At 33.5% G+C, this 57,671-nt stretch carries 52 protein-coding genes (1 of these 52 only partly in view); 21 read left to right on the top strand and 31 right to left on the bottom strand.

The window, feature by feature from the left end:
• The 6 genes from SB689_RS01785 to SB689_RS01760 form a co-directional block, all read left to right on the top strand.
• A protein-coding gene (locus SB689_RS01785; protein WP_410690391.1) for a 3-hydroxyacyl-CoA dehydrogenase/enoyl-CoA hydratase family protein crosses the window boundary here: on the top strand, nucleotides 1–558 show its final stretch. 1,836 nt of this gene lie to the left of the window's left edge; the window shows 558 of its 2,394 coding nt (coding positions 1,837–2,394); its start codon lies beyond the left edge, outside the window; it ends in the stop codon at nucleotides 556–558.
• Between the two features lie 5 nt (nucleotides 559–563).
• Nucleotides 564–983: a hypothetical protein gene (locus SB689_RS01780; RefSeq protein ID WP_410690390.1), complete on the top strand. Its 420-nt coding sequence runs from the start codon at nucleotides 564–566 to the stop codon at nucleotides 981–983.
• A gap of 4 nt (nucleotides 984–987) precedes the next feature.
• Nucleotides 988–2,169: an acetyl-CoA C-acyltransferase gene (locus tag SB689_RS01775; protein WP_410690389.1), complete on the top strand. Its 1,182-nt coding sequence runs from the start codon at nucleotides 988–990 to the stop codon at nucleotides 2,167–2,169.
• 70 nt (nucleotides 2,170–2,239) lie between these two features.
• Nucleotides 2,240–4,030 carry an acyl-CoA dehydrogenase family protein gene (locus SB689_RS01770; protein WP_410690388.1) on the top strand — a complete coding sequence of 597 codons (1,791 nt, stop codon included), beginning with the start codon at nucleotides 2,240–2,242 and terminating at the stop codon, nucleotides 4,028–4,030.
• A gap of 123 nt (nucleotides 4,031–4,153) precedes the next feature.
• Nucleotides 4,154–4,486 carry a YegP family protein gene (locus SB689_RS01765; protein ID WP_410690387.1) on the top strand — a complete coding sequence of 111 codons (333 nt, stop codon included), beginning with the start codon at nucleotides 4,154–4,156 and terminating at the stop codon, nucleotides 4,484–4,486.
• A 79-nt stretch (nucleotides 4,487–4,565) separates the two neighbouring features.
• On the top strand, nucleotides 4,566–5,012 hold the full coding sequence (locus SB689_RS01760; RefSeq protein WP_410690385.1) for a phosphohydrolase: 447 nt from the start codon (nucleotides 4,566–4,568) through the stop codon (nucleotides 5,010–5,012).
• A 75-nt stretch (nucleotides 5,013–5,087) separates the two neighbouring features.
• On the opposite strand, the gene SB689_RS01755 is transcribed toward SB689_RS01760, so the two are convergent.
• Nucleotides 5,088–5,804 carry a DUF2490 domain-containing protein gene (locus tag SB689_RS01755; RefSeq protein ID WP_410690383.1) on the bottom strand — a complete coding sequence of 239 codons (717 nt, stop codon included), beginning with the start codon at nucleotides 5,802–5,804 and terminating at the stop codon, nucleotides 5,088–5,090.
• A gap of 75 nt (nucleotides 5,805–5,879) precedes the next feature.
• Nucleotides 5,880–7,691: a TonB-dependent receptor plug domain-containing protein gene (locus SB689_RS01750; protein WP_410690382.1), complete on the bottom strand. Its 1,812-nt coding sequence runs from the start codon at nucleotides 7,689–7,691 to the stop codon at nucleotides 5,880–5,882.
• 484 nt (nucleotides 7,692–8,175) lie between these two features.
• Here SB689_RS01750 and uvrA point away from each other — a divergent pair, with 484 nt between their 5' ends.
• Complete coding sequence (uvrA, locus tag SB689_RS01745; RefSeq protein ID WP_410690380.1) at nucleotides 8,176–10,968, top strand: excinuclease ABC subunit UvrA; 2,793 nt, start codon at nucleotides 8,176–8,178, stop codon at nucleotides 10,966–10,968.
• A 179-nt stretch (nucleotides 10,969–11,147) separates the two neighbouring features.
• On the opposite strand, the gene SB689_RS01740 is transcribed toward uvrA, so the two are convergent.
• On the bottom strand, nucleotides 11,148–11,783 hold the full coding sequence (locus SB689_RS01740; RefSeq protein WP_410690379.1) for an NAD(P)-dependent oxidoreductase: 636 nt from the start codon (nucleotides 11,781–11,783) through the stop codon (nucleotides 11,148–11,150).
• A 242-nt stretch (nucleotides 11,784–12,025) separates the two neighbouring features.
• On the opposite strand from SB689_RS01740, the gene SB689_RS01735 reads away from it, so the two are divergent.
• On the top strand, nucleotides 12,026–12,790 hold the full coding sequence (locus SB689_RS01735) for an alpha/beta fold hydrolase (protein ID WP_410690378.1): 765 nt from the start codon (nucleotides 12,026–12,028) through the stop codon (nucleotides 12,788–12,790).
• A gap of 406 nt (nucleotides 12,791–13,196) precedes the next feature.
• Here the strand turns inward: SB689_RS01735 and SB689_RS01730 are convergent, their stop codons facing one another.
• The 10 genes from SB689_RS01730 to SB689_RS01685 form a co-directional block, all read right to left on the bottom strand.
• Nucleotides 13,197–16,130 (bottom strand): chitin-binding domain-containing protein, encoded by a 2,934-nt coding sequence (locus SB689_RS01730; RefSeq protein WP_410690377.1) that lies wholly within the window; start codon nucleotides 16,128–16,130, stop codon nucleotides 13,197–13,199.
• 247 nt (nucleotides 16,131–16,377) lie between these two features.
• Nucleotides 16,378–17,871: a helix-turn-helix transcriptional regulator gene (locus SB689_RS01725; RefSeq protein WP_410690376.1), complete on the bottom strand. Its 1,494-nt coding sequence runs from the start codon at nucleotides 17,869–17,871 to the stop codon at nucleotides 16,378–16,380.
• A 526-nt stretch (nucleotides 17,872–18,397) separates the two neighbouring features.
• Nucleotides 18,398–19,891 (bottom strand): helix-turn-helix transcriptional regulator, encoded by a 1,494-nt coding sequence (locus tag SB689_RS01720; RefSeq protein ID WP_410690375.1) that lies wholly within the window; start codon nucleotides 19,889–19,891, stop codon nucleotides 18,398–18,400.
• Nucleotides 19,892–20,170: 279 nt separating this feature from the next.
• Nucleotides 20,171–20,629: a hypothetical protein gene (locus SB689_RS01715; protein ID WP_410690374.1), complete on the bottom strand. Its 459-nt coding sequence runs from the start codon at nucleotides 20,627–20,629 to the stop codon at nucleotides 20,171–20,173.
• A 100-nt stretch (nucleotides 20,630–20,729) separates the two neighbouring features.
• A complete protein-coding gene (locus SB689_RS01710; protein ID WP_410690373.1) occupies nucleotides 20,730–21,644 on the bottom strand; it encodes a helix-turn-helix domain-containing protein in 915 nt (304 codons plus the stop codon).
• A gap of 126 nt (nucleotides 21,645–21,770) precedes the next feature.
• On the bottom strand, nucleotides 21,771–22,568 hold the full coding sequence (locus tag SB689_RS01705; RefSeq protein WP_410690372.1) for an SDR family oxidoreductase: 798 nt from the start codon (nucleotides 22,566–22,568) through the stop codon (nucleotides 21,771–21,773).
• A gap of 116 nt (nucleotides 22,569–22,684) precedes the next feature.
• Nucleotides 22,685–23,113: a GNAT family N-acetyltransferase gene (locus SB689_RS01700; RefSeq protein ID WP_410690371.1), complete on the bottom strand. Its 429-nt coding sequence runs from the start codon at nucleotides 23,111–23,113 to the stop codon at nucleotides 22,685–22,687.
• An 81-nt stretch (nucleotides 23,114–23,194) separates the two neighbouring features.
• Nucleotides 23,195–24,658 carry a PLP-dependent aminotransferase family protein gene (locus SB689_RS01695; RefSeq protein WP_410690370.1) on the bottom strand — a complete coding sequence of 488 codons (1,464 nt, stop codon included), beginning with the start codon at nucleotides 24,656–24,658 and terminating at the stop codon, nucleotides 23,195–23,197.
• A gap of 61 nt (nucleotides 24,659–24,719) precedes the next feature.
• Nucleotides 24,720–25,928: an MFS transporter gene (locus SB689_RS01690; RefSeq protein WP_410690369.1), complete on the bottom strand. Its 1,209-nt coding sequence runs from the start codon at nucleotides 25,926–25,928 to the stop codon at nucleotides 24,720–24,722.
• Between the two features lie 62 nt (nucleotides 25,929–25,990).
• Nucleotides 25,991–26,569 (bottom strand): TetR/AcrR family transcriptional regulator, encoded by a 579-nt coding sequence (locus tag SB689_RS01685; protein ID WP_410690368.1) that lies wholly within the window; start codon nucleotides 26,567–26,569, stop codon nucleotides 25,991–25,993.
• 264 nt (nucleotides 26,570–26,833) lie between these two features.
• On the opposite strand from SB689_RS01685, the gene SB689_RS01680 reads away from it, so the two are divergent.
• Nucleotides 26,834–27,280, top strand: coding sequence for a DoxX family protein (locus SB689_RS01680; RefSeq protein WP_410690367.1), 447 nt, complete (start codon nucleotides 26,834–26,836; stop codon nucleotides 27,278–27,280).
• 78 nt (nucleotides 27,281–27,358) lie between these two features.
• On the opposite strand, the gene SB689_RS01675 is transcribed toward SB689_RS01680, so the two are convergent.
• The 6 genes from SB689_RS01675 to SB689_RS01650 form a co-directional block, all read right to left on the bottom strand.
• Nucleotides 27,359–27,793 carry a carboxymuconolactone decarboxylase family protein gene (locus SB689_RS01675; protein ID WP_410690366.1) on the bottom strand — a complete coding sequence of 145 codons (435 nt, stop codon included), beginning with the start codon at nucleotides 27,791–27,793 and terminating at the stop codon, nucleotides 27,359–27,361.
• A gap of 266 nt (nucleotides 27,794–28,059) precedes the next feature.
• Nucleotides 28,060–28,239, bottom strand: coding sequence for a hypothetical protein (locus SB689_RS01670; protein ID WP_410690365.1), 180 nt, complete (start codon nucleotides 28,237–28,239; stop codon nucleotides 28,060–28,062).
• A gap of 104 nt (nucleotides 28,240–28,343) precedes the next feature.
• Nucleotides 28,344–28,844 (bottom strand): endonuclease V, encoded by a 501-nt coding sequence (locus tag SB689_RS01665; RefSeq protein WP_410690364.1) that lies wholly within the window; start codon nucleotides 28,842–28,844, stop codon nucleotides 28,344–28,346.
• 69 nt (nucleotides 28,845–28,913) lie between these two features.
• Nucleotides 28,914–29,282 carry a glyoxalase gene (locus tag SB689_RS01660; protein WP_410690363.1) on the bottom strand — a complete coding sequence of 123 codons (369 nt, stop codon included), beginning with the start codon at nucleotides 29,280–29,282 and terminating at the stop codon, nucleotides 28,914–28,916.
• Nucleotides 29,279–29,722, bottom strand: a complete 444-nt coding sequence (locus SB689_RS01655) for a GNAT family N-acetyltransferase (RefSeq protein WP_410690362.1) — start codon at nucleotides 29,720–29,722, stop codon at nucleotides 29,279–29,281. The genes SB689_RS01660 and SB689_RS01655 overlap by 4 nt, the downstream gene beginning before the upstream one ends.
• Nucleotides 29,723–29,798: 76 nt before the next feature.
• A complete protein-coding gene (locus SB689_RS01650) occupies nucleotides 29,799–30,854 on the bottom strand; it encodes a M28 family metallopeptidase (protein ID WP_410690360.1) in 1,056 nt (351 codons plus the stop codon).
• Between the two features lie 88 nt (nucleotides 30,855–30,942).
• Here SB689_RS01650 and SB689_RS01645 point away from each other — a divergent pair, with 88 nt between their 5' ends.
• Nucleotides 30,943–32,082, top strand: a complete 1,140-nt coding sequence (locus SB689_RS01645) for an aminotransferase class I/II-fold pyridoxal phosphate-dependent enzyme (RefSeq protein ID WP_410690359.1) — start codon at nucleotides 30,943–30,945, stop codon at nucleotides 32,080–32,082.
• 149 nt (nucleotides 32,083–32,231) lie between these two features.
• On the opposite strand, the gene SB689_RS01640 is transcribed toward SB689_RS01645, so the two are convergent.
• From SB689_RS01640 to SB689_RS01625, 4 genes are all read right to left on the bottom strand, one after another.
• Nucleotides 32,232–34,967 carry a sodium-translocating pyrophosphatase gene (locus SB689_RS01640; protein ID WP_410690357.1) on the bottom strand — a complete coding sequence of 912 codons (2,736 nt, stop codon included), beginning with the start codon at nucleotides 34,965–34,967 and terminating at the stop codon, nucleotides 32,232–32,234.
• A 485-nt stretch (nucleotides 34,968–35,452) separates the two neighbouring features.
• Nucleotides 35,453–36,064, bottom strand: a complete 612-nt coding sequence (locus SB689_RS01635) for an inorganic pyrophosphatase (protein ID WP_072406609.1) — start codon at nucleotides 36,062–36,064, stop codon at nucleotides 35,453–35,455.
• A gap of 19 nt (nucleotides 36,065–36,083) precedes the next feature.
• On the bottom strand, nucleotides 36,084–36,596 hold the full coding sequence (locus tag SB689_RS01630; RefSeq protein WP_410690356.1) for a hypothetical protein: 513 nt from the start codon (nucleotides 36,594–36,596) through the stop codon (nucleotides 36,084–36,086).
• Nucleotides 36,597–36,633: 37 nt separating this feature from the next.
• Entirely contained in the window at nucleotides 36,634–37,785 is a 1,152-nt protein-coding gene (locus SB689_RS01625) for a hypothetical protein (protein WP_410690355.1), read from the bottom strand.
• Between the two features lie 168 nt (nucleotides 37,786–37,953).
• Between SB689_RS01625 and SB689_RS01620 the strand changes: the two genes are divergently transcribed.
• Complete coding sequence (locus SB689_RS01620; RefSeq protein WP_410690354.1) at nucleotides 37,954–38,751, top strand: hypothetical protein; 798 nt, start codon at nucleotides 37,954–37,956, stop codon at nucleotides 38,749–38,751.
• Nucleotides 38,748–40,649 carry a S8 family serine peptidase gene (locus SB689_RS01615; RefSeq protein WP_410690353.1) on the top strand — a complete coding sequence of 634 codons (1,902 nt, stop codon included), beginning with the start codon at nucleotides 38,748–38,750 and terminating at the stop codon, nucleotides 40,647–40,649. The genes SB689_RS01620 and SB689_RS01615 overlap by 4 nt, the downstream gene beginning before the upstream one ends.
• 104 nt (nucleotides 40,650–40,753) lie before the next feature.
• On the opposite strand, the gene SB689_RS01610 is transcribed toward SB689_RS01615, so the two are convergent.
• From SB689_RS01610 to pdhA, 6 genes are all read right to left on the bottom strand, one after another.
• Nucleotides 40,754–41,647, bottom strand: a complete 894-nt coding sequence (locus tag SB689_RS01610) for a hypothetical protein (RefSeq protein ID WP_410690352.1) — start codon at nucleotides 41,645–41,647, stop codon at nucleotides 40,754–40,756.
• Entirely contained in the window at nucleotides 41,644–42,321 is a 678-nt protein-coding gene (gene radC, locus SB689_RS01605; protein WP_410690351.1) for a RadC family protein, read from the bottom strand. Before radC ends, SB689_RS01610 begins: the two co-directional genes overlap by 4 nt.
• 38 nt (nucleotides 42,322–42,359) lie before the next feature.
• The gene (locus SB689_RS01600) at nucleotides 42,360–42,941 is read right to left on the bottom strand and encodes a murein L,D-transpeptidase catalytic domain-containing protein (protein WP_410690350.1); all 582 of its coding nucleotides are present in this window, start codon (nucleotides 42,939–42,941) and stop codon (nucleotides 42,360–42,362) included.
• Nucleotides 42,942–42,952: 11 nt separating this feature from the next.
• Entirely contained in the window at nucleotides 42,953–43,621 is a 669-nt protein-coding gene (locus tag SB689_RS01595; protein WP_410690349.1) for an ABC transporter ATP-binding protein, read from the bottom strand.
• 187 nt (nucleotides 43,622–43,808) lie between these two features.
• Complete coding sequence (locus SB689_RS01590; RefSeq protein ID WP_410690348.1) at nucleotides 43,809–45,428, bottom strand: 2-oxo acid dehydrogenase subunit E2; 1,620 nt, start codon at nucleotides 45,426–45,428, stop codon at nucleotides 43,809–43,811.
• A 93-nt stretch (nucleotides 45,429–45,521) separates the two neighbouring features.
• Nucleotides 45,522–46,526 carry a pyruvate dehydrogenase (acetyl-transferring) E1 component subunit alpha gene (gene pdhA / locus SB689_RS01585; protein WP_066758706.1) on the bottom strand — a complete coding sequence of 335 codons (1,005 nt, stop codon included), beginning with the start codon at nucleotides 46,524–46,526 and terminating at the stop codon, nucleotides 45,522–45,524.
• Between the two features lie 126 nt (nucleotides 46,527–46,652).
• On the opposite strand from pdhA, the gene SB689_RS01580 reads away from it, so the two are divergent.
• The 3 genes from SB689_RS01580 to SB689_RS01570 are packed head-to-tail and all read left to right on the top strand — an operon-like array spanning nucleotide 46,653 to nucleotide 49,544.
• On the top strand, nucleotides 46,653–47,255 hold the full coding sequence (locus SB689_RS01580; RefSeq protein ID WP_410690347.1) for a phosphatase PAP2 family protein: 603 nt from the start codon (nucleotides 46,653–46,655) through the stop codon (nucleotides 47,253–47,255).
• A 9-nt stretch (nucleotides 47,256–47,264) separates the two neighbouring features.
• Nucleotides 47,265–47,741 carry a BlaI/MecI/CopY family transcriptional regulator gene (locus SB689_RS01575; protein WP_410690345.1) on the top strand — a complete coding sequence of 159 codons (477 nt, stop codon included), beginning with the start codon at nucleotides 47,265–47,267 and terminating at the stop codon, nucleotides 47,739–47,741.
• Nucleotides 47,742–47,762: 21 nt separating this feature from the next.
• A complete protein-coding gene (locus SB689_RS01570) occupies nucleotides 47,763–49,544 on the top strand; it encodes a DUF4153 domain-containing protein (RefSeq protein ID WP_410690344.1) in 1,782 nt (593 codons plus the stop codon).
• Nucleotides 49,545–49,585: 41 nt separating this feature from the next.
• On the opposite strand, the gene SB689_RS01565 is transcribed toward SB689_RS01570, so the two are convergent.
• Together SB689_RS01565 and SB689_RS01560 are read right to left on the bottom strand one after the other, a co-directional pair.
• Nucleotides 49,586–51,139: a choice-of-anchor J domain-containing protein gene (locus SB689_RS01565; protein WP_410690343.1), complete on the bottom strand. Its 1,554-nt coding sequence runs from the start codon at nucleotides 51,137–51,139 to the stop codon at nucleotides 49,586–49,588.
• 151 nt (nucleotides 51,140–51,290) lie between these two features.
• Nucleotides 51,291–51,671, bottom strand: coding sequence for an RNA recognition motif domain-containing protein (locus SB689_RS01560; protein WP_410690341.1), 381 nt, complete (start codon nucleotides 51,669–51,671; stop codon nucleotides 51,291–51,293).
• Nucleotides 51,672–51,953: 282 nt separating this feature from the next.
• On the opposite strand from SB689_RS01560, the gene SB689_RS01555 reads away from it, so the two are divergent.
• The 6 genes from SB689_RS01555 (at nucleotide 51,954) to SB689_RS01530 (ending at nucleotide 57,573) form a co-directional block, all read left to right on the top strand.
• The gene (locus SB689_RS01555; protein WP_410690340.1) at nucleotides 51,954–52,157 is read left to right on the top strand and encodes a helix-turn-helix domain-containing protein; all 204 of its coding nucleotides are present in this window, start codon (nucleotides 51,954–51,956) and stop codon (nucleotides 52,155–52,157) included.
• 31 nt (nucleotides 52,158–52,188) lie between these two features.
• Entirely contained in the window at nucleotides 52,189–52,602 is a 414-nt protein-coding gene (locus SB689_RS01550) for a DUF6157 family protein (protein WP_410690339.1), read from the top strand.
• 95 nt (nucleotides 52,603–52,697) lie between these two features.
• The gene (locus SB689_RS01545; RefSeq protein WP_410690338.1) at nucleotides 52,698–53,093 is read left to right on the top strand and encodes an acyl-CoA thioesterase; all 396 of its coding nucleotides are present in this window, start codon (nucleotides 52,698–52,700) and stop codon (nucleotides 53,091–53,093) included.
• A complete protein-coding gene (locus tag SB689_RS01540; protein WP_410690337.1) occupies nucleotides 53,090–53,650 on the top strand; it encodes a helix-turn-helix domain-containing protein in 561 nt (186 codons plus the stop codon). The genes SB689_RS01545 and SB689_RS01540 overlap by 4 nt, the downstream gene beginning before the upstream one ends.
• A gap of 172 nt (nucleotides 53,651–53,822) precedes the next feature.
• The gene (locus SB689_RS01535; RefSeq protein WP_410690336.1) at nucleotides 53,823–56,669 is read left to right on the top strand and encodes a heavy metal translocating P-type ATPase; all 2,847 of its coding nucleotides are present in this window, start codon (nucleotides 53,823–53,825) and stop codon (nucleotides 56,667–56,669) included.
• Between the two features lie 175 nt (nucleotides 56,670–56,844).
• On the top strand, nucleotides 56,845–57,573 hold the full coding sequence (locus SB689_RS01530; protein WP_410690334.1) for a DUF72 domain-containing protein: 729 nt from the start codon (nucleotides 56,845–56,847) through the stop codon (nucleotides 57,571–57,573).
• Nucleotides 57,574–57,671: the final 98 nt, after the last annotated feature.

Genomic DNA, 57,671 nt, shown 5'->3' with positions numbered 1-57,671 from the left:
GAAACCGGAGTTGGTGTAATTCCTGGCGGTGGCGGAACGAAAGAATTAACGTTGAGAACTTCAAGAGAATTCCACAGCGATGATGTTAAAAACAACAGACTTCGTGAAGCTTTCATGAATATCGCAATGGGTAAAGTAGCCACTTCTGCTTATGAAGCTTACGACATGGGAATTCTTGAAAAAGGAAAAGATATCGTTGCTGTTGATAAAAGAACACAGATTAAAACAGCAAAAATGTTGGCAATAAGTTTAGCCGAACATGGTTACACTCAACCAATCGAACAAAAAGTAAAAGTTTTGGGTAAAGATGCATTGGGAATGTTCTATGTTGGAACTGACCAAATGTTGACAGGAAACTTCATCTCTGAACATGACAAGAAAATTGCAGATAAATTAGCGAATGTAATGGTCGGTGGAAATCTTTCTGAACCAACAATCGTAACTGAACAATATTTATTGAATCTTGAAAGAGAAACATTCTTACAGCTTTGTGGTGAAAGAAAGACATTGGAGAGAATTCAGTACATGTTACAAAACGGAAAACCGCTTAGGAATTAGAAATTATGGGAAATGTTTGGGTTGAACTCAAAGACAAAAATAATTTATATAGAAATTTAATTCTTTTAAAAAGTTATTTTTTGAGTAATGGACATATAGATGTAAATCAAGGAACTGAATGTACGACAATTAAAAAATCAATTAAAGAATTGCTTGAAGATGATTTTGATGTAAATTATTTTACAAAAAACGTAGATTTTTTACTAAGTGAAGGTATTTTTAATTCATATAATTATTTAGGGTTAACTACATATGGAATTAACCATGTTGAGAGATTAATCGATGAATTAGGCGAGCTTTCTGAAGAAGAAAAAGAAATAATCAAAAAAAGCAACACTGATAAATTGGCAAAATTTCTAGATATATCTTCAAAATTTGCATCTACAGTAAATCCCATAATCAGCATATTTAACTTAATAAAATAAACAAATGTCAAAACAAGCATACATAGTAAAAGGATTTAGAACAGCGGTAGGAAAAGCGCCAAAAGGCTCCCTTCGTTTTACTCGTCCTGACGTAATGGCGGCTACAGTTATTGAAAAATTAATGGCTGAACTTCCGCAATTAGACAAAAACAGAATCGATGATCTTATCGTAGGAAATGCAATGCCAGAAGCAGAACAAGGCTTAAACGTTGCTCGTTTGATCTCTTTAATGGGATTGAATACAGATAAAGTTCCCGGAGTTACCGTAAACAGATATTGTGCATCAGGAAGTGAGGCGATTGCGATTGCTTCTGCCAAAATTCAGGCAGGAATGGCGGATTGTATTATTGCAGGAGGTACAGAATCAATGTCTTACATTCCAATGGGTGGTTATAAACCAGTTCCTGAAACGGAAATTGCAAAAACAAACCCTGATTATTATTGGGGAATGGGTTACACTGCAGAAGAGGTTGCAAAACAATACAATATCACAAGAGAAGAACAGGATCAGTTCGCTTTTGAATCTCATATGAAGGCTTTAAAAGCCAATCAGGAAGGTAAATTTGCCAACCAGATTGTTTCGATTCCTGTTGAATATAACTTCCTGGATGAAAACCAGAAAATGCAGACTAAAAAGTTTGATTTTTCAGTGGATGAAGGTCCAAGAGCAGATACTTCACTAGCTGGTTTGACTAAACTAAGACCAGTATTTAAAAACGGAGGAAGCGTAACTGCCGGAAACTCTTCTCAGATGAGTGACGGAGCAGCTTTCGTAATCGTAATGAGCGAAGAAATGGTAAAAGAATTAGGATTGGAGCCAGAAGCAAGATTAGTTGCTTACGCAGCTGCAGGTCTTGAGCCAAGAATTATGGGAATGGGACCAATTTATGCAATTCCAAAAGCTTTGAAACAAGCAGGTTTAGAATTAAAGGATATCGATTTAATTGAATTGAATGAAGCATTCGCATCACAATCTGTTGCTATCAAAAAAGAATTAGACTTAAATCCTGATATCTTAAATGTAAACGGAGGTGCAATCGCATTGGGTCACCCACTTGGATGTACAGGAACAAAATTAACCGTTCAGCTTCTTGACGAAATGAGAAAACGCGGAAACAAATACGGAATGGTTTCTATGTGCGTTGGAACGGGTCAAGGTGCTGCTTCAATCTTTGAACTTTTATAATAGAATAAAAACTAAACCTTCAAGGTTTTAAAAACCTTGAAGGTTTCCTTAATAAGAAAAAACAAAAACAATGAGTGATACACTTAATAAAACATTAAAAGGCGGTGAGTTTTTAATTAAAGAAATTACTGCTAATGAAATATTTTCTTTGGAAGAACTTTCTGAAGAACAAAAAATGCTTCGTGATTCTGCGAAAGAATTTATTGATAGAGAAGTTATTCCGCACCACGATCGTTTTGAGAAAAAAGATTATGCATTGACTGAAGAAACAATGCGTAAGTTAGGAGAAATGGGACTGTTAGGAATTACCGTTCCTGAAGAATACGGCGGTCTTGGAATGGGATTCGTAAGTACAATGTTAGCTTGTGACTATGTTTCAGGAGGAAACGGTTCATTAGCAACAGCTTACGGAGCACATACCGGAATCGGAACACTTCCAACTCTTCTTTACGGAAGTGAAGAATTGAAAAAGAAATATCTTCCGGATTTAGCTACAGGAACAAAATTCGGAGCTTATTGCTTGACTGAACCGGATGCTGGTTCTGATGCAAACTCAGGAAAGACAAGAGCAAAATTGTCTGAAGACGGAAAACATTACATCATCAACGGACAAAAAATGTGGATTTCTAATGCAGGTTTTGCAGATACTTTCACTTTGTTCGCTAAAATTGATGATGATAAAAACATCACAGGTTTTGTAATCAATCGTTCTGAATTGGAGAATCCTGAAAGCTTGACTTTCGGTGAGGAAGAACATAAATTAGGTATTCGTTCGTCTTCTACTCGTCAGGTTTTCTTCAATGATATGAAAGTTCCTGTTGAGAATATGTTGGGTGAAAGAAATAATGGTTTCAAAATCGCTTTGAATGCATTAAATGTAGGTAGAATTAAGTTAGCTGCTGCAAACCTTGATGGACAAAGAAGAATCTTAAACCACTCTATTCAGTATTCAAATGAGAGAAAACAGTTTGGAGTTTCTATTTCAACTTTCGGAGCAATCAGAAAGAAAATTGCTGAAATGTCAACTGGCGTTTTCGTAAGTGAAGCGGGTTCTTACCGTTTAGCAAAAAATGTTGAAGATAAGATTGAAGAATTAGTTGCTGGAGGAATGGATCATCAACAAGCTGAATTAAAAGGTGTTGAAGAGTTCGCGGTAGAAGCTTCGATTCTTAAAGTTTTCGTATCAGATCTTACTCAAAATACTGCCGATGAAGGAATTCAAATCTATGGTGGAATGGGATTCTCAGAAGACACACCAATGGAAGCTGCATGGAGAGATGCAAGAATTGGAAGAATCTATGAAGGAACCAACGAAATCAACAGACTTTTAGCTGTTGGAATGCTAATCAAAAGAGCAATGAAAGGTGAACTAGATTTACTTTCTCCTGCAATGGCAATCAGCAAAGAATTGATGGGAATTCCTTCGTTCGAAGTTCCTGATTATTCTGCATTTATGAGCGAAGAAAAAGCAATTATTGCAAATCTTAAGAAAGTTTTCTTAATGGTTTCAGGAGCTGCTCTTCAAAAATTCATGATGGATATTGAGAAACAGCAACATTTATTATTAAATGCTTCTGAAATTCTTAACCAAATCTATATGGCTGAATCTGCAGTTTTAAGAGCTGAAAAACACTTCTCTGCTGATTCTGTAGAAGCTGCAATGGCTCAATTAAACCTTTACAAAGCAATTGATAAAATCATTGCTGGTGCAAAAGAAGGAATTGTTTCTTTTGCTGAAGGTGATGAACAAAGAATGATGCTTTCAGGACTAAGAAGATTTACAAAATATACAAACAGTCCAAATGTAGTGGCATTAACTGAAAAAGTGGCTGCCCATTATATTGAAAAAGGAGCTTATTAGTCTTTTATATATAAATTTGATTTTGAAAACGTCTCAATTTTTTGAGACGTTTTTAATTTTTTCATAAATTTTCATTATTTTTATTGAACAATAACTAAATAACCAAACTCAAAAATATAAACAATGGGAAAATTTATTATTTCTAAAAGAACCAATGGCGACTATCAATTTAACTTAAAAGCAGCAAATGGACAGGTTATTCTGACTAGTCAGGGATATAACTCAAAATCCCGATGCGAAAATGGTATTGAATCTGTAAAGAAAAATTCTCAGGATGATAATATGTTTGAAAGACATTCTGCAAAAGACAGTCGATGCTATTTCAATCTAAAAGCTTCAAACGGACAGATCATCGGAACCAGCCAAATGTATGAATCCGAAAATGGTATGGAAAACGGAATTGAATCCGTAAAGAGCAATGCACCAGGCGCTTCTGTGGAAGATCAGACTAATTAAAAATATTCTGTAAAATAATAATAAAAAAATGTCTCAAATTTTGAGGCATTTTCTATTTTTGTACTCTACTTTACACACAATGACAAAAGACGAACTGCTTCACAGAGCAATAAAAATAGCTGATAAGGCACATAAAGGTCAGACAGACAAATATCATGCTCCCTACATTGCTCACGTCATGCGAGTGATGGAGTACGGTAAAACAATGGATGAAAAGATCGTAGGCGTACTTCACGACGTTGTTGAAGATCATCCCGTAGAATTCAGTTTGGATTATTTACGAGATCAAGGTTTTCCGGAATATATTATTTTCGCGATCAGTTGTCTTACGAAATTCGATCCTGATGAAGAATATGACGATTTTGTAAAAAGAACCGAAAGATCTCCTTTGGCTGTAGCTGTAAAACTCAACGATCTTCGTGATAATATGGATCTTCGCAGAGTAAACCGCGAACTTCTTCCTAAGGATATCAAAAGATTTAATAAATATTTAAAAGCTTATCATTATTTAATTGATAAATATTAAAATAAAAAACTCCTTACATTCTATTGAATATAAGGAGAGTTTGTTTTATTCTCAGCTAAAAAGAGAAATTTATTCTTAATCCGCTCCCGGATAATCAAACGTTTTCACAGGATGGTTTGTTCCATCGATATTAATGTTTAATGCAAGATAAACAAAATGGAAATTTTGGTTTGAGGCTGCATTAAATTCTCTCTGCCAAAGATATCCTGCTGCAATTCCTAAATTATTGTCAATCTGATAACCACCTCCCGCATACACTCTGTTTCTTGCGAAAGTAGGTTTCATAGGTGTTACAAGGAAAATTTCGTCGTATATATTCGCGAAAACCGTTCCTTTTTTAACCTCTTTTGAATTTAAAGGAACACTTACATTCAAACGATAACGATAACGCATTCTCTGGGAATTTTTATCCGTTTGAGGTTCGTGGAACCAAGATTTCTCAACACGAAAACGGTTTTCAAATTTTACGACACCTTTTTTAATATCAATCACATCCTGTAACCAAACTCTGAATTCTTCTTTGTTGATGGCGTGATCTTTATAGGTTGCATATCTTCCCAATCCAACAAAAGGCTTGTGATTTTTAGTAAGATTATACCCTAGTCCACCTTTTATTTCGTAATAATCAGGATAAGTATAGTCTTCAATACTTCTCATCTGACCTTCCGCATACAGGAAAAATTTTGGATGAAATTTATAAGTCAGCGTCAAAGCATTGAAGCTTGAAACATGTTCTTGAGCTTTAAAAAATGTTAGACTTAAAAGTAAACTAAGACTTAAAAAGAGTTTCATCTAAAAATTTTTTTTGCAAATGTAATTGAATTAACAATTTCGTAATATTAACTTTAATTCATTCTTACTTAACAATTATTTAATATTGATATTGTAAGAAAAACCAATATGGAACCATCTTTGAGGCATTGCTACGCCAAACGTTTCTGTGTAATTGGTATTGGTAACATTATTAATTAAAACGTACACAGAAAAGTCTTTTTTAACGAAACTTAATTTTTCATCTAAAAGATTATAACTGCCTAGATTTAGCCTGTCGTTATATCTGTAAACGAGTTCGTTTGTGAAGTTTTTAAGGAATTTAGTTTCTAATTTAGCAATAAACTGATGTTTTAAATTATCCAGAACATATCTTGAAACAAATTCATTGGAAGCATTAAATTTATTATCTAAATAAGTATATCCAACACTGTATTTCAACCAATCTAAAACTCGATGATTAAGTTCTGCCTCTACTCCTTTTACAGTTGTATCTCCAACATTTTGAGCATACCAAATCGGATCATTTAAAGAAGCTTTAACCCAATCGATAGAGTTATTGGCTCCCCTTAAAAATCCACTTACTTTGGCTAAGATATTTTTATTTTGAAACTGATATCCAATTTCTGAATAAACAGCACTTTCAGGTATCAAATTGACATTTCCCTGCTCCGTTTTACTTACATAATAAAGATCCGTAAAGGTCGGAACTCTGTGAACTTTTGAAATATTTCCGTAGATTTTATTGTTTGGATCGAAGTTATAACCTACATCCAATCCAGGATAAAAGAAATTACCTTCATTGGAATAATTTGCCCAAGAAACTCCGGGAGTAATATTTAATTTTTTATCTAATAAAGAAAAATGATGTTCGAAAAAGACCTGAGAAACAAAACGGTTTCTGTTTCCTAAATTATTACTTGCCAAAAATTCTTTCCTTAATTCAACACCAATACCTGTTGTTCCCAATCCCCATTGGTAGCTTGAATTTACTTCTCCACCTACATTATTTCCGATGTGCATGTTTCTGTAGATTTCAGGTTTTTCACGGTTAAAAAGGTACATATCCTGCCCTCTTCTCCAATATACATTTGAGTTTAGTCTGAATTTCCCAAACGTTTGCTGATGAGCCAAACTCACAACTGAAGCCTGAGTTTCTTCATATTGCTCAGTTGCGAGCGGAGACGAATAAAAACCATTAGCACCAAATTTTTTCTCTGAAAAACCTGCCTGTAACTTAATATCACCGTCTTTTATAGCCAATCTACTCTGATAGAAAACATTTCTGATTTCATAATCTGTATTATGCATATATCCCTCTGATGAAGCCGTATTAGCCTGAATTGAATTCGAGAATTTCTCTGTTCCAATACTTGCATTTAATCCTAAACCATACGATCCATAATCTCCACCTTCAGCGCTAATTTTAACTCTTTTTCCCGGATTTATTTTAGTAATGATATTGATCGCTCCGGCATAAGCGTTTTGACCAAATCTCCTTGCTGCAGGGCCTTTTATCACTTCAATTCTTTCAACATCGTCCAGATCTACAGGAATATTCATAGAATTATGACCTGTTTGGGAGTCATTCATTCTGATACCGTTTAAAAGTAAAAGTACCTGTTCAAAAGAGCTTCCACGGAAACCGATGTCACTCTGTACACCGTTCGCTCCTCTTCTTCTGATATCCATTCCGGGAATTTGCTGAAGAATTTCATCAATGCTTTTTGCAGGAGAATTTATAATATCTGCTTTTGTAATAATGGTAATATTTTGGTTGGCACTTTTATATGGTGTTGAAATAAATTTACCTTGTACAGCGATGGTATCAATATCGGTTGTTTTTTCCTGTGCCTGAGCGAAAAGCATCGTTCCAAGAAAAAAAACACTTCCTACTTTTTTAATCATGTCTTATCAGAATTATTCTTCAGTTAGTTTTTTGCAGATTAGCAAGCCCAAAAATAACAGAGATAATCAAGACAGACAAATGATAGTTGTCATAAAAAAAAGATGCAGAAAACTGCATCTTTAGACTTTTTGGGAAGTAAATTTTATCTTTTTCTCATTAAATGTGTAACTAGATCTCTGAATAATTTTCTCATTTCTATATTACATATTTATGAATACAATTTTAATTAATTTTAATATACAAAACAATACTAAAATGAAAAAATAGAATGAAAACAGCAAAATTTAACATTAGCGCTCAATGATATGCTATGAATATTAATTTTTAATTGATGATTGTTTAATTTTTCCTCCTCAATTTGTAAAAGTATTTTAGCCCTAAAAATCATCAGTATGTTTAAATAGATTCTTTGAATGATAATGAAACATTTCTTGGTAAAATTTTCCGTTTAAAATTCGTAATTTTGTTAGTCTTAAATTTACTATGGCTTCAACAACAGAAATAGATATAAAAAAACAGGTTTTTGTTAAAAACGCACACCTTAACAACCTGAAACATATAGATGTATTAATCCCAAAAAACAAGCTTATTGTTATTACGGGAGTTTCCGGAAGCGGAAAATCATCTTTGGCTTTCGATACGATCTATGCTGAAGGGCAAAGAAGATATGTCGAGAGTTTGAGCTCTTACGCACGTCAGTTTTTGGGTAAATTAGAAAAACCAAAAGTTGACGATATTAAGGGTTTGGCTCCATCCATCGCCATTCAGCAGAAAGTAATTTCTTCCAACCCGCGTTCTACAGTAGGAACTTCTACGGAGATCTACGATTATATGAAACTTTTATTCGCAAGAATCGGGAAAACATTTTCTCCGGTTTCCGGTGAAGAAGTGAAAAAAGATTCGGTGACGGATGTTGTGGATTTTATTAAATCGTCCAAAAAAGATACTTCTTTCTTATTAATCGCCCCGTTGGAATATGACGTTGCAAACTTTAATGACACATTAAATGTGTTAAAAGTTGCAGGTTTTACAAGACTGGAGATCAACGGAAATGTTGCCGGAATTGAAGATCTGGAAAGTTTCGGTTTCGTTCCAGAAAAAGGAATGGCCATCAATTTGGTGATCGACCGATTTTCTTACGAGGAGGATGAAAGTTTTCTTCAAAGATTGGCAGATTCTATCCAAATGGCTTTTTACGAAGGCAGAGGTCATTGTGCCCTTAAAAATATTGAAACAGAAAGCGTAAAAGAATTCTCCAACAAATTCGAATTGGATGGAATGGAATTTCTTGAACCCAACGTTCATTTTTTCAGTTTTAATAATCCTTACGGCGCTTGTCCGACTTGTGAAGGTTACGGAAAAGTGATAGGGATTGATGAAGATTTAGTAATTCCAAATAAGGCATTATCCATTTTTGAAGATACAGTTGCTTCCTGGAAAGGTGAAACCATGAGCGAATGGAAAAAAGATTTCATTAAAAAAGCAAAGGACTTCCCTATTCATAAGCCTTATCATCAATTATCAAAGGAGCAGAAAAATTACCTTTGGAAAGGTGACGGAAGCAGCAGTTTTCCATCGCTTAATAATTTCTTCAAAATGCTTGAGGAAAATTTATATAAAATTCAGTATCGTGTGATGCTTTCCCGTTATAGAGGAAAAACGCTTTGTCCGACTTGTGAAGGCTTGAGATTGCGTGAAGAAACGAGCTGGGTAAAGATTGACGGGCACAATATTCAATCCGTTATTGAGCTTCCTTTGGATGAATTATTTCCTTTAATTGAAAGCTTTAAACTGTCTGATCACGATAAAGAAGTCGCAAAAAGATTATTATACGAAATCACGACCCGTATTGAATTTTTGCTGAAAGTTGGTTTGGGGTATTTAACGACAAATAGAACATCAAATACGCTTTCCGGTGGTGAAAGTCAGAGAATTAACTTAGCAACGAGCTTAGGAAGTTCTTTGGTTGGTTCAATTTATATTTTGGATGAACCTTCGATAGGATTACACTCAAGAGATACTGAAAACTTAATTGGTGTCTTAAAAAATCTTCGTGACCTTGGAAATACCGTAATCGTTGTTGAGCATGATGAAGATGTGATGAGAGCAGCCGATTATATCATCGATATTGGTCCGGAAGCAGGTTATCTTGGTGGTGAATTGGTATTTGCAGGAGATTACAAGCAATTGAAAAATGCCGACACGCTTACTTCTAAATATTTGACAGGAAGATTAGAAATCGAAGTTCCTGCAAAGCGTAGAAAAGCAAAAGAATGGATTCACATAAAAGGTGCGAGACAAAATAATCTTAAAAATATAGATGTTGATGTTCCGTTGGAAAGTCTGGTTGTAATTTCAGGAGTTTCTGGAAGTGGAAAATCTACTTTGATGAAAGAAATTCTTACGAATGACATTCAGATCCAGCTTGGAATGGGCGGTAAAAAAGGAGATTACGATTCTGTTGAATTTCCGAAAAAACTGATCAAAAATATTGAATTAATTGATCAAAATCCTATCGGAAAATCATCCCGTTCGAATCCTGTAACGTATTTGAAGGCTTATGACGACATCAGAGATCTTTTTGCTAAACAAAAGGTGTCAAAAATGATGGGTTACAAGCCTAAGCATTTCTCTTTCAACGTTGATGGCGGAAGATGTGACGAATGTAAAGGTGAAGGGGTGATCAATGTTTCGATGCAGTTCATGGCAGATATTGAGCTTGAATGTGAAGTTTGTAAAGGAACCCGTTTCAAAAACGAAATCCTGGAAGTAAGATTCGATGAGAAAAACATTTCCGATATTCTTCACATGACAGTTGATGAATCATTAGAATTTTTCAAAGAAAATAAAGAAGAAAAAATCGTCACCAAATTAAGACCTTTACAGGAAGTTGGTTTGGGATATTTGCAGTTAGGACAAAGCTCTTCTACTCTTTCCGGAGGTGAAGCGCAGCGTGTGAAATTAGCATCTTTCTTGGTGAAAGGCGTTACAACTGATAAGACTTTATTTATTTTTGATGAACCGTCAACAGGTCTGCATTTTCATGATATTCAGAAATTATTGAAATCATTACAGGCTTTGATCGATCTTGGACATTCTGTGATTGTTATTGAACATCAACCAGACATTATAAAATCGGCCGATCATATTATCGATATCGGTCCGGAAGCCGGGAAATACGGTGGTGAAGTAGTTTTCACAGGAACACCGGAAGAATTGGCAAAAAATAAAAAATCTCATACAGCGAAGTATATTAAAGAAAAGCTGGAGCAGTAAATATTAAATAGAGCGTCGAAATTGACGCTCTATTTTTTTGTTTTAAACACTAATGGCGCAAATATTTTTCACGAATATTCACGAATTGATTATTGCGTTTTAAAAATAAAAATCATTTCCTCAAAGCTTTAAAATTGTGTTATTTGTGAAAGAATTCGTGAAATTCGTGTTTAAAAAATTTAAATATTATACAAAAACGGACTCTGTTTAATAAAAGTTTTATCCTCAATCTGAGAAACCAAAAACTCAGACAAATCTGTAGCACTGATTTTTTCTCCTTTACAATCTTCTAAACTTTTTTCTACAGGGAAACTCTCAGAAGTCGGGATGATTAATGGAAGTCTTACCAACGTCCAGTCCAGATTACAGTTTACAAGAATTTCGTATTCGTCCTGTTTGTCTTTTGTTGTTTTTGGATAGTTTTCATACATCCAGTTTGTTGCCATTTTTACCCTGTCATTTTTATGATCAAAAGGAGTGTCAACATTCAAACCTGTGATGGCGATATATCTTGTGATTCCGTGTGAATTCATCGACTGTATCACATTTTTTGTAGCATCCGTAAATATTGACTTCTCTCCTACCGGCTGTCCAATTTTACTGATCACAGCACTGCAATCTTTGATTAGCCGATCAACCGCATCAAAATCTCTTGCATCACCTTTTACGATTTCAATCAAAGGATTTTCTAAAGTGAAATTTTCAGGATTTCGAAGTAATAATTTGATCTGATATTCCTTTTCTAAAAGACTTTGAACAAGATATTTCCCTGATTTTCCGGTTCCGCCAATAACGGCAATTTTATTTGTTTTCATAATGATCTCTTTATTTGTGGTAGATAGCAAGCCGTAAAACAGCGATGTGCTTTTACCTTTTGATTTTAATGTAATAGATTATTTAGGTTCAGAAAATTTGAACCTTAAGACCTCAAGGCAAAAGAAATTGCACTTGAATAAATGGTAATATTTATAAAGAGATATTAATGGAATAAAATTAGACCTTTTTTTGTGATGCACAAAGTTTTATCTTTGAATTTATATAATCTTTTAACTTAACCATGAAATATAAAGCCATCTCCTTTCTGTTATTAAGTTTATTTTTATTGAACTGTTCTACAAAAAAGACCACACATTCATTCTCGAATTACGAAATAAAGCTAGATACTTTGACGATGTTTGATAAAAATAGAAATCGTAAAATTCCTGTTGCTTTTTATCATCCTGAAAAAGGAATTAAAAATCAACAGGTTGTAATTTTCAATCATGGTTATGGAGCCAACAAAGGCGGCGACTATTTTGTTTATTCTTATCTGACCGAAAAACTGGCTTATTCCGGATATTTTGTCGTTAGTATTCAGCATGAATTACCAACCGATGAGTTAATTCCGACAGATGGGAAGCCACAAATCGTAAGAATGCCTTTCTGGGAAAGGGGTGCCGGTAATATTTTATTTGTTTTGAATGAATTAAAGAAGTCTAAACCCGAACTGGATTATCAACATATAACCTTAATTGGCCACTCCAACGGAGGTGATATGACTGCTTTATTCGCCAATAAACATCCGGATCTGGTCTATAAAATCATTACGATGGATAACAGAAGAATGTATCTTCCCAGGACTTCAACTCCAATAGTTTATACGTTGCGTTCTAATGATTACCCGGCTGATGAAGGCGTTTTACCTACAAAAGAAGAACAGGAAAAATATCATATTACGGTACAATCTACCAATATCAACCATGGAAAAATGGACGATAAGGGAAGTGACGATGACAAGCAAACATTATCAGATTTAATTATAAAGTATCTTAATGAAAACTAACAAACAAGTTATCCACAAAAAATTGTTGATAACTTGTGAATTTTAACATTAAATTTACACTTTGTATTAAAATAATAGCTAAATTTACTATGTAATAAAACTGAAATGAATTCTTTTTTTGCCTTTTTCAGCTTTGGAATTGCAATTAAATTTGAAATAAAAATTTAAGCACAGCATTGTCGGCTGTGCTTTTTTATTGTTGTCTAATTAAAAAAATGAGATGTATTTATCTACTGAATCCGCTTCTAAAGAGCGGATTCTTTTATGTTGAATATTTAAATTAAAAAATAAAAAAGAATAACAGGGACTTGGGAATTATTCGCCCCTGCATTCTTCAACACAAAACACTAATGAAATTATTTGTCAAAAACTAAATTTGCAGTTAAGCTTTTCTATTTTACTGTTCCTATTGAATGACACATCTTTTTGAAACATTATCAAACAATGATCCTTGAGGACAAGTGAATACATAATAATACATTATACCATTTTGTCTTATACACAAGTAATAGTTTTGAGGATTATTAGGATCAATAAAAGTACCCTCAGTTTTACAAACATATGATGTGATTTCTACCGGTACAGAAAGTATACATGTTTTTCCACCAATATTGATGGCAAAATTTGCAGGTCCTGCCGAAGTAGGAGTTCCTGTAATTGTATAGGTAAGTGTACCGTTTCCGTTTGCAAAGCTTCCACCTGTTACAGTAGCGGTTAATCCTGCAACTCCTGTAGAAAGTACTGTCTGCCCAGCATGAGAACCACCGTTTCCTCCTGTATAAGATATCGTGGATGCTACTCCTGATGCTGAACTTCCTGCTAATAATGTACCCGTAGTAATAGCTCCTGCACAGTTTATTCCTGAAACAGAACCGACCGGTGCATTCACATTTCTTGTAAGTTTACATATTTTTCCGCCAATATTGATGGCGAAATTAGCCGTTCCGGCAGATGAAGGAGTTCCTGTAATGGTATACGTAACAGTTCCGTTTCCGTTGGCAAAGTTACCTGCTGATAAAGTTGCTGTCAATCCGGTAACACCCGTTGAAGTTACCGTCTGTCCTGAATGTGAACCTGCGTTTCCTCCTGTGTAAGAAATTGTAGATGTTGCTCCTGAAGCTGCCGTTCCTCCTGTTAAAGTACCAGCATGAGTGGCACCTGCACAATTCAGAGTTGAAATAACTCCTTCTGCTGCAACTACAGGGCGTGTTAAAGTACATGTTTTACCCCCTATATTAACTGCAAAACTAGCCGTCCCAATTCCTGAAGGAATTCCTGTGATGGCATAGGTAAGCGTACCATTACCATTAACAAAACTTCCTGCCGATAATGTGGCTGTTAATCCGGTTATTCCTGTAGAAGATACTGCCTGACCTCCATGGGAGCCGCCATTTCCTCCCGTATAAGGAATAGTTGAAGTTACCCCTGAAGCAGCTGTTCCGTTGGCTAAAGTACCAGTATTCGTAGCTGATGCACAGGTTAAACTTAAAACAGTTCCTGGAATAGTTGTGCCGGAACAGTCACCTTTCCATTGGCTTGTATTCCAGTATTGCATACAGTTCAGATCGGTATTATAAATCATCAAACCTGCAGGTTTAGGATTTAGAGCATCTCTCTGTGCAGTTGTCATTCTTGGAGGAAGAAAACCTTTATTTGTAGAATTAAGATCTAATATTGCAGTGGCAGCAGGTGTTTCCGTACCTATACCTACATTTCCTGTAGGTGTCATTGTAGCTACAGTTGTTATAACTTGGCCAGCATCTCCATAAGTCCCGGAAGCATTAGCTCCTACTTTAAATTGCAATCCTCTTTCTGCTCCTGCAGCATTGATTGACGGAGCAAATGTATTACTTACATCTAACCACATATTATCCCAACTTCCAGAATCAAGCTGTCTTCTGATACCTAATGTATTTCCTACAATATCTACAGTAGATTTTGGGGCACCTGTATTAATACCAACATTATTTCCTGATCTTACCGATACTACTCCGGCAGCAGAATTTGCACTGATCGAGCCTCCTAATGTTACATCACCATTATCATTAAATATCATTCTTCTGATACTTTTTACACGATCTATAATCTCAAAAGAGTTTGAGGCACCTGTTGTTCCCCCTAAACTCGGAGATAATGCCCACACAGAAGTACCTGAACTGAAACGGGATTCACCGCCGTCAACATGTAATTTGGAAGCCGGGTTTACGGTGCCTATTCCCACTCTGTTGTTGGTACCATCTACAGAAAAATTATTGCCCCCCACAGAGAAGCCGTTTGCTGATGTAGAATTAAAGGCTAATGTATTACCATCTTGATTTACAACACGGTTTCCTGTAAGCGTTCCGTTTGAGTTGTAAATATTTGTAGAACCGAATGCCGGTATATTCTTCCAGGTAGCTACACCATCAGCATCTGAAGTTAAGACTTTGTTTTCACCCTGACTTCCGTCAACAATTTTCAAAGCACCTTCTGTAGCAGAGCGAATATCAAGCTTATTTGCTGGTGCATTTGTTCCAATCCCTATATTTCCGTTGGGGTCAATTCGCATTCTTTCAGCATTTGACGTTTTAAATATAAGGTCTGTAAGTAATGAACTACCATCTCCACGATAATAACAATTAATAGCAGAACCAGTGGCAACATTAAAAATGTCATTCGATCTCGGACTAAAATAAATTGAACCAATATTATCTCCATTCGCTAAATTAGAAGGAATTGCTGCTGTACCATTAGCCGAAGCTAAAATAAGCGCAGGTTCTTTTGAGTTTCCATATCCTTTAAAATAAAAATTATTTTCAGCATTGCTTCCTTTATTATCAGCTACAATTTCAAATAGGGACTGTGGTGTTTTAGTACCAAATCCTATTCTGTTATTTCTTGCATCTACAGAAAATGTAGTGCCGTCTACAGAAAAAGCATCTACGCTATTTCCTGTGAAAGCAAGTATTTTATCATTTTGGGCAACAGTTCTGTTATCGGAAAGAATTCCGTCTGAATTATATAGATTAATATTTCTCCCTCCGGAATTCAATTTCATCCATGCAGAGCCATCAAAATAATAATATCCATTTTCATCGATATTTATTGCTTGCCCTGTTTGTGTTCCTGAAGCAAAATTATTTATGTAAACTAGATTGGAAACCGGTATGCCGGTCATACTCTGTGCTCTCTCTCTGTCTATTCGGGGAATTAATAGACCATCTATATTATTTGATTTTCCTGTTGCATTTTTGGCGGAAATATCCATTGTTGAAGTTGGTGTCGGGGTATTAATACCTACTTGACTAAAAACTAGTGATGATGTGGTCAACGCTAGTAAAGCGATCATGTTTTTTTTCATTCCTTTTCTTTTAAGTGAATTTTAATTTTTTTTTGTTGAGTGCGTTCTTAGAATCGTATCCCAAATGACTAGTCTGATTGCGGATTGTAGTTGATCAATTACTTTGCAAATTTAGCCCCGAAATAGCCGGATTATAACTACTGCAATGCTACTTTAATTTTTCAACTGATTGATTTTTAGTTATTTGAAAATTAATTTGTGATAAAATGGTTATTCCCTTTATTGTGGTTGTGTAAATTTGTGTATGCTAATTATTCAATATCGAAAGGATTATAAATAATTCGTTTTGGCTTTTAAGCTGCATCTTTTTATTGATTCTATATTTCCTGGCTTCGGCAGCTCTTAAACTTGAATTTGTAAGCTGTGAAATTTCTTTAATGCTAAAGTTCAGCTTGATTAATGAGCAAAAATTGATATCGGAAACATTAAGTTCGGAATAATTGTCTTTGAGGGTTTTATAAAATGAAGGATACTGCTTTTGAAATTCCAGATAAAAAGTATTGATATCTTTTTTGGCAAGAAAAACAAGTTCTTTTGTATCTTCTGCTCCATATTCAGACGGAATTTCAGTTTCGGGAAGAGTTTTCGATATTGAGAGATTTAAATTCTGTTTATTTTTGATCTTAATTTTCAACAAAATAATTATCGATATGATTCCCAAAATAACACTGAAAATTATAAGAGAGCATCTTTCTGTTATTTTTTGTTTATTTTTATTGAGAACTTTATATCGTATGCTGTCAATATAATTGATCTCACTTGTTTTATCTTTTACAGTATCAACGCTGTCAAGGATCTGGGCATAGGCATGAGAATAAATTTTTGCTTTTTCAGGAGAATTCAGACCTTCATATGACTCGGAAATCAGCGGATAGATCTCGTAGAGTATATAGGCATTTTTGCTTTCTTTTGCTTTTGAAATGGCAAGAGAAAAATACTTTATAGCCTGATCATAATTTTCATCTGTATTTTCGGCATTTCCCTTTATCACTAAATTTTGAATCACCAAACCTTCACTGGGATAAGCCTTTAAAAGTATATCAGTACTATTTATATACTTTTTGGCTTCTTTTGTTTTCCCAAATTTCACGAGAGATTCAGTAAGAGATTCGAGGGTATAGATCAGCGTAAGTCTTTTAAGTTTATTGGAGTCTTTAATTTTTAAAGCTTCTGCGTAGGCCTGTTTTTTTAATCTTATGATTTGATTAATGCTGATCATATTTTCATTCAATGCCAATAGATCTGCCTTTCCCAAAAGAATATAAATATCATTAATACTTTTTTCTTCCGGTGAACTTACAAGGTCATTATATTCTTCCGCCTTTGCTAAGATTTGTTTTGAAATGTTTAAATAATCAATTTTAAAAAGCAAATCCTGATATATGAGCAGAAAACGACACAGTGAATTGTAGTCTTTCTTTGATTTTGCCAGATCGATACCTTCATTAATTTTCACTAAAGTCTTATTTAGATCACCATTAATGAAGTATATCTTTGCCTGCTCAAAAAGTGAAATGATCTGACCTTCCTTACAACTATTTTCACGTGATAAATAATAAAGATCTGTAACATTTTTTAGAATAATATTCTCATCAAAGTTACCTTCTATATAACTTTTTTCTATTAAACCGTTAATGCTGTCAATTTTCTTTTTATAATCTTTCTGAGCATAAAAGCAATTGTAAAAAAGAAAAAATATAATAGTAAAAAATGTTCTTTTTACCCTTTTAATCCTTTGCATTTGAGTTGTTTTTTTAAGTGGTGTGTGATTAAACTCCTTTTTAAAAGGAATTTTGAATTGTGATATGTAAAGACATGATTTTTCATCCTAAGTATTTTTCATCATAGGATTTTTAAGCCGACGGAAAATTTTAATTAATTTTTTAAACTAAGAATTCAAAAAAAATAGAATCTGATTTCTCTTGAAGATATGCAGAAAGTCGTTTTTTTAACTGTAATAACAGAATGATAAGAATACAGGTGGTTAGATTTCAGGTATTTTGCTTCCGATCAAATAATTTTCATTTCTTCTAATTTTGGTGTGTGTGTATTTTGAATAATACAGTAAAAATTCAGTAGAAAAAATAATGTTTCATTTGAATAATTCACTGCAACTTCTGGTACAAAATTATTGATAGCATAAAAAAACTATGCTACTGCATTTATACTCCAAATTTGAAAAGATTTGACTATCAATGCCATATGCTTATACAACCATGAAAATGTGATATTTTGGTAAGAACTTGTGTAAATTTGTGCTTCTTTTTTTAATTAATTATTGAAAGAATAATGAAGAGTTCATTTTGATTTTTCAACTGCATTTTTTTATTTATTCTGTATTTCCTTGCTTCAACGGCTCTTACGCTTGATTTTGTAAACTGAGCGATCTCTTTAATTCCGAAATTCATTTTAATAAGCGAGCAAAAATTAATATCAGATATGTTAAGCTCAGGGTATTTCTCCTGAATGGTCTTATAAAATGTAGGATACGCTTTTCTAAATTCTACGTGAAATGTATTGATATCATCCTTTGCCAGTTCAACTAATTTTTTCGTGACCGCAGAATCATCATTCAATTCATTTGGGTTGCTTTCAGAAATAATATTTTTTTCATGAGTTTCTACCCTATCAATTTCCTTCTTTTTAGTTTTTTTTCTGAAAAAAATAAATACAATTATACCCAACAAAACGACTAAAATTGAAATTATTATATATTTTATCGAGATTTTACTGTCTGCCGGATTTAAAACTTTTGCATTAATTCTATTTACCACCGTTACATCTCCCGCATTTTTCTTCACAATATTAATACTGTCAACCAGGATTTTATATGATTTTGAATAAAATGAAGATCTTTCGTAATCCTTTAATCCATTGTAGGATTCAGAAATTAAGGGATAGGCTTCATATAATTTAAAATAGTTTTTATTTTTCTTTGCAATTGCTGCTGCCTGAGTATAAATTTCTATTGCCGCAACATATTCTTTTTCAGCATTTGCTATTTTTCCCTTTATAATAAAATTTTGAAACCTTAATGCATCACTTGGATAATGTATAAGAATATCATCAATAATTTTAGAATATTTTTTAGCCTCATCCGTCATTCCATAAGAAACAAGTGATAAAGCGAAGGATTCTGATGAAAAAATTACTGTAATAGTCTTTAAAATGTTAGAACTTTTAAGATTCTGAGCATCGATATAAGCTTGTTTTTTTAGAGCAATGATCTGGTTTTTATCTTTTTTGGCATCATTTATTGCAAGAATATCAGCTTTTGCCAGAAGAATATAAACATTATTTGTTACTTTATCTTCCGTCAACTCTACTAAACCGTTGTATTCTATAGCTTTATATAAAATATCTTTTGATGCCTGAAGATGATCAAGTTCTAAAAGTAATCTTTGATAGATCAGCAGAAAACGACAAAGAAAATTATATTTCTTTTCTGATTTTGCCAGATCAATACCTTCACTTATTTTCAAAAGAGCTGTGTCAATGCTGCCATTAATATAATATACTTTGGCTTCCTCAAAAAGAGAAAGAAGCTGAGTATCTACATTTTTATTTTCCTTAGAAAGATAATATAATTCTGTCGTATTCTGTAAAATAGCATATTGATTGAAGTTACCCTCAACATACGTTTTCATTATCAAATGAGAAAGACTATCAATCTTTTTTTTCTGATCTGTTTGTGCAAAAGAATACACATTAAAGGTCAAAAAGACAATAATGAAAAAATATTTTATTTTAAAGTTCTGCATTTGAGGATTATTAAAAATAATATACATTTAATACTTTTATTGTCATTTATAACAATAAATCTAAGTTATCAATTAATAATTTGAAATTTAATATTAATACTGATTAATTAAAAAAAATAAAGTACAGTATTGCTGCTGTACTTTATTTTTTTATGATTAATTAATAACTTTGAGTATATAAAGGCCTCATAATTCAATGGATAGAATAGAAGTTTCCTAAACTTTAGATCCAGCTTCGATTCCTGGTGGAGCTGCAAAACAGATAAATATGGGTGTAGCTTATTCAGATTTTTTCTTCTTTTTATAGATTGGTTTTTCTTGAGAAATCCAAAGTCCGCCAATAACATTTTTATCGTGATATACCCAAGTGCTTAAATATTTGTGGGTGAGAATTTTTTCATCACTGATATCGTAAACAAACAGCTCAACAGGATCATAATCTTTAGTATAATCCTGAATATAGACTGAGTTTAATCCTAAAATTTTTATATTTTCTGTATCTAAACATGCTTTTTCTCTATCTTGGTTTATCTCCTTTTCTATTCTTTTAGAAATAATAAAACCTTTAAATTCTGTATAATCTTTATTTTTACATTTATCCAAGTACTGATTAATAAAACTTTGTGCAACCTGAAGTCTTTCAGGATTTATTTTAGAATCACTAATTTTTGTATAAATTTTTTGTGCGAAACCGAGAGTTGAGAGATTAAGTAATCCCAATGCTATAATTTTTTTCATGCAATTGTTTTTTTTGAACTGCAAAAATAAAATTTTAGCTCAATAAAAAGCAAAATGCCTATACAATTTATAGGCACTTGATTTTAAATCTGAATATTTTTTAATTAAACGACTGCCTGTAAATCAAAGGCGTTGTATCCGTTTTCTTTTTAAATAATTTATTGAAAGATTGCGAATGTTCGAAACCTAATTGATAAGCAACTTCTGCAACAGAGAAATTGGTTGTTGTGAGATATTCTTTTGCTTTTTCGATCAGTTTTTCATGAATATGTTGCTGAGCATTTTGCCCTGTCAAATTACGAAGCATATCACTCAGATAATGTGGCGAAAGATTAAGCTCGGAAGCCAGAAATTCCACCGTTGGAAGACCTTTTGTTAAGGTTTCTTGTTGGTTAAAATAGTTATCCAACAAATCCTCCATTTTAGTAAGAAGATCATTACTGAAACTCTTTCTGGTGATAAATTGTCTCTTGTAAAATCGGTTGCTGTAATTCAATAAAACTTCGACATAAGATACAATTACATCCTGACTGATCTCGTCGATGGCTGTATTTAATTCACCCAAAATATTGTTTAATAATCCAACAACAATTGTTTTTTCCTTGTCTGATAAATGCAAGGCTTCATTGGTGTCATAAGAAAAGAAGCCAAATTTTTTAATGGTTTTCGCTAACGGATAATTTCTTAAAAAATCAGGATGAATTAGCAATGTATAGCCATGATAATACGCCTCTTCATCCGTCGATAAGATCTGATTGGGAGCTGTAAACATCATTCCGCCCTCGTTGAAATCGTAATAACCCTGCCCGTATCCCATTTTTCCGTTCTCAGAAAATTTGTAAGAAATTTTATAAAATTCCATTATAAAATTACGTTTGAGCATGTCTTTATTAATGACCATTTGCGTATTATCTATCAAACTGATCATCGGATGCAAAGGTTTCGGAAGCTGTAATATCTGATGCAATTCCGAGATGGATGAAATTTTTAACGGAGCATTTTCTTTCTTTTCCATAATTTAAAGTTACAAAATTATGTTTGAGAGTTTTGGGGTAATAGTGTTTAAGTGTAAATTACTCATGAATTGAATCAGAACAAGCCCTAAAACTCGTATACACTTAAACACTCACACACTATTCACTTAAATAAACTGTTTCCCGAACTGCTCTCTGAAAGCTTCGGCTCCCAATTCCAGACGTTGTGCAAATAATGCTTTTGCGTCCTCTCCTGCTACATATCTCAACTGTTTTTTGCCATCTGTTGCTGCTTCATACACCACATCCGCAATAAGTTCCGGTGACGATGCGCCTTCCATCATACTTTCTGTGTTAGAGAACATGGTATCAATCATATCCTGATATTCCGGCTGAGTTCCCATGTCCAGAGAACGGCTGATAAAATCAGTTTTAATTCCGCCTGGAGAAACGGTTTTGATATCCACTCCAAACGTATTCAGTTCGTAAGCTAAACTCTCGCTCCAACCTTCCAATGCCCATTTTGTTGCGTGATAGGTTGATCCTAATGGAAATGCGATCAATCCACCAATAGAAGTCGTTGTGATGAACATTCCTTTTCTTTTCTCTCTGAAATAAGGAATAAATGCCTGAGTTACACGAATAACACCTAATAAATTGGTATTCAACTGTTTTACGATCTGATCATCGTTTAAAGCTTCCAACGGGCCAATCAAACCATACCCTGCATTATTGAAAACCAAATCAATATCACTGATTTCCAATGCTTTTTTTACAGTTGACTGAATCTGTCCTAAATTGGTAACATCTAACGGAAGAATAGTTACATTTTCAAGTTGTGTAAGTTCTGTTTCCGATTCCGGATTTCTCATTGTTGCGATAACGTTCCAGCCATTGTTTTGAAATAATTTTGCTGTTGCTTTTCCTAATCCTGTAGAGGCACCTGTTATAAAAATTGTTTTCATTTTTTTTGTTTGTTTAAATTTTACATGACAAAGGTCTACATTCAGGGAAAGGCTGAAGTTGCCAAATTGGATAAAGATGTAGCCAAAACGGAAATGAAGAAAAATTAATTGTAAGATTATTTTTTCAACCGATTCGCAAGATGAACGGCCACAAGCTTAAATCCGCTTTTAAAGTATACTTTTTGAGCTGTATGATTATGAAAATCAGTATCAAGAACAACGGCATCCAGATTCATTTTTCTGGAAATATCTTCAATATAGTCTAATAATTGTGTTGCCAAACCTTTTCCTCTGTGAGATTCCAATGTACACAGATCATCAATGTAAATGATGCGTCCGCTGTGCAGAGAATTCATGATGCGATGTCCTGCAAACGCAACAAATTTGTCATTATCTTCGATGGCTGCAATGCTGTATTTTTCATTCTTCATCATCTCTAAGATGATCTCAAGCCAATTATTTTTGTCTAAATGGGGTCTTAATAATGAAATAACTTCCCAACATTTTTGTATTTCTAACTCAGTTTTAATTTCTTTAATCTGCATATTGTAATTATTTAATACAAAGCTAGAACAGACCGATCAGAGCATTATATGCCAGTCAAAAAATATAATACAGCCCAAAGTTTAAGATATCACTTCTTTAAGTATTGAAAAGGCTTTTACGATTTCATTTTCATTGAGTGAAGCAAAACCCAATCGCATTGAATTGGTATTGAAAACTTCATTCTTATAAAAACTTCCGTTATCGATGAAGAGTCCTTTTTTTAATGCATTTTCAGACATTTTAATCAAATTGATATTGTCTTCAAAAGTTGCCCAGACGGCAAGCCCGCCTTCAGGAGTTTTGAATTCAATTATTTCATTAAAATCATTTCGTAATATGTTACAGAAAAGGTTTCTTCGTTCTTTGTAGATCTTTAATGATTTTCTGAAATGCCTTTCCATCTCTCCGGTTTCAAACATCATGGCGAATGCATCTTCCAAGAGTGTATCTCCTTGTTTATCTATCAGTTCCCTCAAAGAAGCTGTTGCATCAATGAATGTTGGTGGACCAGACATGAATCCAATTCGTAAAGCCGGAGCAAAAGTCTTAGAAATCGAACCAATATAAATAACATTATGATTATGGTCGATACTTGCCAAAGGAAGATAAGGTTTGTTATCGTAATGGAAATCAAAGTCATAATCGTCTTCAATGATAGCAAAACGGTATTTTTTGGCGAGATTTAATAGTTTTAAACGTCGTTCCATACTTGTCGTAACCGTTGTCGGAAAATGATGATGAGGAACTATATATAAAACTTTTATGGTTTTCTTTTTTAAAATTTCTTCCAAAAAATCAATATCCATACCGTTTTCATCGATGGGAATCCTGAGAAGTTTTGCGCCTAGATGTTTAAATGTCTCATCAGCATACGTATAGTTTGAAACACCAACCGCAACCAGATCTGAAGGATTGATCAGCAATTTTGAAGCAAGATAAATCCCCATTTGACTGCCTTTTGTGATAAGCAAATCATCTTTTGAAACCGTCAAACCTCTTGTCGTCGAAAGATAATCACAAATGGAATTTCGAAGATGTTCAGAACCTTTAGCACTTCCATATTTCAGATAATTTTTACCGTAAAATTTTCTTGAAAGACTTCTGTACTCGCGCATCAATTGATCAACAGGCGCCAAACGCACATCCGGAAAACCATCGTCAATTGTTAGCCCGATTTTTTGAAAGTTTTTTCCGGGCGTTGAATTTTTAAACTGATTTGTCCAGATAAAAGATTCCTGAGAATCATTATTTACATTAAACTCCAGAATTGTATTCTTAGAAATTACAGGCAGATTTGAAAGTACAAAAACACCTTTTCGTTCGGCAGATTCTGCCCAACCTTGACTGATTAGTTCTTCGTAGGCTAATTTTACGGTATTTCTATTAATTCCGATGAGGTCAGCCAATATCCGCGAACTTGGAAGTACATCCGAAGGGTGCAAAGTACCATTAGTAATTAATGATATAAAATTATTGCAAACTTGGATGTACAACGGTACAGACGTGTTTCTGTCAAGTTGAATCAGGGATTTATAGGGTAACATCTGGGCTGGTTATTTTATAGAATTAATAAACAAATTTAACCCAAAAAACCTTATCCTTTTATTATTTATCCAACTGAATTACTGCCAATTTTCTGTATTTATTAAAGATGAAAAACAGAATTGCAATGATTATTATTAAAGAAATATTAGCAATTCCCAGTAAAAGCTGACTTTTTACAGCATATAAATTCGCAAAACCATAACTTACGATTGAACTGATCATATACAACGCCCCACCTGTCAATCCGCTTGCAATCCCTGCATTTTTTGAAAAACGACTCAGACAGTAAGCGTAGATTATATTAAACATAAACCCTCCTGCCATGTGAATTCCGATGGTAAAACCAACCAAAGTATAAATATTTGTTTTCAAAGGCGCTGTAAAAATCATCAATAAAGCTAAAACAATTTGTGTACAAAGTGCTGTAATTACTTTTTGAGCCAACGGTTTTTTGATGAGTGATTTTGCGATAATTCCCCCTGTCATTAACGAAAGTCCAGACATCAATGAACTGTATCCTGTTGTTACTGAAGAATGTCCCAAAACTTTTTCAATAATAAACGGACTCGACAAACTGTACACAACAACGATTCCAAAACAACCTCCAAGAATGATGAAACCTAGTGTGAAATCAGGTGTTTTTAATTTCCCTGCATAGGTTTGTGCAATGGTTTTTAATTTAAATGGATGAAAATGTTTTAACGATTCTCCACTGTAAATCAATTCTAAAACCAGAAATAAAAACGATAAAATTCCCAAGAAATAAAAGTTAGAACGCCATCCAAAAAATTCCTGTAAATATCCGCCTAAAAATGGGGCTAAAATAGGAGCCGAAGCCCAAATTATAGAAAATAAACTGATGTAGCTTTTCAATTTATCCCCCGAATATAAGTCAACAAAATAAGCGCGTTTTCCTACCACAATAAAGGCGATCGCGATCCCCTGAATGATCCTCATGGCATAGATGACAAAGATATTGGGCACCAAAGCAATCACAAAACTCGTCAATGAAAATATCGCCAGAGAAATTGCTGCGACTTTATACCTCCCGAAACTGTCAACGATGCTTCCAATGAAAATCTGGCTAATCCCGTTACTGAACATGTACAAAACCAACGACAACTGTATCGCAGCCGTAGAAACGTGCAGATCTTTCGCCATGGTTGGAAGTGAGGGTAAATAAATATCGGTTGCAAATCCCGATAAGGGAATGAGAGCCAGAGCCAGTACGGTACTGAAACCTTTGTGATTTGTTTCTAAATTTCGCATTATTTTATATTATTTTTAATTTTAAATAAAAGACCGTTCGGTCTTAAAATGGGTAAAAAATTTTAAATCAAATATGATTCAAATTCTTTTTTGATTGATTCTATAATGATCTGCATGATCTCATCATTATCCATTATTCTTCTGCAAAGTATGGCTCCTTCGATCATTGTGAAAGCTTTTGTTCCAAAAATTGGAGGGTTGATATCTGCCGAAACTTCATTATTATCAATACCAAATTGTGCAATACTGGTAATTCTGCCCTTTGCAGAAAGAATGGATTTCATTACTCTTTCCTTAATTTCAGGATGAGTGTCATCGGCTTCTACCCCAAAATTTAATATTGGGCAGCCACCGCTTAAGCTTTTATTTTCATAAACATCAAGCAGATTATCGAGCTTTTCTCCTGCCGTTTTTCCTTCAATTACAGCTTGATTCAACTTTTCAGCCAGACTTGATGATAAATAAGAATAAGCTTCCTTGCAAATCTCATCTTTACTCTCAAAATTACCGTAGATCCCTCCTTTTGCAAGCTTTGTCGCTTCCATAATATCCGTCAATGAAGTTCCTGCCATTCCTTTTTTATTAATAATAGGAGCGGAAGTTTCAATAATAAATTGTCTGGTTCTTTCGGCTTTACTCATAATAAATGATTTTGAAAATGCAAATTTAAACCGTTCGGTCTAAAAACGCAAATATTTTCTGCATTAATATATAAATTCAAAAATTAATTAAGTATCACACTTGATTATTAAGCTTATAAATAATTAAAAATGAATCAGTAAGCTTTAATTAAAAGAATAACAATTTATAATCTGGGCTATTTATATTATTAAAACTGGCATAGATAAACATCCCAATTCGAACCTACTTTTGTACCATAAATAATAACAATAATATAAAATCAAATGAAAAATTCATTCAAAATCCCGCAACTTCTTTTACGTTTTGCATTGGGAATTACATTTTTAACACCAGTTTCTGATCGATTGGGAATTCTGGGACCAATGGGCGAGAGAAACATCGAATGGGGCAATTGGGAAAACTTCATAGATTACACCACTACTCTAATGCCTTTTATGGACAGACCGATGGTAAATGTAATGGGAGGCATTGCAACGGTAGCCGAACTTATTATCGGAGTACTTTTAATTATAGGCTACAAAACGAAATACGCCGCGATTTCAAGTTGTGTCCTGACATTGATCTTCATCTTATCGATGACGGTATTTAAAGGCATAAAAGCCCCAATCAATTATGCCGTATTTGTAACTTGTACATCGAGTTTTTTGCTTTCAAGAATATCATCTTATGAATGGAGTTTAGATCATTTGATGAAAAGAAAAAATAACTAAAACCACAGTTATTTCCTTGTTATTTAATGCGACAAAGCTCTCAATTTGAGAGCTTTGTTTTTTATTTATATTAAGTTTTTAAGCTGGAATCAAAGCTGTTGCAATCCCGATTCTATTCCACATATTGATTGTGATAATTGCCAAGATAACCTGTGCAAGATAAGTTTCATCCAAAACTTCAGCTGCATTTTTGTAGGTTTCATCACTCACATGATTGCTGATTAACGTTACTTCTTCGGTTAAAGCCAAGATTGCGCGCTCTTCTTTTGTGAAAAACGGAGTGTCTCTCCAAGCGTTCAAAGCATAAATACGTTGTTCCGTTTCTCCGGCTTTACGCGCATCTTTGGTATGCATGTCTATGCAAAAGGCGCATCCGTTGATTTGTGAAGCTCTGATCTTGATCAAATCTTTATGAATTTTCGTTAATGGAGTACTTTCAATGAATTTTTCCATTCCCAATACTGCTTTGTAACCTGCAGATTCCACTTCGTCAATTCTAATTCTTTTTGTCATTTTATTGAAATTTTAATTTTGTTTTAATTGTTGATTTTAATTATATTAAATGATTAATTTAAAGCTAATTAAATCCTATTTCTTCAACAAAATTAGAGCTTTGAAGAATCAGTTTTATATACCAATTTTAAAATTATGAATAGCCCAGAGCCTAAGTTTCATTCAACAAAAAAACCGACAGCTATAGCTGTCAGTTAGAAAAAAACAAAAATTGATATGGATATGATTAGATATGTGTTTTTACTTTTTAATAATTTTTTCTGTAATTATTTTTGATTATTGGTCTGAATTTTAATTAAATAAGTTCCATGAACACGCACTGGTGTAGATCCGTATTGAAGTTGTGAAGTATTGCCATCTACTCCATATTGAAAAGTCGGTGTACAATATTGAGCTTCAATAATTGAGCAAAAAGCAATAGCAGAAAGGATAAAAGTCTTCTTCATTACTACTTATTTTTATTGAGACAAATTTATATTTATTTAGACTTAATAAAAATAATAAAGATAATGACTTTTGTCAGGTTATTGGTATTTCATTGAAAACCAGATTATAATCTTGTTAATTGATCTAATTTTTTCAATAAAGTGGGAAATCTGTATGAACCGTGCATTTGTTCGATTTTAGGAACCATTTCATCTACATTTACTCCCATTGCAGTAAGAAATAAAGGAGTTTTGCTTTCTCCTCTGTAAATATTTCTTCTTTGAGAATCCGGTGTTGTGAATTCATTTTTTGCAATTCCAATGATTGGATATTTTTGATCTAAAGCTTCGTAAAGATAGCCTCCCAACCCTATTTTTCCGTCATTATTCAGTGTTACGTATCCATCCACAATGATTATATCGCCTTCTTTAAGATCAATTTTTTGCAATAAGCTTACAATGCACGGGAGTTCTCTTTTGTAGAACGCCCCACTTTCATAATCGGAAGTGATATTTGTTTTTTCGCTGAAAATTTCAGTCTCTTTTTCGGAAGCCCAGTCTTCAAAAGCAATACAGATCGTATTGGCATAATCATCGTAATAATACGTATCGAAAGCGTAAATCATTTGTCTAGGTCTTGAATTTTAGTTGTGAATGGTGAATGGTTAATATTGCTTCGCGAGTGAATTTTAAATTTATTTATTAAAAAATTCTCCAAAATGCCATAAAATTCCTGAGGGATCGTGTACGAAACATTCTTTTCCCCAATCCATTGTTCTGATTGCCATTAACTTTACACCTTCATATTTTTCTGTTAAGTTTAAAGATAAAAGTTCTTCCCAAAAATCGTCAACGTTCTCAACCTCAATAAAAAGCATTGTGTTTTCGATCCAATCCTTTACGTAGGCATTTTGCAGATAAAATCCGATTTCCCATTTTTTAAATAAAGAAAGATTATGCTCTAAAACGATTTCTTCGAAACCAAGATCTTTATAAAAATTCCTGCTGATCTCAAAATTCTTAGCGCCAATAAAAGGTCTGATGGATTTTATATTTTGATTCATGATTTTCTGTTTTTCCAATTGTTGTAAGTCATTTCAAACTTAATTTCTCCTTTTCCATGTGTTCCAATCTCGTTCCAGCCGGATTTTCTGTAAAAAGTTTCCGCTCTTGTATTGGGAGAAGTTCCAAGCCAGACGTTATCTTTTGTCTGCTCAAAATACCAATCAAGCATAATGTCATGAAGTTTTCTGCCAATTCCTCGATTTTCGAAATCAGGATGCAGAAACAAAGCCCAAATATTATTTTCTTTCAGATCAACAATGGAAAATCCAACGATCTGATGATCAACTTCACCAACCCAGCCTTTTCCTCTTTCAAATAAAAATTCTTCACAGTCTTTATCTGTTACAAGATTAGGGTCAGACAACATATTTTCTTTCACAGAATTTCTTACAATCTGAATCTGTGGGATGTCTTCAATTCTGGCTTCACGAATGGTCATACTCTTTAATTAAAGCTTTAATAAAAGCCTATAAAGTTTTATTTACTATAGGCTTATCTATTATTTTTAATGTAACTTATTGTTTTTTATCAACTACAATTCTCTCTGCTCGATTGGCAATTTCCCAAGCCGTTGCAAATACCAATTGAGTTCTTTTTTCCAGTAAAGAATAGTCAATTTTATCTGGCTTATCCGTCGGTTTATGGTAATCTTCATGAATTCCGTCAAAGAAAAATGCTACAGGAATATTGTTTTTAGCAAAATTATAATGGTCTGATCTGTAATACAATCTTTCAGAATCATTTGGATCGTCGTATCTGTAATTCAGTTCGAGATTGTTGGTACGCTTATTTGCGGCTTCATTAATCACTTTCAATTCAGAGCTTAACATTTCAGAACCAATCACATACACGTACTGTTTTCCTCTATTCTCGGGATCATCACGACCGATCATATCGATATTTAAATCAACCACCGTATTCGCTAAAGGAAAAACAGGATTATCAGTGTAATATTCAGATCCAAACAGACCGTGCTCCTCTCCGGTTACATGAAGGAATAGGATCGATCGTTTTGGGCCATTCCCAGCCTTTTTTGCACTCTGAAAAGCTTTTGCAATCTCCATTACGCCAACTGTTCCGCTTCCGTCGTCATCGGCTCCGTTATAAACTACTCCATTTTTTGTACCCACGTGGTCATAATGTGCGGAAACAACAACAATTTCGTTAGGTTTTTCACTTCCTTCGATAAAAGCCAGAATATTTTCAGAATCAGGGAGATTTCCACCACCTCTCTTCTTCATAAAATCAGCCGGAACCTTCTGATAATAAGAACCTAAAGCTTTTGGAAAAGAAATTCCTAAAGTTTTATAATAGTTGATCATATACTCTCCCGCCTTTTTCTGTCCGGGACTTCCGGTATCTCTGCCTCCCATTTCATCAGAAGCAATTACATATAAATTCTTCTTTAGATCGTCAGCCGTAATCGTCTTGTAAGCAGCAAGAAAAGCTTTATCTCCTTTTGCAACAGTAACAACTGGTGCAGTGGATTTTGAGGTATTATTTGAAACCTTTGAAGTTCCGCAACTTACCAGTACAGCAACAGAAAATATTGGAATAAGCAGTTTTTTCATTCTAGAATAATTTGTTTAAAAATAACAAAATTTATTTAATCTTTGACAAATTACAATTTTTCTTATATTTGATTTAAATGCAAAATAGATGGAAAAAATTTACAGATTTACTCATTACTCATTTTTCACCGATATGGCCGAACTCGCTTCAAAACATAATAGTTTTGATTTGTCATTAGGCCTGCCTGATTTTGATATTGATGCTCGTTTAAAACAATACTTAAAAGAATCTGCAGATTATAACCATCATAATTATGAGCCACTTGCGGGAAATCCTTTGTTAATTGAAAATATTATTCAATTTAATTTAAACCGGAAAAACAGCATTCAGCTTAAAAATAATGAGGTGACTATCGTTCCTTGTGCAACCTTTGCTTTACATACTTCACTTAAATCTGTTTTAAATCAAGGAGATGAAGTTATTGTTATTCAGCCTTCGTATTATACTTATGGCCCATCAATTGTATTAAATGGCGGGATTCCTGTCTATTATGATCTTGATAATGATTTCACCATAAACTGGGATAAACTTCAAAATTGTATATCTCAAAAAACAAAAGCAATTATTATCAATTCTCCACAAAATCCGACCGGAAAAATATGGTCGAAATCTGACTGGAATCAACTTTACGAATTAATAAAAGATCAGGAAATTTATTTAATTTCAGAAGAAATCTATGATATTTACTGTTATGATGGAATTGAGCATTACAGTTCGTTTCTTCATCCTGAATTAAAGAAAAGGACTTTCTGTATTTTTTCTTTGGGTAAAATGTTTCATTGCACTGGCTGGAAAGTCAGCTATTTGTTGACACCAGAAGAATTGACTTCAAAATTCAGATGCCATCAGCAATATATTTCTTACAGTGCGAATGCTCCGGCTCAATATGCTTTGGCTAAATATTTAGATATTTTTGATCCTTTTGAAACCCAAAAACTGATGCAGAATAAAAGAGATATTTTTAATGAATTGATTAAAGATACTCCGTTTGAAGTTGAGCAAAAGACAGAAGGAAGTGTTTTTCAGGTGGTTAATTTCAGGAATATTTCTAAAACAATGAGTGATGTAGAATTTTCAAAATGGCTGACTATTGACAAAAAGGTTTCTTGTCTTCCGCTTTCTGCGTTTTATAATTCGAGACAAAATTCTGATTATGTGAGATTTAGTTTCGCTAAAAAAGATGAAGTAATTATTCAGGCGTTGGAGCATTTGAGAAAGAGTTTATAGTTTGCCGTCATTGCGAGAAGCGTAGCGACGAAGCAATCTCTTCATTAATAATGATTTTATCTCCCACGGATCTCGCAGATTTTCACAGATGATTGCGTATAAAACAAAAGCACCGCATGATGCAGTGCTTTGATTATATTAAACTTTATTTACAGAGAAAGAACTCTTACATCGATTCTTCTGTTTTTTGCTTTACATTCATCAGTATCATTAGCTTCACAAACAGGATGTTGTGAACCGTAACCTTCGGCTTCTACTCTTTCTGCTGAGATTCCTAATTCTAATAATTTAAGTTTAGCTGTTTGAGCTCTTAAATTAGACAGTCTTTGATTGCTTTCTTCATTTCCTATATTATCCGTGTAACCTCCTAATTTTACTTTCAAATCAGGATAAGCATTTAAGATTTCAGCTAAATTATTTAATTGAGCTTCTGAACCTGGCTTCAAATCACTTGATCCACTCTGGAAATATAAATTTTCAATTGTATACCAATTATTTGGATCTAAAACGGCTTTATTCTTCAATTTTACGTCATTGTACATTTGATACAATCGACTTTCATGACCTATAGAAATAGATTTTCCACCTTTTAGTTTAATCTCTTCAATATTTCCTGTTTCATACACAAAATCTCCGTTTTCATTTAAATGACCTTTTACTTCTTTGGTTAACGGAACAGCAACTGCGCCCGCATTAATTTCAGAAGTTGAATTATGGTTTGTCATTCCCATCAGGCTTTCGATTTTAGCTTTTCTGTTGGCATCAATTTTATCTTTATGTAAAACTGCTAATGTCGGCGCGATGACCAACGACACAATCGACATTAATTTGATCAGAATATTCATTGATGGCCCTGAGGTATCTTTGAACGGATCTCCAACCGTATCACCCGTTACTGAAGCTTTGTGAGGCTCTGAACCTTTATAATAGGTTTGCCCATTAATATCAACACCTTTCTCGAATGATTTTTTAGCATTATCCCAAGCTCCCCCTGCATTATTCTGGAACATTCCCATCAAAACTCCGCAAACTGTAGCGCCTGCCAAGAATCCTCCTAAAACTTCTGGCCCGAAAATAAATCCGATCAAAAGAGGAGAAATAATCGCGATTGCTCCGGGAAGCATCATTTTTTTAATGGAAGCATCTGTAGAAATGGCCACACATTTTTCGTATTCCGGTTCTGCTTTTCCTTCCAAAATCCCCGGAATTTCACGAAACTGTCTTCTTACTTCCTCCACCATTGCCATTGCGGCTTGTCCAACCGCTGTGATTGCCAGTGAAGAAAAGATAAAAGGAATCATTCCGCCGACAAATAATCCTGCAAGAACGTCGGCTCTGTAAATATCAATTCCATCGATACCTGCAATTCCGACAAAGGCTGCAAATAATGCTAAAGCCGTTAAAGCTGCAGAAGCAATGGCAAAACCTTTTCCTGATGCAGCTGTCGTATTTCCTACAGCATCTAAAATATCTGTTCTTTCACGAACTTCTTTGGGTAATTCGCTCATTTCGGCAATTCCACCCGCATTATCTGCGATTGGCCCGAAAGCATCAATTGCCAACTGCATGGCTGTTGTAGCCATCATTCCTGCGGCGGCAATAGCAACACCGTACAATCCGGCACACAGAAATGAACCGTAAATTCCGCCTGCCAATACAATGATGGGAAGTAAAGTAGATTCCATCCCAACAGCAAGTCCTCCAATGATATTTGTAGCGTGACCTGTAGATGACTGTCTCACAATACTTGAAACAGGCCTTTTACCCATTGCTGTATAGTATTCTGTGATGATACTCATTAAAGTGCCCACAACTAATCCAACCATGATAGCCCCGAAAACACCCATTTTAGTGAATTCGTGACCTCTTAAAATCATTTTATCAGGTAAAATATAAGTAACCAAGAAATAAGAAGCGACTGCCGTAATGACAATACTTCCCCAATTTCCTAGATTTAAAGCGTTCTGAACACTTGAAGTTGATGAACCTTCATTATCATTAATTCTGACAAATAAAGTTCCTATCATTGAAAATATAATTCCTGTTCCGGCTATCAACATCGGTAAAAGAATTGGTGCAAAACCTCCGAATGAATCATCAGAAATTGTTTCTCTTCCTAAAACCATCGTTGCTAAAACTGTTGCGACATAAGATCCAAATAAATCAGCTCCCATTCCGGCGACATCTCCAACGTTATCACCTACGTTATCTGCGATTGTCGCTGGATTGCGGGGATCGTCTTCCGGAATTCCTGCTTCTACTTTTCCAACTAAATCGGCTCCAACGTCGGCCGCTTTTGTGTAAATACCTCCTCCAACTCTTGCAAAAAGTGCGATAGATTCGGCTCCGAGAGAAAATCCGGTAAGAATTTCAATCGTTGTTTCCATTTCACGGGAATCTACGGTTGCATCGGGCGCGAAAATTTGTTTTATAATTAAATACAAAGATCCCAACCCTAATACAGCCAATCCGGCAACACCCATTCCCATTACAGAACCTCCTGCAAATGAAACTTTAAGCGCTTTTGAAAGTGATGTTCTTGCTGCTTCTGCTGTTCTTACATTGGCTTTCGTAGCGATTTTCATTCCGATAAAGCCTGCCAATGCTGAAAATATTGCTCCAACCACAAAGGCGAACCCGATACTCCAATGCGAATTGGCGTTCGTCATTCCCATTACGGCTAATAAAATGGCTACAATAACTACGAAATAGGTTAAAACTTTGTACTCGGCCTTTAGAAAAGCCATGGCACCGTCAGCAATATGTCCGCTGATAATTTTCATTTTTTCATTTCCGGCATTTTGCTTACTCACCCAATTACTTTGGAAAAAAGTATAGAGCAAGGCAATCACACCAAAAATTGGTACTAACACAAATAGATCCATAGTTTAATATTTTTTTGGTAATAGAAAATTAAATATAACAAATAATTCTCACGAAATTGACAAAAACAATTGTAACTATTTAAAAATAAGTGTTTAAACGCTTAAGCTATTGTGATTTTTCTTTTCCCACAGATTTCACGGATTTTCACGGATGTTTATGGATATTAATGGAGGGAATATTCATGATTTTTATGTTTTAAATTGTAGAAAATGATTCGTGATATAAAAACTTTTTCAGAATTTGAAATTCTGAAAGGGTTGAATTTTTAAAACAGGTTGAAAGGTGCAGCCCGACTTGAGTGGAGCACATTTTGTAGTTTTTGGAAAGGGAAAAAGTAGTGGCAAAACTACAAAATTGCGGGAACGGAAGGCGGAATAGCTGCCCAAAAATGTATTATTAATTTTATCGTTTGTGGTCTAAATTTCAATAAAAAAAGGATAAACGAAAATTCATTTATCCTTTGATATATTTAATTAAGAGAATTTTATCCTCCGAATTTGTCTGCGTAATCTTTTTGAGATGCTTTGATCACTGTTCTAGCATGTTCAGCACCGTAAACCTCTTGAATTCTGCACTTTGCAGGCTCATCGGGAAGGTTTTTGTATGTTAAGAAATAGTGCATTAATCGTTTCACTTCAGCTTCAGGCAATTCTGTGATATCTCTGAAATGTCCGAAAGCGTGATCACCGATCATTACTGCAACAATCTTGTCATCTGCTTCACCTCCGTCGATCATTTTGAAACCTCCGATTGGAATAGCTTCCATGAACAATCCACCTCCGTGAATGTTGTGAGAACTCAAAACACAGATATCCAACGGGTCATGATCTCCCATTGTAACGTCTGTAGCTCCTCTTTCAACCGCCAATTTCATTACTTCATTATCGCAGTATGTTCTTGGAACAAATCCGTACAATGCCGGGATGATATTTGAGAATTTCTGAGGTCTATCTACCTTTAAATATCCTGTTTCTTTATCTACTTCATATTTAATAGTATCTGAAGGAACGATTTCCACGAATACATTAACAACATTTGGCGCATCTTCTCCTGCAGAAACTCCATGCCATGGATGTGCTTTAAAATTTGGAATCATTATTTATTTTTATTTTTAGTTAAGCTATTATTAAAATTTCTCTTCTCAGGTCTTCTATTGTTGCCGAAATATAGTCTTCATTTTCCATATAATTCATGATGAAAACTGTTTTAAACTCATCAAGATTGGCATTTCCGCTTAATCCGTCATAGGTTTTGTGAAGTAAATCCATCACTGCATTTTTGGAATCAACAATATTTTTCCACGAATTTTTTGTGATGTATAACTGTTGTGAAGAATTATACTCAAACTCTTCATTAATCGTTTTTTCCGTAAGAAAAATGAATTCGTGAGCGGCAAGATCTTTATCAAATCTCTGAATAAGGTTGGAAGGCTTCATTCTTTCCAGAAAAAGTGTCATTCTTTCATAAGACTGGGTCTTATTTTCGGAATTCGATTTTACGGTAAGAAGCTTTATTTCCTGATTTTTAAGATTGATATAGTTGTGTACAAACTGCCTCAGCAAAACCAAAAAAGGTATTGCGATGATCAATGCAAATGCATATGGTAGGTATCCTGAAAAACTTGTCATAATTTGAGGTACAAAAATAATGATAATTTTATAATTATTAGTCCGTCTGCTCCAATATTTGTTTTTTTGAAGATTGATAGGCTATTAAAGATAAAATTATAAGTAAGTAAAAGCCTACCATCATTCTAGTAACCAAGCTAGGAAACATTATAAAACGTACAGATACAGCCATAAACAACACAACATAGAAGCTTAAATATATGAGACTTTTTCTATTTCTATTTATTATTAATTTATAATCTAGAATTAGAATGATAAAAATTATTAATAATGTAAAATAAGATGTATTAAATTCAAATAATAATTTACTTTTTACACACGCAATATATGCCTGAAAGTCAAAAGAATCAGGGTTGGAAATTGGATAAAGCTGCACTTTTGTAAATTGGTTCATAAACAATACTGTCCAAGGGATTTGATTAAAATATTGTATAACACCAAATGTTAAAGCAAAATAAATAAAAGAGAAGATAATTTCTCTCGTTTTAAACCTAAAATCAGACTTAAATATATAAAGTAAAAGTAGCGAGAAACTGTAAAAAATAAAATATTCTGGTCTTGTAAGGATGCATAAAATCCCGAAAATAGTAGCTACAAACATGTTTCTTTTCATTACTGCGAAGTAAAAACTAAGCAATAACAACAAGCATGACAAACCATCTGGTGTTGCATGACGAGAAGTGTCTAAAAGTGGTTTGAATACTGAGACTAATATGGTTAAAATTAAAGCTAAATAGTTGTTCTTAAGAATTTGTAATAGAAAGATGAAGATTAGGATTACAATTAAGACATATGAAATAATTGTAATAAGAAAAGTTGATGTTGAAGCTTTAAATCCAAGCTTAAAAAAAATAGAATTAATGAAATTATATAGTGGTTTTACTGTAAATAATTGAAGTTCTTCTTCATAAACTTTAGGATTTTCTGACAAGATTTTATAATAACTGTTGTCCCCTATTGCCTCTTCTTCTCTGGTAGTATTTACCTCACTAATTTCAGGTCTTTTTTCTAATAATTCATCATAGACTTTTTTATGAATTTCTTCAATTTTCATATCCGGAAAATTTGCTTTATACACCAAACCCATATATGCCTCTATATCAGCATTGTAATATTGATGAGTGTAAAAATAATATGACATTATCAATAAATAAAATGATAATATAATTTTAGGGATATTTTTTTTCATGTAGTAAAATTAGCTGCAAAAATAATAATTTGAAGTACGAATAGAAGTATTTTAAAACATTAATTCATTTTTTTTATTCTCTTTTTTTAGTAAAACTTATAAAATGTAGTTGTATCATTTTAAAATTATTCACTACTTTTAGAAAAAATTAATTTACAATTTAAAACCATGAAAAAAACTATTATTTTAATTGCACTTGCAATTAACGGTATCTCCCATGCTCAAACATGGAACCTAAACGGAAATTCCGGAACCAATGCAACTACAAATTATCTTGGAACTTCAGATGCTCAGGATTTAGTCCTAAAAACAAATAATGCTGAAAGATTAAGAATTAATTCTAACGGGCAAGTGGGCATAGGAACCGCGCCAAATCCCTTTTTGACATTAAATCTTCGCGGAAATACAGAATTTATATCTGAATCTACAGGTGATGGATTTCACTTTTTCAGTGAAGCTCAAAATGTAGTAAAAGATGGTGATATTATGTGGCTTTCGCACAAATATTATCAAAATAATGATGTAGGTCTTTTAACGCTTTCTGCACCTTCAAGCCCAACGGATTGGTCTACCCCTAAATTCACAGTAAGAGCAAACGGAAGGGTATTAATCGGAATAAATTGGAATAATCAGGCACTCACTTCATGTAGTGACTGTAATAATTATAAATTATTTGTAAAAGGAGGTATTAAGACTGAAAAGGTAAAAGTTGAAATTGCTGCAGACAACGGTTGGGCTGATTATGTTTTTGATGAGAACTATAAACTAATGGATCTGAACAGTCTTGAAAGCTACATTAAAAAGAACAAGCACCTTCCCGAAGTTCCATCTACGGACGAAGCAATAAAAGAAGGTATTGAGCTGAAAGAGATGAACATACTTTTACTAAAAAAAGTAGAAGAACTGACTCTTCATGTTATTGATCTAAATAAAAAAATTGAGAATATTCAAAATACAAAAAAATGAAAATAACAAAATATGCTTTGGGATTTTTATTTTTAAATGTTTTATGTTATTCTCAACAAAATAAGTTTTTATATTACGTTGAATTTAAAGATCCATCTAATAAGCCAAAGACCATCCAGCAAAATGAGCGGTCTAAAATAGTATCATTTAATAATCAAAATCTTGAAGTAATACAATATGAAGAGGCGTTTTCAAATTTCTCTTCTCAAAAATTGAAAAATACTTCATTCATTGAATTTAGAAATGAAAAAGATTATGAGACTTTTGCAGCTTTAAACCGATATGAGATTGTAAAATCTGAAAAAATAGACATCCGAAATGAAGATATTTTGCTACAAAATTTGAGTAATAGTCCAATTCAATTAGGAAATAATACAAATAGTAACATTGCGCTTCCATATTTATATACTCCTAATGATTATTATTTATTTCCACAAGATATTGCTCATAGCCATTTAGATTTAGTAAATGCAAGAGAAGCATGGGATTATTCCAAAGGAGATGGAGTAACTGTAGGTATTGCGGACACCGCTTTTCTTTTAACCCATCAAGAATTCACAGGAAAAATTTCTACATTGCCCGGACAAACTGTTGCAAGTAGTGATCTACACGGAAATGTGGTTGCTGGTTTAACAGGCTCTAAAACGGATAATAATTTTGGTTCATCCTCTATTGGCTTTAACAATAATCTATTAGTAACAGATCATTTGGGCTATGGTAGTTGGAATTATCTTAAACAATTATCACAAAATGGAGCAAGAATAATAAATATGAGCTGGCTGTCGTCTTGTAGTTTTTTGCAAGCAGAGCAAGATGCAATAAATGAGATATATAATAATGGGACAGTTTTGGTGGCTGCTGCAGGAAATTCATCTTGTGGAAATAGTTATGCAAAAGTCTTCCCAGCATCATATCAAAATGTAATTGCGGTAAGTGGTGTTGGTCATTATAATGATATCGGTACTTCTGTAACAATTAATGTTAAAGATGTCCACTATGCCAATTATGCAATTCTTGAAAATAAATTACAGAATAATGAAGATGTAGATATTGTAGCTCCGGCATACGACATAGAAGGTCTTCCATACAGTGGTTGTGACACATGTCTGGGAAGAGTGTGGATAGGAACTTCTTTAGCTTCTCCAATAGTTTCGGGAGCACTTTCTCTTTTATTTTCTTCTAATACTTGTTTATCACCTATTGAAGCAGAAACTATTTTAAAGCTTACAGCTGCTAACATAGATCAGATTCCTCAAAATCAAATATTTACAGGACTTTTAGGAGCTGGGAGATTAGACGCAGGAAAAGCTAATAAAATGGCCTGGCAAATGAATTCTTCGAACGGCGGAGAAGTTTTAATTGAAAATAAAAAATTCAATCGTTGGAATTTTGAACTTGTAAATGCTCCAGAGTATATCAAGATTCAAAATGAAAGCTTCACGGAAAATTCAAATATTAACTTTAAAGCTAGAAAAGGGATTACATTAGGTGTAAACACAGTGCTTGAACCCGGTACAGGAAAAAGCCATTATTTCTATGTAGATAATACAAATACATGTTCTACTTTTGATCCTCAGGTAATTAATAAAACTAGTAACCAAGTAAAAGATTTAGCAAAAAATATAAATTCTTCAAAATATTCTGAAGCAATGGATGAAGAAATAAGTATTTATCCAATACCTGCTAAAGACAATTTATTTATTAAAACTAAAAAGGATCTAAAAGGCAGTAATATCAAAATTTTTGATATGAGCCATAGATTGGTATTAGAAAAAAACATGGCTATTAGCAATGGTACATCATTAAATATTTCAAGCTTGTTAAAAGGAGTTTATTATATTGATATTATTGATAATAATTCTAAATCTCATTATTACAAAAAGTTTATCAAGGAGTAATAACAGGGATTAAAATTCAACAATTTATGTATAACAAAGGCAGTTTCATTTTTTTGAAACTGCCTTTATTTATGTATTTGAAAATCAAAGGTATTACCTTATTACTAAAACTTAAAAATTTTCTTTAAAATCTGCTTTTTAGAATTTAAAATGGTAGGATACATCTGTAATTCCGGACGAAAACCTCTAAAAAACTCCTCAATAGCCGGAACATCACTTCCTTCAAAATCAAAGATTTTATTGTGAATATTTTCTGAAATAATATGATCAATAATTACCGAAGACCCGGAAAGTTTAATATGCTCTTTAGCATTAAAAGTCCCCAAAAGTGCCAATGCTTTTTCATCAGAATAAACAGCAATGATGTTAATAATGGTTTTATGATAAAAAAATGCAGTGAGTTTTAAATGTTGAGCTTTTTCAAAATCTGAAAAAGTTTGCAAAAACTCCTTCTTGTCTTCTTCATCTTTAGCCCCGATTGTATTTTGAGAAATAAAATCAATAGCTTCATTCATCGTAACCTCCCTCACTTCAGAATTCTGTAAAATTTCTGCATCAAGCCTTAGTTTTCTCTTCCTTTTTGGAGAATATTTCTGCCTAACTTCATTATAATCTGCAGGATAAATGAGGAAATTTTTTCTTTCTTTTAAGTTCTTAGAAAATTTATTTACATCATTAAAAGCATAATACCAAATGTTATATTTCGCTTCAAAAAAAGATAAAAAAGCATCATTTATTTCAGTAACATCGGTCTTAGAAAAAATCCCCAACTGCTGACAAAGTTTTGGATTAATAACGAGCTTAATACAACCAAATTTCCTTTCAAAAGCAATCGGCATAATTGCCTCATAATCACCATAAACTAAAATTTCCCAGTTTTTACCTGAAGTTACATCCAAAAAATCTTTTGTTGCAGAGTATTTTCTCTGTTCAGAATTTTCTAAACATTCAGTATATTTTTTGAAATCAATTTCGTTGTATTTCAATCTTCTAATCATAATAATCCTTCGTCTGAGAAACTAAAATATGAATTCTGTGTAATAATCAAATGATCCAAAAGCTGAATAGTTAAGGTACTTCCCGCTTCTTTTATTTTTTGAGTGATGTCGATATCTTCTTTACTTGGCTTTAAATTTCCTGAGGGATGGTTGTGAGCAACAATAACTCCGGTTGCAAAATGATCCAAAGCAGTTTTAAATAAAATCCTAATATCTACAATCGACTGACTAATTCCACCTTGCGTTAATTGTGAAATATGAATAACTCTATTACTTTGATTCAGAAAAATAGCCCAAAATTCTTCTGTCCGTAAATCTGCCAAATGATTTTTAAAAATCTGATAAGCTCCGTTACTGTTGGAAATCATTGGTTTTTCAGGAATTTCCTGACTCGATCTTCTTCTCCCAATTTCCAAAGCTGTTGCAATAGAAATAGCTTTCACCTCGCCTACTCCTTTGAATTTCGTTAAATCTTTCACAGATAATAAACTCAACTGATGCCAATTATTATTGACAGAAGCTAAAATTTTTCTTGCCAATTCTACAGCAGTTTCATCCCTACTTCCGCTTCCCATAATGATTGCAAGGAGTTCAGAATCAGAAAGTGAGCCTTTGCCTTTCAGCAAAAACTTTTCTCTGGGTCTGTCGTCTTCTGCAAGGAATTTTATGGACATATCTTTTAGGTGGTAGGAATTAGGGTTTGGGGATTAGTTTAATAAAATGCGTATAAAATAATGGGTTGTTTTGATTGATCGATGTATTTTGCAGTTTCGTTGAATGCGTCTTTTGAAAGCATTGGACAGCCAAAACTTAAACAAGCTGGATTTATAGATTCTTTATCCGGAACACAATAATAGGAATGAAGAACTATTGCTCTCTGCCTTGCGTTACTATTTGTTTCATCAAGCCCATCTAAACGATATGCTTTTCCGAATTTTCCGTTATAGCTTTCGCGGATTTCGTATTTGCCTAAAGATGATTGGTGAGAGCCGTCAATATTGCTGAACTGTAAATTATTTGTGTTAGAAACTACAGAACCTTCACCATGTGCAACAACCGCTTTCTGTACTATTTTATCATTCTTTAAATCGTAAACGAAATATCTATATTTTCCTGAATGAATTTTAAAATTGATGAAAACTGCCAAATCCTGATTATAATTTTTCCCTTTAATATAGTTTTTAATTTCCGAAATTTTTGATTTTGGAAGATAATCAACAACATTATTGGCCTGAGATTCAAATTTAGAACAGGAAATAAAAAAAAGGAATAAAAAAATAAAGTGTTTCATCATTTGACAGGAATTTACTCGATGATCATTCCGTCTTTCATGACTAATTTTCGGTCAGTAATTTCCGCAAGATTGGGGTTATGCGTTACGATAACAAATGTCTGATTGTATTTATCTCTTAAATCGAAGAATAATCTATGTAAATCATCCGCATTTTTTGAATCTAAGTTACCTGTAGGTTCATCTGCAAAGATGATTTTAGGAGAGTTAATCAACGCTCTGGCAACTGCTACCCTTTGCGCTTCCCCACCCGATAATTGGTTGGGTTTATGCTGTAATCTTTGTTCGATTTTTAGATCTTCAAACAAAGCATACGCCTTTTCCAATGATTCTTTTTCGTTGGCTCCGGCGATTTTCGTAGGCAATAATACATTTTCCAGTGCCGTAAATTCTGGCAATAACTGATGAAACTGAAATACAAAACCAATATTCTGATTTCTGAATTTAGAAAGCTGCTTGTCATTCATATTAATAAATGACTCCCCTGCCATTGAGATCTCTGTATCATATTTATTAGAATTCGAAGGCGAATCCAATGTTCCCAAGATCTGCAGTAAAGTAGATTTTCCTGCACCTGATTCTCCAACAATAGAAACAACTTCTCCGGTTTTGATATGAATATCAACCCCTTTTAATACTTCTAAATTCCCATAAGATTTATGGATATTTCTTGCTTTAATCATGAGTCAAAAATAGTGATTTGATTTGAAATATGAGAGAAATTTAAGGTGAATTGTGAGTGGAAATTGTGTTTATTATACTAAACCATCAAGCTTTTAAAAACCTTGATGGTTTGAATCTACAAAATAAATTAAAAATAAAAAAACCTCCCAAAAATTGAGAGGTTTTAGTATTTCAAAACTTAGAAAATTACAGTAACAAAGTTAAAGGACTTTCTAAATATGTTTTTAAAGTTTGTAAGAACTGAGCACCTGTAGCACCGTCTACTACTCTGTGATCACAAGCTAATGAAAGCTTCATGATGTTTCCAACTACGATCTGTTCGTCTTTTACGATCGGTTTCTCGATGATTGCTCCTACTGATAGGATTGCAGAGTTTGGTTGATTGATGATACTTGTAAATGTTTCAATTCCGAACATTCCTAAGTTAGAAACTGAGAAAGTAGAACCCTCCATTTCGTTTGCCTTAAGACCTTTAGATTTAGCTCTTCCAGCCATATCCTTAACACCAGCAGAAATCTGAGTATACGTCATCTGATCTGTGTTTTTAAGAACAGGAACTACCAATCCGTCAGGAATAGCAACTGCTACACCGATGTTGATGTTTCCTCTGTGGATCACTTTATCTCCAGCCCAGCTAGAATTAACTTGTGGATGTTTTCTTAAAGCAACAGCAGTCGCCTTAATAATCATATCGTTGAAAGAAATTTTAGTATCAGGTAAAGAATTGATTTCTTTTCTAGCCTCAATTGCTTTATCCATATTAATCTCCACCATTAAATAATAGTGAGGAGCAGAGAATTTACTTTCAGCAAGACGTTTCGCGATGATATTTCTTACCTGTGAGTTTGGAGTCTCTGTATCTTCTCCCTGAACAAAACTTAATGCAACCTGAGCTGCCGGACTTGCAGTCGCCACAGATGCAGCTGGTTTTGCCTGAGATGGCTGATAATTTTCAATATCTTTTTTAACGATTCTTCCGTTTTCTCCAGAACCCTGAATACCGTGAATGTCAACTCCTTTATCCTGAGCCATTTTTTTAGCCAAAGGAGAAATTGCAACTCTGTCGGTAGATGAAGAACTTACAGCCTGAGCCGCAGGTTTTTCCTCTGTTTTAGCTTCAGCTTTTTGTTCTGCAGGCTTTTCTGATGATTGAGCAGCAGGTTTTGCAGCACCAACACTAGAAACATCAGTTCCTTCAGGGCCAATAATTGCTAAAACTGAATCAACAGGAGCAGCACCGCCTTCTTCAACACCTTGCTTCAATAATACTCCATTGAATTCAGATTCGAAATCCTGGACCGCTTTATCTGTTTCGATCTCAGCAAGAAGATCTCCTTCTTTTACTGTATCGCCAACATTTTTGTGCCATTTAGCTACTTTACCTTCTGTCATTGTATCAGAAAGTCTTGGCATTGTAATTACTTCTACTCCTGCAGGAACTTCCGCAGAAGTTTGCTCTACGCTTGTAGAATTATTTTCTGTTTTTGCTTCTTCTTCAGATTTTTTTTCTTCAGAACCTCCGGCAGCAGGAGCAGCAGCTCCGCCCGTTAATCCTGAAATATCTTCTCCTGCATTACCAATAATAGCCAAAACAGAATCTACAGCAGCAGCATTTCCTTCTTCCACACCAACGTATAGAAGAGTACCATTTAATTCAGATTCGAAATCCTGAACAGCTTTATCTGTTTCAATTTCAGCTAAAATATCTCCTTCCTTTACTGTATCTCCTACTTTTTTATGCCATTTCGCCACTTTACCTTCCGTCATAGTGTCGGAAAGACGCGGCATTGTAATAACTTCTGCCATAATTTAATTTATTAATTTGTTAATGTGATGAAGTGATGATAATAAAAGTGAAAGTTAAAAAATAACACACCATATCATCCTATCAGCAAATTATTATTGATTTTCAAATTTATCTAAGAATGGATAGTTTTCCTGAGAATAAACATACTCATATACTTTATCAACATCCGGGTATGGAGAATTTTCCATGAACTCGATACACTCGTCAACAAAATCTCTTGATTTGTTATCGATAACTTCTAATTCCTGCTCAGTTGCCCAGTTATTTGATAAAATTCTTGATTTTACCAATTCGATAGGGTCATCATTTTTATGAATAGCTACTTCATCCTTAGATCTGTAAGGTTCAGCATCAGACATAGAGTGACCTCTGTAACGGTAAGTTCTAGCTTCGATGAAAGTTGGTCCGTCTCCTCTTCTTGCTCTTTCAATAGCCTCGTAAGCAGCTTCTGCCACTTTTACAGGATCCATTGCATCTACAGGAAGACAAGGCATTTCGTATCCTAAACCTAATTTATAGATATCTTCGTGGTTAGCCGTTCTTTTAACAGAAGTTCCCATTGCATACTGGTTGTTTTCTACAACGAATACTACCGGAAGTTTCCAGTTCATCGCCATGTTAAACGTTTCATGTAATGAACCCTGTCTAGCCGCTCCATCTCCGAAGAAACAGATATTTACCGCTTTTCTGTCAAAAAACTTATCCGCGAAAGCAATACCAGCACCTAAAGGAATCTGACCTCCCACAATCCCGTGACCACCATAAAAACGGTGTTCTTTACTGAAAATGTGCATAGAACCACCCATACCTCCTGACGTCCCTGTAGCTTTACCACAAAGTTCTGCCATGATTCTCTTAGGGTCTACTCCCATTGCCATTGGATGGATGTGACATCTGTAAGCCGTGATCATACTATCTTTAGTTAAATCCATTGCATGCGTGAAACCAGCAGGTATAGCCTCCTGACCATTATACAAATGTAAAAAACCTCTGATTTTTTGTTTTAAATAAAGAGAACGGCATTTGTCTTCAAACCTTCTCCACATTGTCATATCTTCATACCACTTCAGGTATACCTCTTTAGAAAATTCTTTCATGTGTTAGCTCTTGCTTATTTATTATGAAATAGTTGAGCAAAATTATAAAAAAAACTTCATTTTTATTGTATACATACCAATTGTTTTTTTAGTTATAGTATTATATTTACATTATCAAACTTAAATATGGAAGAAAAACAGCCTTCACTCATACATAAAATCTCAAAAATCATCTCAGATTTTTTTAATCCTCTGACTTCTCTGTTTATATTTTTCATCTATATGAGCGTTCGGGAGTATTCTTTTGAGGAATCCGTTGCGCACTTTCTTCCTATATTATTAATTGTGATTTTACCTGTGGTGATCTGGCTTGTATGGAATGTGAAGACCGGAAGATATACAAATATGGATGTTTCGAATCGGGTTCAGAGAAAAACTTTATACATTTTTATTGCAGTTTGTGTTATCGGTTACATGGTTTTCAATTATATCAAAAACGGATACATTGATTTTATCATGCTTTTTATATTAATTCTTCTTTTTTCTTTACAAATCAGTAATTTTTTCATTAAAAGTTCGATGCACACAGCCTTTAATGTGTTTGTAGCAGCATTATTTTTTGCAATAAACTGGAAAATGGGAATTCTCTGGCTTGGAGTTGCCGCTTTGGTAGGAATTACGAGAATTATTTTAAAGAGACACACCGTAAAAGAAGTATTTATGGGCGCCGGAATAGCATTTCTGGTATCTTTTATTTATCTTTATTGCAATATACAATTTCAACATTAATCATATTATATGAAAATAAATCATCTTACTTCTGCTGAAGAAAACTTAATGAAACTTTTTTGGGCAATGAATTCATTTTATTTAAAAGAGGTTATGGAGCAGCATCCGGAACCTAAACCGCACCAAAATACAGTTTCCACTTACTTAAAAATATTGGTTGAAAAAGGCTATTTATCAACTGAAAAAGAAGGCAGAATTTTTAAATATACTGTAATTGTTCCTTTTGAAGACTATAAAAAATTCTTATTAAAAGAGCTTTCGCATAATTTCTTTCATGATTCAGGAAAAGAGATCTTAGAGTTTTTGATGGTTGAAAAATTAATTTCTCAGGATGATTTAAGAGCCTATTTTGATCTTAAAATGGAACTTAAACAAACAAAAGTAAAAGCGCCGAAATTGGAAATTGCCAACGAAATTTTAAATCCAAAAAAAGACAAAAAAGACAAAAAAGGCAAAGACAAGAAAAAGAAGAATAAAAAAGATTAACACAAAAAAACACCTAAAATCATGAAAACAAAATTCCGGGAAATCATCGGGAAAGCCGGCAATGTGGTATTTCTCTATCCGATGGTTTTGGTCATTGCTCTGCTTACTTCGGTCGGAGCTATTTACATGGCTGAAACCAATTATAGTGATAAATTGCTGTTCACCTATTCCAAAATCACCATGTGTTGCGGCCTTGGAATCTCTTTACTGTTTGCTTTAAAAATGCTTTCCCAAAGAATTGGTAAGGCTTTTTTATTGGAAATTTTTGGAGTTATTTTCCTGATTGGCTTCTATTTTGTCTTTCCTGATGAAAAAAAAGAGTTCATAGAAACTTATGGATATATTATCGCCATCACTTTCCTACTCTCCCATTTGCTGGTTTCTTTTATTCCTTTTTTAGATAAAAATAGAGAGCTTAATTTCTGGCAGTATAACAAGAATCTTTTCGTCAATATTTTCCTTACGGTTATTTTTACGGGTGTATTGACGGGAGGTGTAGAATTGGCTGTTTTAGCTGTCGATAAGCTTTTTGATTTTGATTTTAATGATAAACTTTATGCAGATCTTTTCTTTGTTCTGGCTATTTTCGGGAGCTGTTTTATATTTCTTTTATTTAATGAAATAGGGCTCAATTACCTTGAAAAAGACGGGAAATATCCTGTAATATTAAAATTTTTCACGCAATTTATTTTAATTCCATTATTGTTTATTTACGTGATCATTTTGTATTTCTATTCATTTAAAATACTGATCAATTGGCAGCTTCCGAGAGGTTGGGTTTCTTACCTTGTTTTAGCATACAGTATTGTAGGAATTCTGGCTTTATTGCTGGTTCATCCATTGAAAGAAAATAATACAAAATCTTGGGTCAAAATATTTTCAAAAGTATTTTATTTCACAATTATTCCGCTTATTATTCTTTTGTTTACCGCGATTTTTACAAGGATTTTAGAGTACGGATATACTGAGCCGAGATATTTTGTGCTTCTTTTAGCTTTGTGGCTTTTAAGTATTGTAATTTATTTTGTGTTTAAGAAGAATTCTAGTATAAAATTTATTCCGATCAGCTTATTTGCTTTTGGAGTTTTTGCGTTGATATTTCCTTATCTAAATGCCTTCAGTGTTGCAAAAAGAAGTCAAAAATCTGAATTACTTAAATTATTAAATGAAAAACAATTATTAAGCAACAACAAAATAGATTTTCAAAAGAAAGTAACCGACACAATCGTTAATGAAATTGGAGATAAATTTGAATTTTTAGCAGAAAGAAAACAAGAAGATTTTCTTTTAGATCTAGTGGATTCAAAAAAGAATCACACCTTAGAAAATGAGATTAAAGTAAATCCATTTTTATCATTAAGATATAGTGTTCAAAGTGAATTTACCAATACAAACAGAACGATAACTTCTGATTACGAAAGACTTAGCTTAGAATCTAAAAAACAATATATCACGATAGATAACTATCAATATTTCTTTAATTTAAGAAATTATAATGATGATACTAAAGAAATAAATGGTGACAAATTCAATATAATTGAAAGATCCGACAAAGGAATTACATTAAAAGTAGACCTTAATTCGAAAGAGGAAGTAGACTTCACTCCTGGCATTAATAATTTATTTAAAGAATATTCAGGCAGAAAAGGAGTCATAAAATTACCCGAAATCTCTCTGGAAAAGGATCTAGGTAAATATCATATCAAAGTAGTTTTTCTTAATATTTCGAATGATAAATCACCATACAATAAAGCAGGCGCCATCTACTATGACAATGCGGTACTGCTGATAAAAGAGAAATAAAAGGCATAAAAAAAGCGGCTTAAAAGCCGCTTTCATTATATTTAGTCCTTAACAATTTTAAATGATTCATCTTTTCCTTCAGATTTTACTCGAAGTAAGTAAACTCCTTTTTTCAGATCAGATACATTTAGCTGTTTAGAATTATTATCTAATTTTCTTACCAATTGGCCTGTCAAAGAGAATATTTCAATACTGCTAACTTTTTTATCAGTATTAATATTTAAAACATCTTTTACAGGATTTGGATAAACTTTCACACCACTTTTTTTAGCAACATCATTAACTGCTAATGTTGCAGAAGCATCAACCACAGAAACATTATCAACATCAATTCCTCTCGCCCAGTTAGAAGTACCTTCTAAAGCAATCAGATAGTTTGCAGATTTGTTCGGAAGAGGAATACTTACATCCAGCCAAGCTGCATTTTCAGTAGTATAAGAACTTCCTACCTGAGTCCATGCATCAGATGGGTTTGCCTTATAAAAAATTCTCAATTCATCAATATCGCCAAACCAGTTTACGTTTGCTAAACTAAATCTAAGTTCAGGATTTGCAAGTGCAGAGATATTCAATGGAGGTAATAATAATTTTGCTTTTTCACCAGGTTCTTCTGTTCTGAATTCAGCCATTCTTGGTGCTGATTTAGGCATAATGGAAGAGTTTCCGTTAGTCGTAACATACGTCCATGTAGCTACACCAGCGCCTGAAACTGCTTCATTCCCCCAACATGAAGGGATTGTAGCGTTGTCAAAGTTTTGTACATATGGGAATGTTGCTAAAGGAGCACAAGTAGTCGTAAATGATTGAGCAGTAGACCAAGTACTGAATCCGTTGGCTGCACAATTTGATCTTACATAAAACTGATAAGCCGTAGACGGAGTAAGAGATGGAAGCGTTGCAGATGCAGTTGAACTATTTGCAATAGTTCCTGTTCCCTGAGTAAATCCTGTTGGACCATACTCGATTTGATAAGTTGCGCTCGGTGTTGGTGATGCTGTCCAACTGATATTCGCTGAGTTTGATGTAACCCCATTTACAACAATAGAAGATGGAATATCACATGCCGGTTTCGGGCCAACAAAAACATCATCAACGTCAAAATAGAAAAGATCCGTAGTTGAAGAATAGAATCCGATATAGATCGTCTGTCCTATATAAGCAGAAAGATCATAAGAATATCTGTAAAAGTTTGGTCCACTCGAAGGAGCAACTGTAGCAGATAACGTATTTGTAAATGCTCCAGCAGTAGGTGTTGTTGTAGAGATTTTCAGACTGATTGTTTCCGGATACAAAGGATCGCGGCTTCTTGCATAAAAGGAAAGGTAATCGCTTACCGCCGCAGTAACCGTGATAGCCGGTGTAACCAAATAATCATCATGAGCAGCAGAATTGAATCTTAATGACGCTGTTCTCGCACCGCTGTATGCTGTAATACTTCCGCCTGTATAATCTATGATTTCCCAAGTGTTTGTATCTCCTCCATTAAGAGCCGTCCATCCTGTAGGAAGCGCAGTAGAGGCTTCAAAATTCTGGAAAAATTGAGCATTCGCAATAATTGGAATTGCGAACAATGCCAAAAGTAGTTGTTTTTTCATAACCTTATTTTTAAATTGAACGTTAACTTACAAATTTCATGTCAGTTTTCAAAATAAAAATGGAAAGTAGTATGAAAAAATGCGCTATAATTAATATTCCATCACAATAGTGCATAAAAAAAGCGGCTTAAAAAAAGCCGCTTATATTTTTTTACCAACGATTTCCACCACCGTTACCACCGCCACGGTTGTTTCCACCACCACCGTAACCACTTCCGCCACGGCTGTTTCCACCACCACCATAGCCGCCTCCGCCGCTTCTGTTGTTGTCGAAACTTCTTCTTGGCTTCTCTTCTCTTGGCTTAGCTTCAGAAACGTTAAGCGTTTTTCCGTTTAGTTCGTACTGGTTAAGAGCCTCAATTGCTTGTTTTCCTTCTTCATCACCCATTTCTACAAAACCGAAACCTCTAGAACGACCAGTTTCTCTGTCTGTAACTATTTTAGCAGATGATACTTCACCATAAGCTGCAAATAAATCGTGTAACTCGTACTCTTTAGTTGAGTAATTAATGTTTGAAACAAAAATGTTCATTTTGAATAAAATTAAAAAATTAATAAAAATTTGGTATATAAAAGAAAAGCAACATAAATTAATGAACAAATATTGATTCCAAATATAAACGTATGCAAGATACAATTAAAAATTTCAAATCAAAGTTTTTTTTATCCGTATTTTCTACAATTTTAAAGCTCACAAGGCCTGTATATTAAAAAAAGGCAAATATTTATTGTTTTTCAATAAATATTCATTGATATTTGTATTAAAATTAAGAATTATTTAACATAAAAAACAATCATTAATTCTGAAAATTATATGCCAATAATAGTAAATTTAGATGTAATAATGGCTAAAAAGAAGGTATCTCTTAACGAATTGTCAGAAAAAGTAGATATTACCTTATCTAATCTTTCGATTTTAAAAACCGGAAAAGCAAAAGCCATTCGTTTCAGCACACTTGAAGCTATTTGTAAAGCTTTAGATTGCCAGCCTGGTGACCTATTAGAATATAAGGAATAATGCAAATTGCAATATATTTAATCACATTAATATGAAAGAACATACCACTAACTACATCAATACCTTTATTGAAGTGGCGGAAGACTGCCCTGTTTCAGAAGCACAGATACCGCCGGAAAAGAAGGAAAAATCTTTAGCCAATCTACAATATGATGAAATAGTAAAAAATCCTTACAAATATTCTTCTGACGATATTATTTTCACTTGTTACACGATTAAAAATGATATTTCAAAAAGTGAAGAACAAGAAGAAAGAATCAAGTTCTTTTCAAAAGGTCAGCCATGTCTTCGTACTTCACCATTATCAAAAAGATATGGTTTTGGAATTCATCATGATTCAGAAGGTAAAGTAGCCTTATTTCCTGTAGAAAGCAAAGATTATCAGACATTCTTAAATGATGATTCAATAACTAAAGTAAAAGCCATGCGATCAAAAAGAAAATGATTGAGAAAATAAATAATTCTCTTTTAATAACTAAATCTCATTCCTTTGATAAAGCCAGTTTTAAACACTAAATTTGCATCACAAACAAAAGAAACATGAATTACCACACTAGAAAATGGGTAAAACCGGAAGATCTTAATCCTAATCATTCACTTTTTGGAGGAAGATTATTGCAATGGATCGATGAAGAAGCAGCACTTTACGCCATTATTCAATTGGAAAATACAAAAGTCGTTACCAAATTTATATCTGAGATCAATTTCGTAAGTTCTGCAAAACAAGGAGATATCATAGAAATTGGAATTGAAGTTTCAACATTCGGTTCAAGTTCTATTACGTTGAAATGTGATGTAAGAAATAAAATGACGCACCAAACCATCATTACAGTAGACAAAATCGTAATGGTAAACCTTGGGGAAGATGGAAATCCTTTACCACACGGAAAAACGAAAGTTGAGTTTGTAAAAGACAGATTAAATAGTCAGTTATGAAAATTTTCATAAAAAATATGGTTTGTGGCAGGTGTATTTCTGCCGTTGAGAATATTTTTAATGATTTTAATATAAAGATTACATCAATTAATCTTGGCGAAGTCGAATCCGAATCTGAAGTTTCAAAAACTACTCTGGAATTGCTTGAAAAACGTTTAGAAGAAACAGGTTTTGAGCGAATAAAAGACTCCGCGCATCAACTTATCGATAAAATAAAAACACTGATTATAGAAAAGATCAGTGAACTTGATATTGATGAAAATTTCTTAATTTCCGAATTTTTAAGCTCGAAACTTCACAAAGATTACAGTTCACTTTCAAAAACTTTTTCCCAAAACGAAAATATTACGCTGGAACAGTTTTTTATTCTTCAAAAAATTGAAAAAGTGAAAGAACTTCTTCTATATAATGAATTCACATTAACAGAAATCGCAGGAAAATTAGGCTACAAAAGTGTTCAGCATTTATCATCCCAATTCCGAAACAGCACAGGCTTCACTCCTACTGAGTTCAAAAAATTGAAAATTCACACTAGAAAACCCCTGGATTTTGTTTGAGTGTTTGAGTGTCGGAGTGTATTAGAGTTTGAGAATGGAAAGTTAGTTTACACAAAAAACTCTAATACACTCCGACACTCAAACTCTCAGGCTTAATTCTATAAACATTATCCTTAAATTTATAACAAGCTTCCACTTTCATTTTGGAAATTTGTAGTATAAATTTAGGATCATGCAACAACAATATAAAATACTCGGGATGACGTGTTCCGGTTGTCAGAAAAAAATATCTGAAAAGCTTAACAGCCTGGAAGATATTAAAGCTGATATTAATTTGGAAAACAGCACAGCAGCCATTATTTCCGATAAAGAAATCGAAATTTCTGCCTTAAATAAAGCATTAGAAGAAATTGGAAACTATAAACTAGAAGATCCAAACAGCCCTGACAAAGCTTTTATAAAACCTCAAGACCGAGTTTCTCCATCTTCGGTATACTATTGTCCGATGGAATGTGAAGGCGATAAAGTGTATTTCAAGCAAGGACAAAGATGTCCAGATTGCAATATGTATCTCGTTCCGATCGAAGAGAAATTAGCAAAAGACCCGAATTATAAACCAACCTACTCTTCTACCAACTTACCTGAAAATTTCAAAGACAATATTGGAAAATACTATTGCCCAATGTTCTGCGAAAGTGATAAAGTCTATGACGAAAAAGTTGATTGCCCTGTTTGCAACATGCATTTAGAGGAAATTACGGAAGATTTAGTTAAAAATTCAACTTCGCATACACATTCTCATTCCCATAGTCACATCAATAATCATGAAGCTCCGAAAGTTACGGATGAAATGGCAGGAAAATATTTCTGTCCGATGTATTGTGAGGGCGACAAGGTTTATGACAGCAACGTTGGCTGCCCTGTTTGCGGAATGGATTTAGTTAAATATCCAGAGAAAAAAGTGGCAAAATATACCTGTCCGATGCATCCTGAAATTATCCGTGACGAACCGGGAGATTGCCCGATTTGTGGAATGGATTTGGTAAGAATTCCCGATACAGATGATGAAGAAGAGGATAAAACTTACAATATTTTAAAACGAAAATTCATTATTTCTCTGGCTTTTACCATTCCTGTTTTCATTCTTTCTATGGGTGGAATGTTCATTAATTTCCCCTTTTCTCATCAAATTCAGGGAATTATTGAACTAATTTTAACGCTTCCCGTTCTATTTTATTCAGGTTGGTTTTTAATGAAAAGAGGTTACATTTCATTAAAAACATGGAATTTAAATATGTTCAGTTTAATCGTTTTAGGTGTTGCTGCAGCATTTATTTTCAGCATTATAGCTTTAGTTTTCCCTGACATTATGCCTCATGAAATACGAGGTCACAATCATGAAATTCCGTTATATTTTGAGGCGGTTACTGTGATTTTAACGCTTGTTATTTTAGGACAGTTAATGGAAGCTGCCGCTCACAAAAAGACAGGAAATGCCATACGTGAATTAATGAATCTTTCTCCTGATGAAGCCAATTTGATGGTGAATGGTGAAGATAAAAAAGTACTTCTTTCTCAGGTGAAAATTGGAGATTTATTAAAAGTGAAACCGGGTGAAAAAATTCCTGTTGACGGAAAAATAACGGAAGGAAATTCTATTGTAGACGAAAGTATGATCACGGGAGAACCGATTCCTGTTGAGAAAATGGCAAACGACAGAGTATCTTCGGGAACCATTAACGGAAATCAGGTTTTCATCATGAAAGCCGAAAAAGTGGGTGATGAAACGTTACTTTCACAGATCATAAAAATGGTTAATGATGCCAGCCGAAGTAAAGCTCCCATTCAAAAATTGACGGATAAAGTAGCTAAAATTTTTGTTCCTACTGTTATTTTGATTGCAGTTCTTACGTTCATTTTATGGCAATTTTTCGGTCCGGAAGGTCAAAAAACATTGTTTGCTTTTGTGAATGCTGTTGCCGTTTTAATTGTGGCTTGTCCGTGTGCTTTAGGTCTTGCAACACCAATGTCTTTAATGGTCGGAATTGGAAAAGGTGCCAAGAACGGTATCTTAATTAAAAATGCCGAAGCACTTGAACAAATGAATAAAGTAAACGTTTTAATTACCGATAAAACAGGAACTTTAACGGAAGGAAAACCATCTGTAGAATATATTGAAACCGTGAACAATGAAGATAAAAATCAACTCTTGAAATTGGCTTTTTCATTGAATCAAAATTCAGAACATCCGCTTTCGAATGCAGTGATCAAAAAGGCAAAAGAGCAAAATATTAATACTGAAAAAGTACAACAATTTGAAAATATTTCTGGAAAAGGCGTAAAGGGAAACATCAATGGAAAAACGATTTATCTCGGAAATGAAACACTACTAACTTCAAATCAAATTGCAATTCCTGAAAACCTTAAACGAAAAGCTGTTGAAGTTCAGTCAAAAGCTCATACAATTTCTTATGTTGCTGAAGATAATTTAGTGCTAGGCTTCATTAGTTTTACCGATAAAATTAAAGAAAGTTCTAAAAAAGCCGTTCATCAATTAATAATTGAAGGCATTGATGTTATGATGATGACAGGCGATAATGAACACACTGCAAAAGCTGTTGCTGATGAATTGGGAATCAAACATTTTAAAGCAAACTGTCTTCCTGAAGATAAATTAAATGAAGTAAAAAAACTGCAAAAAGAAGGTAAAATTGTAGCAATGACTGGCGATGGGATCAACGACTCCCCTGCTTTAGCACAGGCCAACATCGGGATCGCCATGGGAACCGGAACAGATGTTGCGATTGAAAGTTCTGAAATTACCTTACTAAAAGGAGATCTTCTTGGCGTTGCACAGGCAAAATTATTAAGTGAAAAATTATTGAAAAATATTAAAGAAAATCTATTTTTTGCTTTTATTTATAACGTGTTAGGAGTTCCGATTGCGGCAGGATTATTGTATCCATTTTTTGGAATTTTATTATCTCCGATGATTGCGGCTGCAGCGATGAGCTTCAGTTCATTATCTGTGATTTTAAATTCATTACGATTGAATTCTGTTGATTTGAATATTAAATAGATTTTTAATTCTTTCGCAGATTTTTATTAATATTAATTTATAAAGAATTGAATATAATAATCTGCGGGGGAAATAAAGTTTTCATATCAATAGGAATGGGCTTTAGCCCATTTTTGGAAAATATTCAGTCAATTGGCTTTAGCCAAAACATAAAACACTTAATACACTTTTGAATATGAAAAAAGAAAATCTTTATATCGGTTGTTCGGGGTTTTACAATACAGATTGGAAAGGATCTTTATATCCTGAAGATGCCAAAAATAAAGACTTTCTTACCCTATATTCTCAAACCTTTAATTGTGTTGAAATCAATTCTACTTTTTATAGAAAACCAACTGCAAAAACACTTATCAGATGGTTTGATGAAACGCCTGATAACTTTAAATTTTTCATTAAAATTCCAAAAGTGATTTCTCACGAAAAACGATTAAAAGATTGTAAAGAAGAAATTTCAGAATTTTGCAGTCATATTCAAACCAATTTAAAGGAAAAACTTTCAGGATTTTTGTATCAGTTTCCTCCATCATTTAAAAATACTCAGGAAAATATTGATTTAATTTTAAAAACTATCGATTTCAACTTTTTAAATGTCATCGAATTCCGTCATGAATCTTGGTGGACAAAGGAAATTTTTGAGATGTTAAAAGAAAAAGACATCATTTTTTCCGGAGTAAGTTTTCCTGGAAATCTGCCGGAAGATTTTATTATAAATCATTCTGAAATATTATATTACCGACTTCACGGAAAACCTATCCTTTATAAGTCAGAATACTCAGAAGAATTTCTTAATAATTTAGCTGAAAAAATTAAAAAATCGCAACATAAAATATTTATATTTTTCAATAATACTTGGGGAACTGCTGCAATACATAATTCCCTGTATTTGAAGAAAATTCTGGAATAAAAATCAGTAAAAAAAATTAAATTAAAAAATCCTTAAAAAGTGAAATTTTAAGCAAATGTGGCATGTAATTTGTTAACATTATTTTGAAAATTTTAACG

This window comes from Chryseobacterium sp. SIMBA_038, from assembly GCF_046535115.1.
Taxonomy (GTDB): domain Bacteria; phylum Bacteroidota; class Bacteroidia; order Flavobacteriales; family Weeksellaceae; genus Chryseobacterium.
This window is presented reverse-complemented; position numbering and strand designations above follow the sequence as displayed.

Excerpts from the sequence above, each read along its gene's own strand:
- SB689_RS01780 (WP_410690390.1), top strand. The coding sequence starts at position 564 with ATGGGAAATGTTTGGGTTGAACTCAAAGACAAAAATAATTTATATAGA.
- SB689_RS01775 (WP_410690389.1), top strand. The coding sequence starts at position 988 with ATGTCAAAACAAGCATACATAGTAAAAGGATTTAGAACAGCGGTAGGA.
- SB689_RS01770 (WP_410690388.1), top strand. The coding sequence starts at position 2,240 with ATGAGTGATACACTTAATAAAACATTAAAAGGCGGTGAGTTTTTAATT.
- SB689_RS01765 (WP_410690387.1), top strand. The coding sequence starts at position 4,154 with ATGGGAAAATTTATTATTTCTAAAAGAACCAATGGCGACTATCAATTT.
- SB689_RS01760 (WP_410690385.1), top strand. The coding sequence starts at position 4,566 with ATGACAAAAGACGAACTGCTTCACAGAGCAATAAAAATAGCTGATAAG.
- SB689_RS01755 (WP_410690383.1), bottom strand. The coding sequence starts at position 5,804 with ATGAAACTCTTTTTAAGTCTTAGTTTACTTTTAAGTCTAACATTTTTT.
- SB689_RS01750 (WP_410690382.1), bottom strand. The coding sequence starts at position 7,691 with ATGATTAAAAAAGTAGGAAGTGTTTTTTTTCTTGGAACGATGCTTTTC.
- uvrA (WP_410690380.1), top strand. The coding sequence starts at position 8,176 with ATGGCTTCAACAACAGAAATAGATATAAAAAAACAGGTTTTTGTTAAA.
- SB689_RS01740 (WP_410690379.1), bottom strand. The coding sequence starts at position 11,783 with ATGAAAACAAATAAAATTGCCGTTATTGGCGGAACCGGAAAATCAGGG.
- SB689_RS01735 (WP_410690378.1), top strand. The coding sequence starts at position 12,026 with ATGAAATATAAAGCCATCTCCTTTCTGTTATTAAGTTTATTTTTATTG.
- SB689_RS01730 (WP_410690377.1), bottom strand. The coding sequence starts at position 16,130 with ATGAAAAAAAACATGATCGCTTTACTAGCGTTGACCACATCATCACTA.
- SB689_RS01725 (WP_410690376.1), bottom strand. The coding sequence starts at position 17,871 with ATGCAAAGGATTAAAAGGGTAAAAAGAACATTTTTTACTATTATATTT.
- SB689_RS01720 (WP_410690375.1), bottom strand. The coding sequence starts at position 19,891 with ATGCAGAACTTTAAAATAAAATATTTTTTCATTATTGTCTTTTTGACC.
- SB689_RS01715 (WP_410690374.1), bottom strand. The coding sequence starts at position 20,629 with ATGAAAAAAATTATAGCATTGGGATTACTTAATCTCTCAACTCTCGGT.
- SB689_RS01710 (WP_410690373.1), bottom strand. The coding sequence starts at position 21,644 with ATGGAAAAGAAAGAAAATGCTCCGTTAAAAATTTCATCCATCTCGGAA.
- SB689_RS01705 (WP_410690372.1), bottom strand. The coding sequence starts at position 22,568 with ATGAAAACAATTTTTATAACAGGTGCCTCTACAGGATTAGGAAAAGCA.
- SB689_RS01700 (WP_410690371.1), bottom strand. The coding sequence starts at position 23,113 with ATGCAGATTAAAGAAATTAAAACTGAGTTAGAAATACAAAAATGTTGG.
- SB689_RS01695 (WP_410690370.1), bottom strand. The coding sequence starts at position 24,658 with ATGTTACCCTATAAATCCCTGATTCAACTTGACAGAAACACGTCTGTA.
- SB689_RS01690 (WP_410690369.1), bottom strand. The coding sequence starts at position 25,928 with ATGCGAAATTTAGAAACAAATCACAAAGGTTTCAGTACCGTACTGGCT.
- SB689_RS01685 (WP_410690368.1), bottom strand. The coding sequence starts at position 26,569 with ATGAGTAAAGCCGAAAGAACCAGACAATTTATTATTGAAACTTCCGCT.
- SB689_RS01680 (WP_410690367.1), top strand. The coding sequence starts at position 26,834 with ATGAAAAATTCATTCAAAATCCCGCAACTTCTTTTACGTTTTGCATTG.
- SB689_RS01675 (WP_410690366.1), bottom strand. The coding sequence starts at position 27,793 with ATGACAAAAAGAATTAGAATTGACGAAGTGGAATCTGCAGGTTACAAA.
- SB689_RS01670 (WP_410690365.1), bottom strand. The coding sequence starts at position 28,239 with ATGAAGAAGACTTTTATCCTTTCTGCTATTGCTTTTTGCTCAATTATT.
- SB689_RS01665 (WP_410690364.1), bottom strand. The coding sequence starts at position 28,844 with ATGATTTACGCTTTCGATACGTATTATTACGATGATTATGCCAATACG.
- SB689_RS01660 (WP_410690363.1), bottom strand. The coding sequence starts at position 29,282 with ATGAATCAAAATATAAAATCCATCAGACCTTTTATTGGCGCTAAGAAT.
- SB689_RS01655 (WP_410690362.1), bottom strand. The coding sequence starts at position 29,722 with ATGACCATTCGTGAAGCCAGAATTGAAGACATCCCACAGATTCAGATT.
- SB689_RS01650 (WP_410690360.1), bottom strand. The coding sequence starts at position 30,854 with ATGAAAAAACTGCTTATTCCAATATTTTCTGTTGCTGTACTGGTAAGT.
- SB689_RS01645 (WP_410690359.1), top strand. The coding sequence starts at position 30,943 with ATGGAAAAAATTTACAGATTTACTCATTACTCATTTTTCACCGATATG.
- SB689_RS01640 (WP_410690357.1), bottom strand. The coding sequence starts at position 34,967 with ATGGATCTATTTGTGTTAGTACCAATTTTTGGTGTGATTGCCTTGCTC.
- SB689_RS01635 (WP_072406609.1), bottom strand. The coding sequence starts at position 36,064 with ATGATTCCAAATTTTAAAGCACATCCATGGCATGGAGTTTCTGCAGGA.
- SB689_RS01630 (WP_410690356.1), bottom strand. The coding sequence starts at position 36,596 with ATGACAAGTTTTTCAGGATACCTACCATATGCATTTGCATTGATCATC.
- SB689_RS01625 (WP_410690355.1), bottom strand. The coding sequence starts at position 37,785 with ATGAAAAAAAATATCCCTAAAATTATATTATCATTTTATTTATTGATA.
- SB689_RS01620 (WP_410690354.1), top strand. The coding sequence starts at position 37,954 with ATGAAAAAAACTATTATTTTAATTGCACTTGCAATTAACGGTATCTCC.
- SB689_RS01615 (WP_410690353.1), top strand. The coding sequence starts at position 38,748 with ATGAAAATAACAAAATATGCTTTGGGATTTTTATTTTTAAATGTTTTA.
- SB689_RS01610 (WP_410690352.1), bottom strand. The coding sequence starts at position 41,647 with ATGATTAGAAGATTGAAATACAACGAAATTGATTTCAAAAAATATACT.
- radC (WP_410690351.1), bottom strand. The coding sequence starts at position 42,321 with ATGTCCATAAAATTCCTTGCAGAAGACGACAGACCCAGAGAAAAGTTT.
- SB689_RS01600 (WP_410690350.1), bottom strand. The coding sequence starts at position 42,941 with ATGATGAAACACTTTATTTTTTTATTCCTTTTTTTTATTTCCTGTTCT.
- SB689_RS01595 (WP_410690349.1), bottom strand. The coding sequence starts at position 43,621 with ATGATTAAAGCAAGAAATATCCATAAATCTTATGGGAATTTAGAAGTA.
- SB689_RS01590 (WP_410690348.1), bottom strand. The coding sequence starts at position 45,428 with ATGGCAGAAGTTATTACAATGCCGCGTCTTTCCGACACTATGACGGAA.
- pdhA (WP_066758706.1), bottom strand. The coding sequence starts at position 46,526 with ATGAAAGAATTTTCTAAAGAGGTATACCTGAAGTGGTATGAAGATATG.
- SB689_RS01580 (WP_410690347.1), top strand. The coding sequence starts at position 46,653 with ATGGAAGAAAAACAGCCTTCACTCATACATAAAATCTCAAAAATCATC.
- SB689_RS01575 (WP_410690345.1), top strand. The coding sequence starts at position 47,265 with ATGAAAATAAATCATCTTACTTCTGCTGAAGAAAACTTAATGAAACTT.
- SB689_RS01570 (WP_410690344.1), top strand. The coding sequence starts at position 47,763 with ATGAAAACAAAATTCCGGGAAATCATCGGGAAAGCCGGCAATGTGGTA.
- SB689_RS01565 (WP_410690343.1), bottom strand. The coding sequence starts at position 51,139 with ATGAAAAAACAACTACTTTTGGCATTGTTCGCAATTCCAATTATTGCG.
- SB689_RS01560 (WP_410690341.1), bottom strand. The coding sequence starts at position 51,671 with ATGAACATTTTTGTTTCAAACATTAATTACTCAACTAAAGAGTACGAG.
- SB689_RS01555 (WP_410690340.1), top strand. The coding sequence starts at position 51,954 with ATGCCAATAATAGTAAATTTAGATGTAATAATGGCTAAAAAGAAGGTA.
- SB689_RS01550 (WP_410690339.1), top strand. The coding sequence starts at position 52,189 with ATGAAAGAACATACCACTAACTACATCAATACCTTTATTGAAGTGGCG.
- SB689_RS01545 (WP_410690338.1), top strand. The coding sequence starts at position 52,698 with ATGAATTACCACACTAGAAAATGGGTAAAACCGGAAGATCTTAATCCT.
- SB689_RS01540 (WP_410690337.1), top strand. The coding sequence starts at position 53,090 with ATGAAAATTTTCATAAAAAATATGGTTTGTGGCAGGTGTATTTCTGCC.
- SB689_RS01535 (WP_410690336.1), top strand. The coding sequence starts at position 53,823 with ATGCAACAACAATATAAAATACTCGGGATGACGTGTTCCGGTTGTCAG.
- SB689_RS01530 (WP_410690334.1), top strand. The coding sequence starts at position 56,845 with ATGAAAAAAGAAAATCTTTATATCGGTTGTTCGGGGTTTTACAATACA.